Here is a 45,332-nt window from a genome sequence, read left to right on the forward strand (position 1 = left end):
CGGCAATGAGCGCAGGAACACGTCGCAGCCGATCAGCTCGTGGCGCGGATCGATGAACTTGAGCCCGGCGTTGGACAGCGAGCCCTGCACAGCCGAGACGTTCTCGCTCAGCCGGGCGTCGTCGTCCCCGCGTACGATGACCGACAGAAAGCAGGGGAAGAGCTTGTCGCGCTGCGCCATGCGTTCGAGTACGGCCTCGGCCTCGTCATAGGTGTGGCCAGCCTCCGCGGTCTGAGCCCGGCTAGCCATCTGGATGGCGCCGATGCGCGCGCGCATGGTGTCCTGGGGCGTCGCCACGAATGTGGCGCAGAGCATGGCGCCCACCGGCAGCCGGTCGAAGCGCGCCACTTGCTTGTCGGCGATCGCGCGCTCGGCGGTGAAGTGCCCGACCTCGGGGCTCTGCTGCATGTGCTGCAGCGCCATGGCGCGAAACGCGCGCTTGCCGAAGCGCCAGATGCCTTCATCTGGATCGGACTCGGGCCAGTCGGTGAAGATCGCCTCGCCCAGGTCAAACTGAGGCACCACGTTGCCGTCGGCCGGCAACGCGAAGGCATCGAGCATCTCGCGCACCGACCCGAGGTAGTCCGGCACGGGGTTGATGTAGGGCAGCATCCACGCCCAGTAGTCGAGCCGGTCCATACGCCGGGTAGTGATGCCGGTCTCGCGCAAGGAGGCGATAAGCGCATCGGCCGCCAACTTGAGCTGATCGAGCGGTTGTTCGCGCTCGCGTGCAATGTCGTAGCCGGGCGGATAGCGGCGGTAGATCGCGCAGCGCACCCGGCGGATTTGCCCGCGCCACACCTCGCCGGAGACCAGATCGTCGACGAACAGCCCTTCGTCGCGGCTGACCTGTTCGAAGTGCTCGGCCAACTGCTCGAGCACGGTGCGCGTCAGATCGGACTCGGCGATCCGGCTGGCGCGATCCGAGGCGGGGCCGCCGTTGACCTCGATTACGTAGGCGCGCACCTGGTCCACGAAGGCGGACAGCTCGGTGTCGTCGTTGCAGTAGAACTGCACCACCCAGGGCGCGGTGTCATGCTCGGGCAGACTGGAGATCGCGTTTTGGATCTCGCGACAGCGAGCGAGCAGATAGTCTTCGCTGCGCGTCGAAGTCGGGATTGGCGTCAGTTCGAACATCATCGCGCGGCTGAGGCCGTCCTCGAAAATGAAAGTGCCGCTGCCGGGCAGGCAATCGACCACTGGCATGTGGTCGGTGAAGGAGGGTGGGCGCATCGCCTGGCGGCGGCGCTCGCGCACCGTCAGCCCCTTGCGGTGGACGCGCCCGGGCCTGGCTTCTTCTGCCGCGGGGGCAGCGTTGGGGCGCTCGACGCGCTTGATGAATCCGAACATGGCAAGCTCCTCAGCGCTCGGTGGTCTGGGGCATGGGCGCGCCGCCGCGCCAGGCGGCCGCCTCGCCGGGCAGCAGGTATTCGACGCGCTCGTACATCGGGAACACGGTGAAATAGCCCGGCACCGGGTAGCGCCCGCCGGACAGGTGAGGGAAGACGTACATCACCAGGTCCGGGTTCGGCGCGCGCGCGAAGCGCTGCTCGATGCCATCGATGACCAGGGCGCTCGACGCATCCGGCCCGCCTGCGTCGCGTGCCGCGCGCAACGGAAGACCCGCGCGCGCCTCGATCGCACCGCGCGCACGCGAGCTGCGCGGGGCGTCGTAGATCGCCTTCATGTCCGGCCCCTCGGCGGGCAGGGGCGACTTGCGCGGCCCAGCCACCGAGCAGGCGGACAGCAGCGCGGCGCAGGCGAGGGCCGCGAGCAGGCGGCCGGGAGGGGTCAAAACGTCAGTGCAGGCCATGGTATGAGTCTCCACGCGAGGTGTTGGCGGCCAGATCCGCGCGGCCGTAGTCGAGCCGGCGCGCATCGCCCTTCTTGTCGATCGGGATCTGCTTTTCGATATGCACCACGATTTGTGCGCCGGCGCCGGTGACCACCGCATCGAAGGAGTTGTCCATGCGCCTCAGGATCCATTGGGTCACCTCGTCGGTACCGCCGGAGATCGCGCGGCCCAGGACGTAGCGGCCGGTGTCACCGGTGACCGCGGTGCTCGAGCTGCCGGTCAGTGCGCTGGTGGTGGTCGTGGTCTGCGCCGCAGCGGCCGCCTCGGCGGCCAGCGAGAGCGTCTTGAGACCAACGATGTCGGTGAGATAGGCCGGCGCGTTGGTGACGAAGCGGCCGGCCACGCAGGGGTTGCCGTAGGCGTCGGAGATGTAGCCGAGGCGGTTGCTCGTACCGGCGCTACCCATCTCGACCGGTCCGCCGCCGCCCTTGCGCTCGCTTACGGTCTGGATCGAGCCATCGGCGAAAACGAAGGTCATCGACTGAATGAAGCCCTCGGAGCACGAGAGCGTCATGTCGCCCACCGCGATGCCCGAGACCACGATGCCGGCCAGGTTGGACGGCAGGTAGTGGCCGTTGGCGGCCAGGTTGTCCGGGCCGAGCAACACCTTGAACTGCATCGGGTCGGTGACCTTGCCATCGACCGGCACGCGGCCGACCACCGCGGTCATCGCCGTGGCGCCGGTGAGCGTGGCGTTCTCCGGGATGGTGAAATAGGGCACATCGGGCGGTGCCTCGGGCTTGCCCGCTTTGGGCGGCGCCACGGCCGGCGCCGCGGTACGGACCACGCCCTGCTGGCCGTCGGCACCCGCGGCCAGGTGGTAGCCCGGCGGTAGGACGAGACGCGGCTTGGGTGCATTGGCGGCACCAGTATCGGCCAGGCCCGGTCGCCGAGCGCCGTCGGTAGCGGTCTCGGGGACGGAGGCAGCATCGGCGTCAAGGGCGGCCTGCACCTGTGCCTGTGCCCTCTCCTGGCGCAGGCGCGCCTCACTGCGCTGTACATTGCGTTCGAGGTCGGCGCGCAGGCGCGCCTCCATGTCATCGGCACGGCGGTTCTGCTCGCGCAGCCGTTCGTTCTCGTCGCGAAGGCCGGCCAGCTCCTTTTCCATGCGCCGAAAGCCGCCCACCACCGTATTGAGCGTCTCCTGCGGTGTGTCGGCGTCAGCGCCCGGCTCGGTGGGCGGCAGCGGCACCTCGTTCATCGGTGCGCCGGCTGGTACTGCCTCGTCGTCGCCGCCGAGCATCGTCAGCGCACCGGCCACGACTAGCAGTGCGACGACGATCAGCGGCAGCAGCTTGTTATGTGCGATCTGCATGGGGGCTCCTCAGCGGGCGTCCGCAAAGCGGCCGTCGGAGACCAGGTACGCGGCCGTGGTGTCGGCCGCGTTGCCCGCGCCATGCAGGCGCCAGTGCTGCGCGGTCAATGCCACCCAGCGCCCGCGGAACATCGCCGGATCGAGCTGTAGCGGCACACTGCCGCGGTTGCTCAGGCGCACCGCGGTCACACACAGCTTGCCGGCGCACCAGGAGGCCAGTACGTTCGCCTCCACGGCACCACCGCGCACCAGGTCCTTCGCCAGTTCTGGCGCCACCTGCTCGCGGCGGACGCGTGTCGAGACCGGGATCAGCCGTGGCGGCGCGTACAGCGACTGCGCCGCGAAGCGGGTCAGCTCGGCCATGTCGGGGTCGGCTGCGGCCGGCGGCACCAAACTGACGTCGGCCTCCGCGCCGGGCCGCGTGCCGGGCAGGTGAATCACCAGGTCGGGCAGACGCTCGGGAGTGCCCGGGCCGGCGTGCGCACTCACATCGAGCGGCAACACCACGCTGCCATCGACTGCCTGCACCAGCAGCCGGACACGGGCGAAGGGCTCGCGGGCGGTCAGGTACAACACGTTCTCGATCGGCTGGACCAGCAGTCGCCCCTCAAGGGCGGGCGGCAGCTGGATCATTGGCACGAAGGGCAGGTCGATCACGCGCTCAGCCTCGATGCCCAACACCACCGGCAGCGGCCGGTTCTCGTAGAGCACATGCGTACCCCCGCGTCGGGCGCGATCGATGTCGGCAGCGGCAACGCCCGGCACGGCGGCAATGGGCGTCGCCGCGGCGTCGGCGCCGGCGGGGCTGCGGCGGCGCGGGCCGGTGGTCGGGGTGCCTTGCGCGGCGTCCTTCTCGCCACGTGGCAGGAAACCCAGGTCAGGAAAGGCCGACGTGTCCGCCTGCATCAGGGTGTCGAGCGGCGTTGCCGGCGTAGCCGTGGCGGTGGCGGGGTTTTGTGCCTGCGCGAGTAGAGGCAGCAGGGCCAGCAGAAGGGTAGGCAGGGTTCGCATTGCGCTTCACTCCGAAGTGATGGCGGGCGGCATGGCGCCGCGCGGCGCGGCGGTGGTGCCGGGGGCAGGGGTTGCGAGCGCGGCCGGTGCCAGGCGCTCGGGTTCGCGACCGCCGTAGCAGTTGAGCGCCAGCTGCCAGGGATTCAGCTCACGATCAACGTCATAACGCACCACATGCAGCGGGTAGCGGATGAAGGTGTCCTTGACCGGCACGCCGTTGGTGGTCTCGGTCAGCTGGGCGTCGATCAGCACCGTCCATCCGCCCCCATGGTCGAGTACGCGGTTGGCCGCGTAGCCGTAGCCCGGGATCTCCTGCAGGGCGCGGGTACGCCGCGACAGTTCGGAGCGGCGCGCCTTGGCGTCCAGATCGTCGCGCAGGCGCGCACGGCAGGCCGGCGTGAGGTAGTTCTGCAGCGCATGGATGCGCGCCCCGTAGTCCTTTGCGCCATCCTCGGGCCAGCGGTTGAGTTGCTGGAGCACGTGGAAGCCGAACAGATAGACGTTTGCCGGCTGCACCTCGGGCACCGTCCCCAGCCGGACGGAGGCGCCCGAACTCAGGTCGGGCGGGATATGGGCCACAAACTCGGTCTGCTGGCTGCGCCAGGCAAGCACGGTGATCAGCAGCGCCGCGAGGAGCGCTGCGGAGAACCAGCGATGGAAGACGACCGCGCGGTGCGCTTCGGCCAGGGCGTTGGTGAATGCCATGGGGACTTATCCTTGCTTTGGGCGGGGACGGCGGGGGCTTGGCGCCGGATGCAGGGAGCGGCCCAGATCCCACAGGCTGCTCAGGTCGATAAACCGGTCGGGCAGCGCGAAGTGACGCGCTGCCATGCGTTTGGCGAGCAACACGTGATAGCCCTGCGGCCGGTCGCGCTTGAGGCGTTGAAACCAGCCGGCAAGCAGGTACACCGTGACAATCGGCATGGCGCCGCAGACGAGCACCGCAACTACAGGATGGAGCTTGTGACCGATCAGGATGCCCGGGGGCAGCCAGGCGACGAAGGCCAGCCCGGCCGCCCAGAACATCTCGCTGGAGGTCAGGCCCCGCAGGATTGGCGGTGCACCATTGGTACGGTCGACCAGGGGGGCGTGTGTGCCGGGCTGGTTGTCGCTCATGATCAGAAGATCGCGTTGGCTTCGGTCAGGAAGTAGATGCCGATGGCGATCGAGAACAAGGCGATGGCGCCGAATGTCAAGATGCTGCCGACGGTTCCCCGACCGTTGTTGTAGGCGAGCAGTTGGGACACCAGGCCGCCTGCGCCCATCAGGAGCAGCGCAGCGCCGATCAGCAGCGCGCCGTAGTCCACGGTCTGGTCGGTGAAGTCGCGGGCATAGCCGAGCACATCGCCCTGGGCGAGAGAGGTGCTGTTGGTCGGCGCGACGGTGGGCAGGGCCGCGTGGGCGGGGCCGCAAAACAGCCCCAGGGGTAACACGGCGGTCAGCAGGGCACTGAGGCGGCGCAGGACACCACCGCCGGCACCGAGTGCGCGTTGGAGAAGGGATTTGAACAAGTGCATGGTCGAACTCCTGTTTGTCATGACGAGGTGCCGCGAATCGAAGGTTTCATCCGTGTGCGTGCGGCGCGCACGCGAATTCATGGGTCACACCACCAGCCACACCAGCATGATCAGCACGAATATGGCGCGCCCGAGGTACAGCACGAAGCGCAGCCACCCCTCGCCCAGCGGGCTGCTGGCCAACTCGAAGCCGAGTTTTTTGACGATGTAGCCGGCCCACAGGAAGGCGAGGATCACGACCACCGAGGCGATGAACACCTTGAGGTCGGATGGCCCCGCACCATTCCAACCGGCAGCGGCCTTCCAGGCGGCAACCTGTCCGGAGCTCATGCCCATCGGTACGCCTCGCTGAGGGGGTGTTGATGGCGCATTGGCGACTCATTGACGGTAATCGCCACGCAGCGGCGCGACCGCGCGTGGCTGGCGCGGCGCATCAAGGTGCTCGTCGATTGCCGCGGCCATCAGGTCCAGGTCGCGCGTGAGCCAGTCGTATCGAAATCGCACGCGCCCCGTGGTGTCGGCGGCACCCGCGGCATCGCGCACCTGGGCCTGAATCAGCCTCAGCTCGTGCTGGATGCGTGCGAGGTTCTCGCGTTCGAGACTCTCGTCGGCGAGCGCCGGACCGCTGGCCAGCGCGGCGAGCAGGGCGGGGAGCATCAGTCGTTTCATGGTTGATTCCTCACAGGTACTTCTTGAAGCTGGAGACGGTGGTGCTCAGGCTCATCGCCGCCGCAGCGGCGAAGAGCAGCACCAGGTAGGCCGGGTTGAGTCCGCCGAAGGGCCAGGCCAGGTAGGCGGCGAAGCCCACGGCGAGGAACCAGCCGGTGAAGCGCTTGGCGTGGTGGTACACAAAGCTCGACTCGCGCCCGCCGGACCACTTGCGCAGGTCGCGGCGCACCAGCCCATCGACCAGGCCGATGCAGATCGCCATCGCGAAGGCCGGCAGACCGTAGAAGGCGATGGCCAGGCGCACGGCGGTGTCCTGTGCCGTGTAGTAGGACGCCTCGAGCCAGTCGGCCGCCTCGGTGAGCACGCGCTGGCGAATCGCCTGGCCGCGCGACGCGCCGGCGGAGGTCTGCGCAGAGGTACGCATGCGCGCCAGCTGGTCGGCGAGGCGCGCCTTGGAGAAGGGCCAGGCGGCCCAACCCGCCATGTCGCGCGCGAAGGCCTGCGTGTCGCGCACCAGCAGCGAGCGCGGGAAGGTCCGCACGTAGCCGTAGTCCTCGATCAGACCGGCGCGCGCATGCTGGGCGCGCTGCTCGGGCCACAGCGTGTACATGCCGCCGATCTCGATCAGCGTGGCGCCGATCCAAGAGCCGATGGTCGTGAGGATCAGGCCGAGCGCCAGCGCCAGCAACCAGCCGATCGGGCCGCGCGCGCGCTCCTGCTGCGAGCGCTGTTCAGACGGCCGGCGGTTTTGTTCTGCGCTCACGCCACGGCTCCAGCTAGCCCGATCGGATGCGCGCTGAGCCAGTCGGTCTCGTCCGCCCAGCGCTCCGAGGTGCGGTACTTGGCACGCATGCGCTCGCCGACCTCGCGCAGCGATGGCGGCACAAAGGCATCTCCCGCCGTGTCGGGCAGCGGCATGCGCAGCTTGAACAGGCGATTGCCCTCGAGCAGCGCGAAGGCCTGCCCCTGGGGCAGTGCCATCACGTCGGAGGCCGATATCATCGGCACGCGCTGGGTCGAGGTGCGATCCTCGTTGCGCGACAGGAAGTCCGTGCCGGTCGAGCCGTCGGTGTCCGTTACCCCGGAGATCACGGTCAGGAGCGACACATCGACTTCGGGCAGCTGGTCGGCGAAGAACTTCGCCGTGGTGTCGTTCTTGACCCGCAGCATCACCACATGGTTGAAGTTGCCGAGGATCTGCTGCGCCTTCGCGGCATCGCCGACGCGCGCCTCGATGTCGGGGATGGTCTGGGTGTAGGCGTGGATCATGAAACCCGCGCCGCCCAGCTTGTTGACCATGGGCACGAACTCGGGGCCGACGATCTCGTTGACCTCGTCGAAGTGGCAGGCCACCTCGGGCAGCACGATCGCTCCCTCCGGGTGGTGCGGATCGATGCCGCTCTTGTAGAGCTTGCCGCCGACCGACACCAGGTCGGCCAACATCGCGTTGCCCACGGCGCTGGCCACCACGCTGTCGGAGAGCGCGTCGAGGCCCACATAGACGATGCCGCCCTGGCGGATCACCTGCTGCCAGTCGAAGATGGGGCGTTCATCTTCTGCGTCGAAGTAGTCTGGCGAGATCAGCTTTCCGGTCTCGCCGGTTGTCAGCTTCTCCAGGAAGGGGCCGAGCGAGGCGACGATTTTTTCGAAGAAGCTGCGCTCGTAGCGCACCGCGGTGGCCAACCCGAGCAGCACCGCGTCGTCGACCTGCGCCTCCTTCAGGTAGTCGACCAGCGCGATCATGCGCGCCGAGCGGTCCTGCAACGCGCGCGACACCGGGTACTTCTTCTGCTCGATGCGCGCGACGATCGCATCGACGCGCATGGCCCAGTCTTCCGGCCCGCGTGCCGCGAGCACATGTTCGGCATAGCGCAGGAACAGCGGCTCGATGTCGGTGATGTCGCGCAGCAGGGCCTCGTAGGTGGGCACCTGGCCGAGCGCCACCTGTGCCTGGGCCACGATGTTGGTAAAGCGCCAGGCGAACTCCTTGAAGGCCGCCGAGTTGCCGGTGGAGGGCAGGGCGTTGGTGGCCCGGTTGGCCACCTCGGTGACCCGCCCGAAATTTCCGATGCCGTTGTAGCGCGCCGAGATCTCCGGATAGCCCAGGTGAAACAGGTAAAGCTGGTCGAGCCGCCCGGCGCGCGCCGCCTCGGCGTACACGCGCTGCATCAGGTCCGCATCGCCCTTCGGGTCGATGACGATCACCACCTTGCCGTCGCGGATGTCCTGCGTCACCAGCAATTCGAGCAGGCGCGTCTTGCCCACTCGCGTGGTGCCCAGCACCAGCAGATGGCCGTTGCGGTTGCGCTGCGCCAGCCCCACCGGCACTTCCTTGGGCTCGACCCCATGCAACACCGGTGTGCCGCCCAGGTCGGGCTGCTCGCCGAGCGGGTTCCACCAGTAGCGCGAGGACAGGAAGAAGGCCGCCACGAACGCCAGCGGCGTGCCGCGCAGCGTGCGCAACAAGGCCGTCGCGGCCCGCACCGCCGGGGAGGGCGTCACGTAGGGTTGAGCCTCGGGACGAGTGGCGTCGATGCGCCGCTGGGTGTGCTGCTGGGTCCACGCGAAGCCATGGCCAAGATAGATCCGGTCGCGCAGGCGCGGCAGGCGATGCGGGGCCACGCGGGTGAGCTTGTAGCGGGTCAGGCCCAGCTGGTAGCGCATCACATACCAGGCGTCCGCAGCGCGCCACAGCGAAAAGCCGAGCGCTGCGAGGCCGGCCATCAGGCCCAGCGCAGCCGGCATCATGAACACCCATGGCGATACGAACAGGACCGCCGCGGCAAGCAGCGCAGTGGTCGCGCTGTAAAGCTCGATAGGCGGGCGCAGTAGCGCCTCGATCACGCCGCGCTGCCTCATGACATGCCTCCCCAAAAAAGAAGGCAGGCGGCACGTGCGATCGACCAGCGGGAGGAGGGGGAGTGTACGAGTCGCCGCCGGGCCGCGCCAACGCGACTCGCCGCCCCCTCGGGAGGCAGGGAGCGCGAAGCGCGACCGTGGGGACCGTACCGATGCACGTGCCGCCGGCCGAACGCCGTTGCGGCGCAGGCGGGGCGGTTGCCCCGGAGGGAGGAGACAAAGAACTTAGACATGGCGGATCCTCGCCAGGCGCGCGAACACACGGCGCGCGTAGCGCTCGGCCCGTTCGGGATTCGATGGCGCGTGGTAGCGCCCCGCAGCGACGAACCAGTCGGGCGTCTCGTCATGGCGCTCGCGCAGCACCGCCGCGCCGACATCGATGTTCCGCCACGGGTTGAGCGCCAGCACTGGCGTGCCCAGCTTGCCGGCGTGGTACTTCCAGCACACCTGCAGGGCGCCGCAGTCGACACGCCGCACGCTGCGATCGAGCAATGCCGAGAGGCGCTCGACTGCAGCGCCGTAAGTCGGATGGCGCTCGGCGCGCCCCTCGACGTTGAGCGTCCACGGATAGGGTAGACGCTGGCCGCGCAGCTGCAACACACTCTCTTGCAGCGCGACGGCGTAGAGCAGGGCGGCGGGCACGCCGTGCCGACGCGCCGCGTTGCGGTAGGCCGGCGGCACCGGCGGATAGATGCTCGCCGCGCCGACGGCTGGCACCCCGAGCATGTGGGTCAGCGTCATGGCAGCCCCCGTCTTCAGGAAGGCTCGGCGGCCCGTCATCGCGGCACCCCGATGAAGCCGCGCGGCAGTTCGCGTCCGTTCAGCTCGATCGCGCGCAAGTCCGGATACAGGCGGCGCATCGCCGCGTCGTAGGCGGCCTGGAAAGCGAGTACCCGTTCGACGTCTTCATGCGTCAAGCGCGCGAACAACTCGGCGTAGCGATCGCGCTCGGCCGGGGTGCGTGCATGAATGCCCAGCGCCTCGACCGGACTGATGTTTGGCACCGAGAACGCTCCGCGCGGCCCAGCCAGCAACTGGCGGGCGCGGCGCAGCTCGGTCAGATCCAATCCCCACATGCGCGCTTCGATCAGTTCGCGCCGCTGCTGCGCCAGCGCCGCGCCATCGGTGGTTTCGGTCGCACCGGCCTTGGCGCTGGTGTGGGCGACGCCCAGCGGCGCTGTATCGACAGCCGACGCCGCAACCGGGCACATCAGCAACACCAGAACGAGAAGGGGCGTGCGCATCAGCGAGCCACCCGCAAGGTCGAATTCTTGCCGTCGGCCAGGCGCAGCGTCACCGCCCGGGCCGCGGTGTCGATGGCTACCACCCGAGCCTTGCCAATCACGTCACCTGCACGCACGAAGCGGATCGAGCCGTCCGAGTTGCGCACCGTGGCGTTGGCTGCGCTGCCCCACTGGTCGACGGCTACCACCGTCGGCAACATCGCTACGGTCGGCGCGCTCTTGGGCGCCGCGCGCCGACGCAGCACCTTCCGTGGTGCCGGCTTGTGCTCAGGGATGCGCTCGAGCAGCGTGGCAACGCTGCCGGTCATGCTGCCGACCGCGTCTGCGAGTTTGTCGATCGAACGCTGGATCTCGGCCAGGCGTGGATCGAGGGTGCCGATACGTTGCTGCAGGATGTCGATCCGGTCGCTCATCTGCGCCAGGTCGGCGCTTGTCAGCGCCGGCTCGGCCATGGGAGCCGCCGCACTCGTGGCGGCAGGCTGCGCCAAACATGCTTTCATCGACGCGGCCGCCTTGCCGATGTCACCGCGCAGCCACAGCGCGATGCCGGCCACCAAAAGCAGGGCGACCAGGCCGAGACCGGCCGCAACGACGGCGCGGCCGCGCCTGGGGGCGAGCGAAGCGCGCGTATCACTCATCATCATCCTCCCCGCCCTCGGGCGTAGCCGAATCGACAACATCCGGCCCCTCGGTCATAGCCACGGGGAGCGCCTGCGCCGTCGCCCCTGCAGCCAGGTCGGCCGGCGTCTCGTCGGGCACCGCCCAGGCGCGAGAGAGGCGGATCGCGATGCTGCGCCCGACAGGATCGTCCTCCACCATGAAGGCTTCCCCGACCAACACGGCGAGCAGCTCGCGAACCGGCGCCGGTCCCAACTCGCGGTGGTTCTGTGGCAGCGGCAAGCCGAGCAGTTTGGCCGCCGCCTCATCCCGCTCACCCAGCGAGTAGCCGGTACGCAACAACACGTAGCGCACGGCGGTGCCGACTTCGCCCACCTCGGCGGGAATGGACAGACGCACGATCGTCTCCAACGGCGCCAGGCGCGCCGGATCGGCGCCGGTCGCCATCGTCGTGTAGCGCGCCAGGCGAACGGTGTCCGGTGCGATATCGAGCGCAGAAACGGAATCGCTGTACTGCGGCTCTGGCATCGGATCGCCCGGCGCGCCGGCATGTACCTGGGGGACGCCCAGGGCGATCATCAGGGCGGCTGGGACAAGCTGTCGCATCGAATGCTCCTGTGTAGGGGGGTGCGCCGCCCGGAGGCGGCGCGGGACGGCACACCAGGCGCCGGCCAGTCACAGGACAAAGCGTGACGATGTCATTCGCGATTGAGAAGAGGATCTCGTCGATGCACCTTCATCGACGAACTTCTATTGACATGCCGGACAAAACGTGGGTTATGCAAATGGCGTCAAAATGGGGCGCGCCGTGGGCGGCACGCCGCAATACCGGCTACAGGCCCCACCCGAAAGGGCGCAAGCCACTAAAAAACAGTGGCATGCGAAGGATTTACCGGAACGGGAAAGGATGCTGTAAGGGCAAACTGGCAAGGATTGGCGCAGGGCGCTAGCAAAGGAGTTGCGCGCCGTCAATAGAAGTTGGTCGATGAAGGTGCATCGACCAACTTCTATTTCGTCATGAAAATCGGTGTGGTAAGGTGTTCGGCTTTGTGACGGCGCGTGCGCACTAGAACGAACGGCCAGTGCAGAAATATGACATTGGCGATAATGGCACATCTGACAGTGCGATTGCGGCACGAGCCGTTTGCTAAGGTAATACGCATGCGCCATTCGCGCACCCGGAAAATCAGCGAGGTGCGCTGCGCCACGGCCGCGACGCAAAGCCGCCAGTGACTACCCGAGAGGGGCAAAAAATGTCTTTGGCATCGATTCGCGAAGTGTGCGACCCGTTTTATGCTGTAGGGGTTGCCAGGAATGCCGTTTGGTGCGGTTTGCGCGGCGTGTTCGCGATTTCGGGCATGCGACCGGCTGTCCCCGAATAGGAAAAAGTGTTAAATCACGAAAATAGTTCGCACTGCCGCAAGCGCCTTGCCGTCGGATCCAGGCCACCGCATGCCCTTGCTATTGGCGCCGACCGGCAAGACTTGAGGCTCTGTATGCGGCCAGTACAATGGCGCACCACCCTCGCTGTGAGCCAAGCTTCGTGACCGACGACGCCAATTACATCCCCCGCCCGCCGCCATATACCGCCACCCATTGGGGCATGCGCGTCGCCTTCCAGAACATCGTCCCCAAGACGTTCGCGGCCATGGGCGCGCCCGAGTGGGCGCCGGTACTCGAGGCGTGGTGGGATCGCTACGACGGGCTCGAGGTGTACCTGGGATCGCTTGGCGACCACCGTGTGATGGGCTCGCAGCGGCTGCGCGAGCTGGCCGAAGAGGGCCCTGTCACCGCCGAGCGGCTCGCCGAGGCGCTCGTCGATCTGCGCCACACGCACTACACCGCGCGCCGCTACGAGGACGCCGATTACACCTGGAATCCGCTCAACTGCTGTTTCGCCGACTTCGCCCAGGGCGTGCGCGAGCAGGGCAAGCTCAGCCTCACTGGCGCACACCTGGTGTATGTGAGGGAGCTCGATCGGCCACACCCGTCGCGCGACATTCTCGAATCCTGGCTGATGGCGCGCCTTGTGCGCGCGCAGCTGGATGCGCGCGGTGAGGAAGGGGAGGGGTAGGGACGGTGGCGCCCGGCGTCATGACACGGTAATGTCGACGGAGATGTTCGCCTCACTTCGAGGCTGAATGATGCCGGTCAGCTCCTGCAACCGGCACGGCCCTAGGGCCCGGAGTCTGCTTCATCAACCCACCCACGCGGGGATCGTCCCCGCCTGGGGCCGCTCTCCGTCTCGATCGACGAGGAGTCTTATGAATGCAACTGTTTCAACAAATCAATGACAAACAGCGTGAGGGAGTTGCGAAAGTCTGCGACAACTTCGCCACTATCTGCGGCGCCACTCTCGTAGCTGGAGGGTTCGTCGACCATAAGCTTGCTGTCTGGCAAGCGTTGGCTCTAGTATTGAGTCTGATCGTCTTCTTGGCTGCGGCGTTGCAGCTGCGGAAAGACGAAGGAGGTACTGATGACTAACGCCGTGATTGCTCTAGCTATTCTTGCCGTTCTCGCATACGGTTTCGCATGGTACGTCAGCAACCACCGGGACGACCACCACACGCCGAAGGGCAAAAAGTAAGCCCTGCGGCACTGTTCGATACAGGCCCCCCGATGCGCAAGCTCGGGGGGTTTGCTTTTTGGCGGTGTCGCACTGCGCGGTTGCGCAAGCCCGGTGGCGCTCATAGACTAGACTTACTGAACCCATATTTGGGGGCGCGCATGCACACGTACAACATCCACGACGCCAAGACCCATCTATCGCGCCTGGTGGAGCAGGCCGCGAAAGGTGAGCCCTTCGTCATTGCCAAGGCCGGCAAGCCGATGGTCAAGGTGATCGCCATCGATGCGCCCGAACCCGCACAGATGCGACGCATCGGTTTCATGGCGGGCCAGATCGAGGTGCCGGACGATTTCGACCGCATGAGTGAGGAGCCGATCCGGCAGCAGTTCGAGGGCGAAGCGTGAAGCTGCTGCTGCACACTCACGTGCTGCTGTGGGCTGCCGGCGGCAGTGATCGTCTGCCGACGGCGGCCCGCCTGCTGATCGCTGAGCCGCAGAACGTCTTGCTGTTCAGTGCTGCCAGCCTGTGGGAGGTGGCAATCAAGAGCGCGCTGGGCCGGGCTGATTTCCGTGTCGATGCGCGGCAGCTGCGTCGTGGTCTGCTCGACAACGGCTATCTTGAGCTGCCGGTGCTCAGCGAGCACGCGTTGGCGATCGACGCCTTGCCGCCGATCCACAAGGATCCCTTCGACCGCTTGCTGCTCGCCCAGGCGAGCGTCGCCGGGGTGGCACTGCTGACCAGCGATACGACCGTGGCGCAGTACGGCGGTCCGGCGCGGCTGGTTCAGTAGGCGATCGTCGTGTCAGCGTGGATCGCCTGGATCTGCTTCGCCACGGCCGGCGCGATCCTGACGCGCATCGGATGGAAGCACGTGCATGATCACGCCGGCCGCGCGGGGCGGGCACCGGTCGGTCCGCTCACAGCGGCCGTGCCGATCCGCCAGCGCCTGGGCGAGCTCGGCGGCGGCTGGTTGCGCGTGGCTTCGGCCCACGAGCTGGTCGAGGCCTGCGCGTTGGGGGCGGCGCTGCGACAGCTGCGCCGGGAGAGCAAGCTGTCGGGTGCAGTCTACGAGCGCGACATCGCCCCGGCGATCGATGCCTACCTCGAGCTGGTGCAGCTGCTGCCGGCCAGCGAAGCGCACCACCACGCCCACGCCGGCGGCCTTGCCGCTCACACCATCGAGACCGTGCTGGGCGCGCTGCGCGCGCGCAACGGCCATCTGTTGCCGCCCGGCGGCAGCGCCGAGCAGATCGACCTGGCGCGCGACCACTGGACCTATGGGGTGCTGTTTGGCGCCCTGCTGCATGACATGGGCAAGATCGTCACCGACCTGCGCGTCGACATGATCGAGCGTCCCGGTGCCGAGCCACGGCGCTGGCTGCCGCTGTCCGGCACGCTCGCAGCGGCCGGGGCGGTGGCCTATCGGGTGGGGTTTGCGCCAAAGTCCGAACGCGACTATGGGGCGCACCGCAAGTTGCCCCTGGCCTTGCTCCAGCGCATCGTGCCGGCGACCGCGCTGGCCTTCCTCGGCCGGCAGCCGGAGGTGCTGCAGGCGCTTACCTCCTACCTGGGCGGCGAGGAGGGTGCCGACTCGGTGATTGCACGGATCGTGCGCCATGCCGACCAGGTCTCCGCAGCGAAGAACCTGCAGGACGGCTCACGGGTGCGTTTCCCGAGTGCGAGCGCGGTGCCGCTCATCGAGCGCATGGACGCGGCGCTGCGCGCACTGCTCGCGGACGGCGAGCTGCCCCTCAATCGAGACGGCGCGGCCGGCTGGGTGGCGGGTGACGAGGCGATCTACTTCGTCGCCAAGCGCCTGGCCGACGCGGTGCGCGAGCGCATCACGCAGGCGCAGACTGACGATGGCGACGGCGTGCCGACGCGCAACGACCGTCTGTTCGACAGCTGGCAGGACTACCGGGCGATCGAGCCGAACCCCGACACCGGGCAGGCGATCTGGCACATGGTGGTGATCGGGCAGGACTACCGCCACGAGTTGGCGATGCTCAAGTTTCCGCTGCGCTCGCTGTTCAACGATCCGACGCGCTATCCCGCGCCCTTCGACGGTACGCTCGAGCGGCGCCCAGGACGCGCGGGCGATGCGCCAGCAGCGGCCGAGGCGGCAGGGCCGGCGGCCGACGCCGGCAGCGCGGCGAAATCTGAAGCCGACGCACGCACGAGGGCGCACCCTGATCGCAAGACCGTGCCCGAGCCGAAGCCACGTGACACGGCGCGCAAGGCCGCGCCACCGCGCGACCGGAAAACCGATGCCGCCGCGCCACGGAGCGGCCAGGCGCCCGATGCTGTGCTGGCCATGATCACGGCCGATGCGTCAGCGATCGCCCCCGAGTGCGAGGCCAATGTTGCAGGAGAAGACTTCCTCGACGACGAGGACAGCGCCATGCGCACCGCCGAGTCCGATGCGCGCGTCGAAGGCCGGCGGCCGGTAGTGCCTCATGTGCCGGTGCTCGAGGACGCGAACGGGGAGCCGCATCCGCTCGCCGTGCGGTTTATGGAATGGCTGCAAGGGGGGCTGGCCAGCGGCGTGATGCACTTCAACGAACCGGGGGCAATGGTGCATTTCGTCGAGCAGGGCATGGCCTTGGTGTCACCGCGGATTTTTCGGGCATTCGCTGAAGAAGTCGGCGAGCCGGACGAGGCGCGTGGCGGACGCCGCACGGCGCCCGGTACGGTGGTACAGCGGCATGTGATTCGGGCTGGATGGCACCTTGTCACCGCCGGGAGCAACAACATCCAGCATTACGCCGTGATCAAGCGCGGCGGTGGCATTGCAGGCAAGCTGGCCGCTGTGGTAATGCTGTATCCGCAGCGCTGGGTCAATCCCGTACCGCCGCCCAACCCCAATCTCAAGCCCTTTGAGTTGGTGGAACACGAAAGGTCGGAACCATGAAGTGCAAGAGTCACTTTACGCGACAGATAATGACGATAGCATTGGCGATCATCTCCACAGATCGTCCTTCCTGTTGGCCATGCATGGTCGCGGGGAGGGTTTCGCCCGATGCATCGACCGGCTACTTGGGAACAAATCGAAGCGGCACTGCCGCCGGACGTCACACGTGCCGAGGTCGAGGCGTGGCTTGTGTTGGTGCCACGCATGGATCCGACAGAACCACGCGCGCCTTGGTACGTGCGTGCGTGGAGCGTACCCGGCAAAATCCAGGCGGCACGTTCTGGAGGATGGCTGCCGGCGGGCTTCGCCGAGGAGGTTGCTCGACGAACCTGGATGCACCGACGTCCGCCGCCAGCGTTGACAATCCTGTTTGAATGACGTATCAATGCAGCACGAGCAGGATCGGAACTGTAAGGGCGGGAGACAGACCGCTTTTTTTGGGATTCGGAAACCGCGATAATTTGTATTATGTCAACCAATACATCCACGGTTGCCGATTGCGCGGCACATCTGCATTATGGGAGCTGTCTCTTGTCCGTCTGCGGTGTTCTTGCACCGCCTGCACTGCCATGCCACTTCAGTCACCTCCTCTTGGAAGTCGGCGCCAGTCGGCATTCCTGAAAGGTCGTCAGCCGACGCCTTCCGCGATGGCTTCCGTACGGTCGATCCTCGGCCTGGAGACTTTCCAACGAGCGCATCTGCTTGAGTATCTTCATCGCCTCCAGGACGCGACCGGCGGTCTGGTTGCGGACGACTTGGTCGCGCTTGCGGCATTGATGGGCATCGCGCCTGTCGAGGTGGCGGAGGTTGCGAGTTTCTACCACCACTTCGACTGCGTCGAATCTCCCGACGACTTGCCGCCGGCGGTGACGGTTCGGGTGTGTGATTCGCTCGCTTGTGCGATGGCGGGCAGCGAGGCGCTGGCGACGGCACTGGATGCATTGGACTTGCCGAACGTTCGCATCCAACGTGTCTCGTGTATCGGCCAATGCGACGCAGCCCCGGCGGTGACCGTGGGGCAGCATGTCGTACAGCGCGCATCGTTGGAGAATGTCCAGACGGCGATCGGGGCTGGAGCCCTGAGCGCCACCGCGGCGACGGGCATCGACTACGCGGCCTATCGGGCCGATGGCGGCTATGAGTTGCTCAAGGCCTGCCATGACGACGACGCTACCGCGACACATGTGCTGACCCAGCTCGACGCCTCGGGCTTGCGTGGCTTGGGCGGAGCCGGTTTCCCGGCCGCGCGCAAGTGGCGCATCGTGGCCGGCGAACCGGCGCCCCGCTATCTCGTGGTCAATCTCGATGAAGGAGAGCCGGGCACATTCAAGGATCGCGAGGTGCTCGAACGGGATCCGCACCGGATGCTTGAAGGCGCATTGATCGCCGCGCAGTTGTGCGGTTGTGAGGCGATCTATATTTACCTGCGCGACGAGTACGCAGCCATCCGCCGGCAGATGCAGACGGCCATCGACGCCCTCCTCGCCGATCCCCCGGTGCCCGTGCCTCTCATCGAGCTGCGACGCGGTGCCGGCGCCTATGTTTGTGGCGAGGAGTCAGCGTTGATCGAGTCGCTCGAAGGCAAACGCGGCATGCCTCGTCTGCGCCCCCCGTATGTGGCCGAACGCGGTCTGTTTGGGCGTCCGACGCTGGAGCACAATGGCGAGACGCTGTTCTGGGTGCGCGAAATCGCCGAGCGTGGCGGCGCCTGGTTTGCGGACGAGGGGCGTCACGGGCGTAGCGGCCTGCGTCGCTATTCGGTGAGCGGACGGGTGGCAAAACCGGGTGTGTATCTCGCGCCGGCGGGTATTACGGTACGCGAGTTGATCGATGAGTACGCCGGCGGAATGGCCGAGGGGCACACCTTGTACGGCTATTTTCCCGGCGGCGCGTCGGGCGGCATGCTGCCGGCGCGTCTGGCCGATGTTCCGCTTGATTTCGACACGTTGCAGCCACATGGCTGCTTCATCGGCTCGGCAGCGGTGATCGTGTTTTCCACCGCGGATCGCGCCCGCGATCTGGCGCTCAACACCATGCGTTTTTTTGCGCACGAGTCCTGTGGGCGTTGCACGCCCTGCCGCGTCGGTACCGACAAGGCGGCTGGGCTGATGGCCAAGCCCGTTTGGGATGCCGAACTGCTCGAGGCGCTCGGCGAAGTCATGCGCGATGCGTCCATCTGCGGTCTTGGCCAAGCGGCGCCCAACGCAATGGCGTGCGCAATGCGCTATTTTCCCGAGGAGTTTGCCGATGGCTGACACTGCCCCGTCAACTCAAATCCGCTTTTCGATTGATGGCCGCGAGCTGGACGCCGCGCCAGGGCAAAGCATCCTGGAAGCCGCGCAGGCGATCGGGATCGAGATTCCGCATCTGTGCCACCAGCCAGGCCTGCGGCCGGACGGCAACTGTCGTGCCTGTGTGGTCGAAATCGAGGGCGAGCGGACGCTCGCACCCTCCTGTTGCCGGGCACCGGCACCCGGCATGGTGGTGCGCAGCACCAGCGAGCGCGCTCAGCGGGCTCAGAAGATGGTCCTCGAGTTGCTGAGCGCCGATTTGCCGGCACAGGCGCAAACCGCCGACAGCGAGTTCGCCCGCTGGCGCCGGCAGTTGGGCGTCGATGCTTCCCGTTTCGACGCACGGCCGCCCTGCCCTGACGACACCTCCCATCCGGCGATCACGGTTTCGCTGGACGCGTGCATCCAGTGCACCCGCTGTGTCCGCGCCTGCCGTGAAATCCAGGTGAACGACGTGATCGGCTACGCGCAGCGCGGCGCCGCCGCACACATCATTTTCGACCTCGGCGACCCGCTCGGCCGCAGCAGCTGTGTGGGCTGTGGCGAGTGTGTTCAGGCCTGTCCGACCGATGCGCTGCGTGTGGCCGCCGAGCCGGCGACGAGCGCGCCGACGACGCAGGTCGATTCGCTGTGCCCCTATTGCGGCGTGGGCTGCCAGCTGACCTACCATGTCCAGGGCGAGAAGATCGTGCGGGTCGAGGGGCGCGACGGGCCGGCCAATCACGCGCGTCTGTGCGTCAAGGGGCGCTTCGGCTTCGACTACATCCACCATCCCGAGCGCCTGACCCGCCCGCTGATCCGGCGCGAAGGCAAGCCGAAGTCGCTGGACGGCTTCGATCCCTCCCGGCCCCTCGATGTCTTCCGTGAAGCGAGCTGGGACGAAGCGCTGGCCCTGGCGGCCGATGGCTTGCGCCAAATCCGCGAAGCTCACGGCGGCCGCAGTCTGGCCGGCTTCGGCTCGGCCAAGGGCAGCAACGAGGAAGCATACGTGTTCCAGAAGCTGGTGCGCACCGGTTTCGGCAGCAACAATGTCGATCACTGCACGCGCCTGTGCCATGCCTCGTCGGTAGCGGCGCTGCTGGAAGGGGTAGGCTCGGGCGCAGTGTCGAATCCGGTGGCCGACGTGGCCGACGCCGATGTGATCCTGATCATCGGCGCCAATCCGTCGGCCAACCATCCAGTGGCCGCCAGCTTCATCAAGAACGCGGTCAAGGCGGGCAAGACGCTGATCATGATGGATCCCCGGCGCACCGACCTAGCCCGCCACGCCCGTTATTTTCTTCAGTTCCGCCCCGATTCCGACGTTGCCCTGCTCAACTGCCTGATCCACGTCATCATCGACGAGGGCCTGGTTGACCAGCATTTCGTCGAGCAGCGGACCGAAGATTTCGCCGCCCTGCGCGAGCAGGTGGCCGATTTTTCACCCGAGCGCATGGCGCCGGTGTGCGGCATCGACGCGGACACGCTGCGCACGGTGGCGCGGTGCTACGCCCGGGCGAATGCCGCAATGATCTTCTGGGGCATGGGCGTGTCGCAGCATGTGCATGGCACCGACAACGTCCGCTGTCTGATCGCGCTGGCGCTGATCACCGGGCAGATCGGTCGACCCGGCACCGGGCTGCACCCGCTGCGAGGCCAGAACAACGTCCAGGGCGCCTCCGACGCCGGGCTGATCCCGATGGTGCTGCCGGACTACCAGCGCGTGGACGATCCGGCGATACGTGCCCGTTTCGAAGCGGCCTGGGGCTGCGCGCTCGATCCGGTGCCGGGGCTGACCGTGGTCGAGATCATGGATGCGGCCTTGGCCGGGCAGATTCGCGGCATGCTCATCATGGGCGAAAACCCGGCCATGTCCGACCCCGACTTGAATCATGCACGCCAGGCGCTGGCGTCGCTGGAGCACTTGGTGGTGCAGGACATCTTCCTGACCGAAACGGCGGCGTTTGCCGACGTGGTGCTGCCCGCGTCGGCATTCCCCGAAAAGGACGGCAGCTTCACCAACACCGACCGTCGGGTGCAACTCGGCCGCGCGGCGTTGAAACCCCCGGGCGATGCGCGCCAGGATCTGTGGATCCTGCAACAGCTTGCCATGCGTATGGGTTGTCAATGGCCGTTCCAGGATACCGCCGGCGTGTTCGACGAGATGCGCCGCCTGATGCCTTCGATTGCCGGCATCGACTGGCAGCGGCTGCTGCGCGAGGAGTCGATCACCTACCCGTGCCACAGCGCCGACGACCCCGGCCAGCCGATCCTGTTTTCCGACGACTTTCCCACGTCCAACGGGCGGGCCCGGATCGTCCCGGCAGGCCTGGTGCCCGCGGCCGAACGGCCCGACACCGAGTACCCCCTGGTGCTGATCACCGGGCGCCTGCTCGAACATTGGCACACCGGCGCCATGACCCGCCGGGCAACGGTGCTCGATGCGCTCGAACCCGATCCGGTGGTGATGATGGCGCCGTCCGTGATGGCGGGTCTCGGTGTCGGACCCGGCGACATGGTCAGGCTGTACTCGCGGCGCGGCCAAGTCGAGGCGCAGGTGCGGGTCGACGCCGGAATGCGGGAGGGAGAGGTGTTCCTGCCCTTCTGCTATCGGGAAGCCGCTGCCAACCTGCTCACGCACGACGCGCTCGATCCGTGGGGCAAGATCCCCGAGTTCAAATATTGTGCGGTTCAGCTCGAAGCGCTGGCATCGTGTGCAGCCACAGAAGCCGCCGACCACGTGCGCTGAAGCGAGGCCCGGCGCATGGAAAAACAGGATCTATCCGTTTGGCAGGGAGACATCACCCGCTTGTCGGTGGATGTGATTGTCAATGCCGCCAACGAGAGTCTGCTCGGTGGCGGCGGTGTCGACGGCGCCATCCATCGGGCCGCAGGCCCCGAGTTGCTCACGCATTGCCGCCGCCTGGGCGGCTGCCCCACGGGTGAAGCCCGGCTCACTCCGGGCTTTCGCCTGCCCGCACGCTGGATCGTGCATACGGTCGGGCCGGTGTGGCGCGGTGGTGGTCACCAGGAGGCCGACTTGCTGGCCGCGTGCTACCGGAACAGTCTCGTCCTGGCCGATCAACAGGCGGCGAGCAGCATCGCCTTCCCGGCGATCAGTTGCGGCGTGTATGGTTTCCCGGCCGAGGCCGCGGCGCAGATCGCCGTTGCCGAATGCCGGCGTGCGCTCGAATCCCCCCTCAGCATCGAGCGGATCGTGCTGGTGGCGTTCGACGTAAAAATGGCGGCTGTTCTCACAGCCGCCATGCAGGCAACACCCCGCAACCCCTGAACCCTCAGGAGTCAAGCCGGTATTGTTCGGCGCAGTGCATCCGGCAGGCCTCAAGGCCCTTTTGTGGCCGGAACGAGACGCACTGGGTTTTCAGCGGAAAACTGGCGGAGATTTCGGCAGGATCCCCGTCTTCGTAGTGATCGATGTGTGCCAACTCAAGAAAATGCTCGGCCGACTGGCGGCTGTGGAAAATGGTCAGGCTGCCGTCGCTGGAGCACACCCAGCGGCCGTTGAGCGAAATGGCGTGGCAGGTGCAGTGATGCATGCATATCGGATGAATCCGGATGGTTGCTACCGCGGCTGACCACAGCGGCGCTGCTGCAACATCCAGCCACCCGGCCATGCGTTCGGCTGACGCAATCATGTTTTCTCCTCCGTCAATATGTTTTTCGTCCGACAGTTGGAGCAACCACCCGTTGGGCATCTGCCGGAATTGCGATTTTTGAACACCGCTTGAACTTCTTTTCTAGTCGTGATTTTTCGCACGGTCAAGGGCAAATCGACCAACTGCACCGGCCGCCGCCCGGACCGGGTGGCGCTTGGTATACTCCGCTCCTTTGACCGACAAGCAGAGGGGCGCATCGATGAAACTCGAGACACTGGCCGTCCACGGCGGCTATTCACCCGATCCGACGACCAACGCGGTGGCCGTCCCCATTTACCAGACCACCTCGTATGCCTTCAACGATACGCAGCATGGTGCCGACCTGTTTGACCTCAAGGTCGAAGGCAACATCTATACCCGCATCATGAACCCGACCCAGGCGGTGCTCGAAGCCCGGGTTGCCGCGATGGAAGGCGGCATTGCCGGTCTGGCGCTGGCCTCGGGCATGGCCGCCATCACCTACGCCATCCAGACCATTGCCGAGGCCGGTGACAACATCGTCTCCGCCTCGACGCTGTATGGCGGCACCTACAACCTGTTTGCCCACACCCTGCCGCAGATGGGCATCACGGTCCGCTTTGCCGACTACCGCACGCCGGAGCAGTTCGAGAGCCTGATCGACGAGCGCACCAAAGCGATCTTCTGCGAGTCGGTGGGCAACCCGCTGGGAAACATTACCGACTTCGAGCGATTGGTCGAGATCGCCCATCGCAAGGGCATTCCGGTCATCGTCGACAACACGGTGCCGACCCCCTATCTGTGCCGGCCGATCGAGCACGGCGCCGACATCGTGGTGCATTCGCTGACCAAGTACCTGGGCGGGCATGGCAATTCGATCGGCGGCATGATCGTCGATTCGGGCAAGTTCCCGTGGGCCGAGCACAAGGCGCGCTTCCGCCGCCTCAACGAACCCGATCCGTCCTATCACGGCGTGGTGTATACCGAGGCCCTCGGTGCCGCGGCCTTCATCGCCCGTGCCCGCGTCGTCCCCCTGCGCAACATGGGTGCGGCGATCAGCCCGTTCAACGCCTTCCTGATCCTGCAGGGTATCGAAACCGTGGCCCTGCGCATGGACCGCATCTGCGAGAACGCAGTGCGCGTCGCCGAGTTTCTGCAAGGCCATGACAAGGTCGAGTGGGTGAACTACGCGGGTCTGCGCAATCACAAGGATTTTGGTCTGGTCGAGAAATACATGGGCGGGCGTGCCTCGGGCATTCTGTCTTTCGGCGTCAAGGGCGGGCTGGCCGCCGGCGGTCGCTTCCAGGACGCGCTCAAGCTGGTGACGCGCCTGGTCAACATCGGCGATGCCAAGTCGCTGGCCTGCCATCCGGCCAGTACCACGCATCGCCAGTTGTCGCTGGCTGAACTGGAAAAGGCCGGCGTGTCGGAAGACATGGTGCGCCTGTCGATCGGCATCGAGCATATCGACGACATCCTCGCCGATCTCACCCAGGCGCTGGAGGCCGTTTAAGCGCCCTGCCCGGCACGCCACAGAAAAACCGGCCGAAGTGCCGGTTTTTTCTTTCTAGGCCTCGACGCCTTCCTGCAGGCTCCTGGCCAGCTCGGCGTCGAGATGTGCAATCGCATCCTTGGGCTGGCAGTTGGCGGCGGCCGCGATATTGCGCTCGATCGCAGCGTTGCGCCGGCTGCGCCGGTTCAATGCCAGGGCATTGGCGTAGGCGATGCGGATGCTGGGCGATTCGGGGTCGAGCACGATGGCCCGCTCGAAATGCCGCAACCCCAGCGTCCGGCTCGCCCCGTGGGTCAGTCGGCCAACGACGCTGCCGACCTTGTCCACCACTTCGATATGGTAGGCACCGAGTGCCGCATGCGCGGCCGCATGCTCGGGTTCGAGTGCCACAGCGATCATCAGGCTCTGGCGCACCTTGCCGCCGAGCCCTCGGCCGAGCGCCTTGACCACGGAAATCTGGTGGCTGTAGCGGGCCAGCGCCAGGGCATGGGTGTACCAGACGTTGGCCCAGCCCGGTTCGATCTGGCTGAGCTGCTCGCAGGCGGTCGCCGCTTCGCACAACAGCGTCAGCACGCGCTCCGGATCGCTTTCCAGATGCATGGCATAGGCAATGGCTGCACGGCCGGCAACCACCGCGCCAATCGGGCCGATCGCACGGCCGGTGGTCATGGCGGCACAGAAATCGCCGGCATGGTAGTCGCGCCAGGCGGACTGGAGGAGCTCTGCCAGGGAATTGGGATCGGCGTCATGCGACAAGGCAGGGCCGCAGCGCTCGAGCTGGTCCGCCACGCGCCGGGCGTCTGGAAAGACCTCGCGATCACTGCCATGCAGCACCGGCCAGTGCGTTTCGAGCGCCGAACCGGTGTAGCGATACACGCGGTCCCCGTAAGGAAACGCGCGCCATTCGATCTGCTTCATCTGTTCTCCCTGACGGCCGCTCCTGTCGGTCTTTTTATGGTCGGAGCCCAGCTGTGGTGGTGCCGTCTGCGCCCGTCAGCTTACCACCGCAAGAACAGTCGATCATGGCGCAGCGCATCATGCGCCAAGTTCGTTGATGAAGCGTGCCAGCACCATGTCCTTCTCGGACAGGCCGCCGACATCATGCGTGCTCAGGGTGATGTCGACGCGGTTGTAGACGTTCGACCACTCGGGATGATGATCGAGCCGCTCGGCCATCAGCGCGATCCGGCTCATGAAGCCGAAAGCGGCGTTGAAATCGCGAAACCGGAAGCTGCGGGAAATAGCGGTGCTGTCATCGTTCAGCTGCCAGCCATCGAGCCCGGCCAGATTCTGTGCCAATACGTTGTCCGTCAAGCGCTTGCTATTCATAGGGCCTCCTCATTGCACCGACCGTCCGGCCGGATGGGATGATGGCGGCGCCGCGCAGATGCCGCCACCGATGCTGCTATTAAGGCATGGGCATCGATGCGGGACAAGGCGCTTGCCGCCGAAGGCTTGCCGACGGGAGCACCGCATTGCGTCCGGCCCGCCGCATCGTTAAGCTTCGCCGCTTCGCATTCGACAAGGTGGCCCGGCGGTGAAGCGTAGCTACGACGCGATAGTCATCGGTGCCGGTGCCGCCGGCATGTTGTGCGCTGCCCGGGCGGCGGCGCGCGGGCGGCGGGTGCTGCTCGTCGACCATGCGACATCGCTGGCCGAGAAAATCCGCATCTCCGGCGGCGGCCGCTGCAACTTCACCAACCGCGTGGTTGCCGCGGGCAACTTCCTCTCGCAAAACCCGCATTTTTGCCGTTCGGCCCTGGCACGCTACCGCCCTCAGGATTTCATCGCCCTCGTCGAACGGCATGGCATCCGCTATCACGAGAAAACCTTGGGCCAGCTGTTCTGCGACGACAGCAGCCAGCAGATCATCGACATGCTGGTGCATGAATGCGATGACGGTCAGGTGGACTGGGCCGCCCCGGTGACGATCGAATCGGTCGAGCAGACACCGGCGGCGCGCTTCGTGGTGCACACCGATCACGGGAATTTCGACGCCGCCGCATTGGTGGTTGCCACCGGCGGCCTGTCGATTCCAAAGATCGGCGCCACGGATCTGGGCTACCGGATCGCTCGGCAGTTCGATCTACCGGTCGTGCCGCCCCGCCCTGCCCTGGTCCCCTTGACGCTCGACGCCGAAACGCTCGCCGCGCTGGCGCCGCTGGCCGGTGCGGCCTTCGACGTGGTCGCACGGTGCGCCGACGGCGAGTTCCGCGAACGCGCCCTGATCACCCATCGCGGCCTGTCCGGCCCGGCCATTTTGCAGATCTCCAGCTATTGGCAGCAGGCCTGTGCGGCCGGGCATCCCGAGCCGGTGCGCCTGGATCTGCTGCCCGACCACAACGCCCTGGACTGGCTCGCCGAGCATGCCGACAGCCAGGCCTTGCTCGGCAACCAACTCGGCGAGCTGCTGCCCAAGCGCTTTGCCAAAGCCTGGGCGGACTTGCACGGCTGGCAGACGCCGATGCGCCAGATCGGCAACAAGTTGCGCCAGCAGATCGCCGCGCAGCTGGCCGACTGGTCGCTGGCGCCATCCGGCACCCAGGGCTTTGCCAAGGCGGAGGTCACGCTCGGCGGTGTCGACACCCGCGCGCTTTCCTCCAAGACCATGGCGGCACTCAAGGTGCCCGGTCTGTACTTCATCGGCGAAGTGGTCGATGTGACCGGCCATCTGGGCGGCTACAACTTCCAGTGGGCCTGGTCGTCGGCGGTGGCGGCTGGCGACGCCTTGTAATTTCAGCTACTTCACCGCTTCGAGCACCCCGGCCAACTGGACCAACTCGACTTCGCGCCCGAGCATCACGACCGAGCCCGGGCGGCGGTTGTCGCCGGTATCCGAGAACTCGAAACGATAGACCCGCCGCAGTACCACTTGCCCGTTGGCGTTGCGCGCCAGGCGGGTGCGCTCGGTGGACACCGTCTCGTCGAGGAGCTGGAAGTGCCGCAAGGCGCAGGCCGACCGGGCCGACAGCAGCGCCGCCTCCCGTGCCTTGAGCGAATCCATCCAGTACCAGGCCAGCGCGGCGAGCAGCCCGATCGGCAAGAGGTCCCAGACGGTGATCATGGCCGCCCTCCCGAACACCTAGGCCGGCTTTCGCCTACAATCGAAACATCATGTCGACGGGAGTGTTGCCCCATGCGTAGCCTTGTTCTGACGGCCATTGGCGATGATCGCCCCGGCCTGGTTGAAGCGCTGGCCACCACCATCAGCAATGCTGGCGGCAACTGGCTGGAATCGTCGATGGCGCAGCTGGCCGGCAAGTTTGCCGGCATCCTGCGTGTTGCGGTCGCGGACGACGCTGCCGACGGCCTGATCGCGGCGCTCGAGTCCATGGATGCGCTCAAGGTCACGGTCACCCGTGCCAGCGAGGTGGCCGCACCGGAAACGCTCCGGCGCCTGCATCTGACACTCGTCGGCCAGGACCGTGTGGGCATTGTGCGTGAAGTGTCGCAGGTGCTCGCCCGCCATGCGGTGAATGTCGAAGAACTCAACACGCTCATTTCCAGCGCGCCGATGTCGGGCGAGACGCTCTTCCATGCCCGGGCCAGCCTGCAAGGCGGCCACGACCTGGATGCGGCGGCGCTCAAGGCGGCGCTCGAGGCCTTGTCCAACGATCTGATCGTCGACATCACGCTCGACGAAGTGGTGGAGATCTGACGGCCTGGCCGGGCATGGGGGCACTCACAGCCGCGTGTATTTGTCGGCCCGGCCATGCGCTTTCTCGGCCGGGTAGCGGGCTTCGTTGATCGCCAGCTTGCGCCGTGCCGCATCGGCCAGGTCGATATCCAGCACATCGGCCAGGCGCACCAGGTAGAGCAGTACGTCGGCCAGCTCGAGCGCGACCTCGGCGCAATCGGGATCGGGCAACCGGGCCGATTCTTCAGCGGTACGCCACTGGAAGTGCTCCACCACTTCGGCCGCTTCGCCGATCAGCGCCATGGCCAGGTTCTTCGGGGTATGGAACTGCCCCCAGTCTCGGGCCTCGGCGAAGTCGCGCAGCGCATCGCGCAAGGCGAGCAGTTCAGTGTGGTCGGCCGCTGGTGTCATGCCCTGCCCCTCAAACGCTATGGCTGTCGAGATGGTAGTCCGCCGGGCCATCGCCGGCCAATTGCTGGCACAGCCAGGGCAGCGCTTCGGCAAGCTGTTCGGCGAGCAGCCAGGGCGGGTTGAGGACGAACATGCCGCTGCCGGTCATGCCCAGGCCGTCCTCGGCGGGCAGGCTCACTGACAGCGTGGCATGCAGCCAGCCGCGGGCCGCCTCACCCAACTTGAGCAGGCGCTTGGGCAAGCGACGCGATTCCGGCCGGGCGAGGATCGGATACCACACCAGATAGCACCCGGTGGGAAAACGCTTGAGCGCGTCTTCGAGCGTGGCGATCAGGGTATCGTAGTCCTGCTTCACCTCGTAGGGCGGGTCGATCAATACCACGGCGCGCCGCGGCGGGGGCGGCAACAAGGCCTTGAGCGAGGAGAAACCGTCGGCCTTGCTCACCTGTGCGCGACGGCCAGCATGGGCAAAATGCTTGCTGAGGGCGTCGAAATCGGTCGGATGCAGTTCGAACAGGCGCAGGCGATCGTCGTCGCGCAGCAAGCGCTGGGCGATCTCCGGCGACCCCGGATACACCGCCGGTGCCCCGCTCCTGGCGGTGCAGCCCACCGCTTCCAGGTAGCGCTGGATCGACTTCGGCCGCGGCCGGACGCCGGCGATGCGCGCCACACCGGTCTCGAACTCGCGCGTGCGGGCGGCCGGGCCTTGGTCGAGGCGGTAACTGCCCGGACCTGCATGGGTGTCGATGTACCAGTACGGCGCCGGTTTCTGGTTGAAATAATCCAGCGTCAGCGCCAAGGTCAGGTGCTTGAGGACGTCGGCATGATTGCCGGCATGGTAGGCATGGCGGTAACTGAGCATTGGCGCGCGATTCGCTGTTTCGGGTGAGCCGGCATGCTATCACCGCGGCGGGTCCGGCGCCTGGCGCTGCGGGCTAAAAGCCGGGATTTCAACGGATTTTTCGGTTTGCACCGCAACATAGGGTTGATATGATTGCCGTTTTCGCGGCCGCAACACGCTGGCCGACAGGCGCGCAGACGCTCGGGCAGAGAGGACAAGACAATGGCGATTTACGCGCTCGACCAGCGCACCCCGGTCCTGGGGGCAGGCAGCTGGGTCGCTGACAACGCAACGGTGCTGGGGCGGGTGATTCTCGGTCGCAACGTGAGCATCTGGTACAACGCGGTGCTGCGGGGCGACAACGACCCGATCACCATCGGCGACAATTCGAATGTGCAGGACGGCTCCGTGCTGCACACCGACGACGGTGTTCCGCTGACCATCGGCGCCAATGTCACCATCGGCCACATGGTGATGCTCCATGGCTGCGAGATCGGCGACGGTTCGCTGATCGGCATCAACGCCGTCGTGCTCAACGGCGCGAAAATCGGCCGCGGCTGTTTGATCGGCGCCAATGCGCTGATCCCCGAGGGGCGCGAAATTCCGGACCACTCGCTGGTCGTCGGCTCGCCGGGGCGGATCATCCGCACCCTCACCGATGAAGAAGTCGCCGGCCTCATCGACAGCGCCGAAAACTATGTGCGCCACCTCTCCGAGCACGCCGAAGGCCTGCGTCGCATCGATACGCCGTCCGATACCGGCTATGTCGCCAAGGGTTAACTTAGGTCAAACCGTCGGGATGCGATCCCGCCTAGAGTGCAGGTGTTGGATGTTCCAGTGGCATCCACACCTCCTCCAGGAAATGTCTCTTTAACGCGCAGCGAGTCTGCGCGTTTTTTTATGTGGCAGGGCGTACGGCGGACGATTGGCCGTAGCGGGCCAGCACGATGACCGCAAGCAGGATGAGCGTGCCGCCGGCAGCCTGCACGGTGGTGATGTGCTCGCCCAGCACGATTGCGGCGAGGATCGTCGTCACCACCGGCTCCAGCGTCGACAGCGTCGCCGCATCCGCTGCGCCAAGGCGCTGAATGCCGATGAACAGGCACACCATGGCAATGACGGTCGAGACGCCGGCAATGGCCAGCACCGCGCTCCAGCCGGCTAGGCTGTGCGGCAAAGCCGGCCCCTCGACCGCCGCCACCATGCCGAGGACCACCGCCGCGGCCGCCATCACCACCGTGCTGGCTGCAACCGGGTCCTCCTGGCGCATGACCCGGTTGGCGGTCAGCAGGTAGGCCGAATAGATCGCGGCGGCCGCCAAGCCGAGCGCGATACCCGTCGGCTGGCCCGACACATCCGCGCCGATCACCAACGCGCTGCCGAGCAAGGCCACCAGTACCGTGATGATGCGGATGCGCGTCAATGCCTGACCGAACAGCACCGCGCTCAGCAAGGTGACGATGAACGGATGCAGGTAGAGCAACAGCGCCACCAGCGCCGCCGACGCGAATTCGAGCGCCGAAAAGAAGCAGAACGACTGGCTCACATAGCCGATGCCGCCCATCGCCGCGAGCAGCCAGAAGTTGAGCCCACGCGGCCAGGCCCGGCGTTGCAGCGTGACGATGCCGATCATCGCTGCGGCGGCAATCGAAAAGCGCAGCAGCAGCAAGGTGGTGACATCGACGCCGTCCTGATAGGCGTACTTGGCGAGGATCGCCATGGCACCGAAGCAGCTGGCCGACAGGGCGACATACAGCGCTCCGGACTGGTGGGGCGACATGCGGAACTTCCTGAGCGATGACAAGCCGAGCATCATCCCGCGCGGGTGGCAAGCGCGTCAATCGCCTGCCAGCGTCACAATCGATTACACCGCTGCCCTGCCCCTGGCGGCGCGCTTCCGGTATAAGGTGGCATCCCCAACAGACGATGCTGCCCATGTCACGACGCCAAACTTGGATTCGCGCCACGATGGCCTTGCTCGCCATCGTCGCCCTCAACGCGCGGGCTGCCGATGCCCTGCCCACCGTTGACCTGTCCGCCGAAGGATCGGTGACCGCCGCCAACGATCTGGCGCGTGCCGACGCCTACTTCGAAGCCAGCGCCGACGACCCGGCCACGGTCGCCCGCCAGGTGAATCGAGCCATCGCCTCGGCACTGGACGTGGCCAAGCGCGTCGAAGGTGTCTCGGTCAAGACCACCGGCACCTCCACCTGGCCGATCTACGCCAAGGGCAGCCGCACCGTTTCCGGCTGGCGGATGCGTAGCAACCTGCAGCTCGAAAGCACCGATATCGCCGCCCTGTCGCGCTTGATCGCCGAGTTGCAATCGACCTTGGCCATCGGCAACCTGCAGTTGATGCCCGCCGAGCAGACCCTGCGCGCCGCCAACGACGCCGCCATCCGCGAAGCGCTCCAGGCCTTCGAAGCGCGCGCCAAGCTGGTGGCCGACGCATTGGGCCGCGGTCACCGCCTCAAGGCCATGAGCATCAACACCCAGGGCGGGCCGGCGCCCGTCTTCCGCGGGCGGATGATGGCCGAGATGTCGGCCGCAGCTGCGCCCGCCCCCATCGAAGCCGGTGACAGCACGATCGTTGTGCACGTCAACGGCACCATCGAACTGATCGACTGAATCTCTCCTGCCCTCACCCGATGCCACGAATCACGCTTGTTCTTGCCGCCGTCCTGACCCTTGGCTCCACCGCCGCCGGCATCGCCGGCTATGCCGACCTCGCCGATGCCGAGCACCGGGCTCACTATGTGTGCACCGACGGCGAACGCTTCTCGGTGGTCGTCCATGACGACCATGTGCGCCTGCGCTCCGGCGATGGTGTGTTCACCCTGCGCCAGAGTGCCGAGGGGCGCTTCCAGGATCCCGACACCGCCTTGCAGCTCGACCGTGACCATGGCCTCCTGGCCCGGGAGGGCGAATCGCCCAAGACCTGCCGGCGCGCAGGCGAAGCGGTGTGATCGCCCTCATTCAGCGGGTCACGCAGGCCCGGGTGGAGGTGGCCGGTGAATGTGTGGGCCGGATTGATGCCGGCCTCTTGGCGCTGATTGCCGTCGAGCCCGCCGATACGCTACGCAACGCGCAGCGCATGGTCGAGCGGCTGCTCGGCTACCGTGTGTTTCAGGACGCCGACGACCGGATGAACCTGTCGCTGCGCGACGTGGCCGGCGGCCTGTTGCTGGTGCCGCAATTCACCCTCGCCGCCGACACCCGCAAGGGCACCCGGCCGGGCTTCAGCACCGCGGCGCCGCCTGAACAGGCCGAAGCGCTGTTCAACGTGGTACTGGCCGACGCCCGGCGACAGCACGGCGTGGTCGAAAGCGGCCGCTTCGGCGCCGAAATGTATGTCAGCCTGACCAACCACGGACCGGTCACCTTTCGTCTGGACGCTTGAGGCGGCTTGCTCTAAGCTGGTGCCACCCGATTGCCCGGAGATGGCATGAATCGTCCGGTTCTGCTGGCTACCTTCACCCTGACCGCCGTGCTGAGCGCGTGCTCCACCGTCACGGCACCTCCGCCCTCGGCCGGCACATCCACGGCACCACGCTCGACCCCCTTCGTTGAACTGCCCCGCCCTGGCGACGGCGAGCAGATCGTCATGTTCGCCTATGGTTTGCTCGGGACCGGTTATCGCTTCGGTGGTCGCAACCCGGAGGCCGGGCTCGACTGCAGCGGCATGGTCAGCTACGTGGTCGAACAGGTCACCGGCATTCGCCTGCCGCACAATGCAGCTCAGATCGCGCAGCAGACGCGGGCCATCGACAGTGACGCACTCAAGCCCGGCGATCTGGTCTTCTTCAACACCATGAAGCGCCCCTACTCCCACATGGGCATCTACCTGGGCGACGGCAAGTTCATCCATGCCCCGAGTAGCAAGGGCGTGGTTCGTGTCGAGCGCATGGACAACCGCTATTTCGCGCAACGCTTCGATGGTGCGCGCACGCTGCTTTCGGACGGATAACACCACGCAAAAGAGGAGATAGCCATGTCACAACGCTGCATTCGGGACGTCATTGCTGGCGGGCAACTGGTGACCGCATCCAAGGAGACCACGGTCGTCGACGCGGCTCGGGCCATGACCAAGGCGCATGTCGGCGCCATTCTGGTCGTCGAGGGTGGCGCCTTGGCCGGCATCTTCACCGAGCGGGACGCGCTTCAGCGTGTGCTGGCCAAAGGGGTCGATCCGGCGGTCACGCCCTTGTCGCAAGTGATGACGGCCAAACCGGTGACGGTCGGCCCCGACCTGCCGCTGGGTCATGCCCTGCACCTGATGTACGAAGGCGGATTCCGGCATGTGCCGGTGGTCGACCAGGGAAAGCCGGTGGGCATGGTGTCGGCCCGCGACGCGCTGGGCGACGAGCAGAGCAACTTCGAGCGCGAGCTGCTGCTGCGCGAAGACATCAACCAGATTCTTTGAGCCGGGACGGGCTCAGCGCTTCTGCGGGACCTGAACGAAGATCTCGTCCGGTTTGGTCAAGCCGAGCTCGAAGCGTGCCCGCTCCTCGATGGCCTCGGTGCCGGTCTTGAGATCGCGGATTTCCGCATCCAGACCGGCATTGCGCTGTTCGAGCTTGCGATTGAGCGCCTGCTGCTCGACCAGTTGGCGTTCGGCCTCCCAAGCACGAAACCACCCGCCTTTGCCGAACCACAGGGGGTATTGCAGTGCCAACACCAGCAGGAGCAACAACAAGACGGGCCAGCGCATGAGTTGAGTGGGGCCGGTCGCATGACCGGCCCGATCCATCCTGAATTACCGCTGGCGCAGCCAGTGGCGGGATGGCGTCACCGGTTTAGCGGCGGCGCAGATTGTAGAACGCGGACAGGCCCGGATAGCTGGCCGTATCGCCCAGATCCTCTTCGATCCGCAGCAGCTGGTTGTACTTCGAGATACGGTCCGAACGCGACAGCGAACCGGTCTTGATCTGCATGGCGTTGAGGCCCACGGCGATGTCGGCGATGGTGCTGTCTTCGGTCTCGCCCGAACGGTGCGAGATCACCGAGGTGTAGCCGGCGCGCTTGGCCATTTCGACCGCGGCGAAGGTTTCGGACAGCGTGCCGATCTGGTTGATCTTGATGAGGATCGAGTTGCCCACGCCCTCTTCGATACCGCGCGCCAGGATCTTGGTGTTGGTGACGAAGCAATCGTCGCCCACCAGCTGCACTTTCTTGCCCAGGCGCTCGGTCAGAAGTTTCCAGCCGGCCCAGTCGTTCTCGGACATGCCGTCTTCGATCGAGACGATCGGGAAGCGGTCGACCAGCGTTGCCAGGTAATCGGTGAAGCCCTCGGAGGTGAGGGTCAGGCCCTCGCCGGCGAGCACGTACTGGCCGTCCTTGTAGAACTCGCTGGCGGCGCAGTCGAGGGCCAGCAACACATCGGTGCCCGGCTCGTAGCCGGCCGCGGAAATGGCTTCCTGGATCAGGTTCAGCGCGTCTTCGGTGCCCGCCACGTTGGGCGCGAAACCGCCTTCGTCACCGACCGTGGTGGGGTAGCCGCGCTTGTCGGTGATCTTCTTCAGATGATGGAAGATCTCGGCGCCACAGCGCAGCGCTTCGCGGAAACTGCCCATGGACACCGGCATGATCATGCATTCCTGGATGTCCAGCGAGTTGTTGGCATGGGCGCCGCCGTTGATGACGTTCATCATCGGCACCGGCAGCGCCATCGGGCCCGAGCCGCCAAAATAGCGGTACAGCGGCAGACCGGCCTCTTCGGCGGCGGCCTTGGCCACGGCCATCGACACCGCCAGCGTGGCGTTGGCGCCGAGGCGGGATTTGTTTTCGGTACCGTCGAGTTCGATCAGGGTGCGGTCGATGAAGGCCTGCTCTTCGGCGTCGAGGCCGATCAGCGCTTCGGAGATTTCGGTATTGACGTTTTCCACCGCCTGCAGCACGCCCTTGCCGAGGTAGCGGCGAGCGTCGCCGTCACGCAACTCGATGGCTTCGCGCTCGCCGGTCGAGGCGCCCGAGGGCACCGCGGCGCGGCCCATGATGCCCGATTCGAGCAGCACATCGGCTTCGACAGTGGGGTTGCCGCGCGAATCCAGCACCTCGCGGGCGATGATGTCAACAATCGCACTCATAACAGTCCTCTCAAGCTTCGGATTTCTAGGTCAATGGATGTTCTTGGGTCAGGCTTGCTCAAGGAGGCCGGCCTGCTTCACCAGCGCATCGATGTCGCGCAGGGTGGCAAGCAGGGCTTTCATCTTGGGCAGCGGCCAGGCATTCGGGCCGTCTGACATGGCGGTCTCGGGTGTCGGGTGGGTTTCCATGAACAGGCCGGCAATGCCGGTCGCCACCGCCGCGCGTGCCAGCACCGGCACGAACTCGCGCTGACCGCCAGACACGGTACCCTGCCCGCCCGGCAACTGCACCGAGTGGGTCGCGTCATATACCACCGGGCAACCGGTTTCGCGCATGATCGCCAGCGAGCGCATGTCGGACACCAGGTTGTTGTAACCGAACGAGGCGCCGCGCTCGCACACCATGATGGTGTCCGCTCCGCCATTGGCGGCCTTGGCCTTGTCGACGACGTTCTTCATGTCGCCTGGGGCGAGAAACTGACCCTTCTTGATGTTCACCGGCTTGCCGCAGCAGGCCACGGCTTCGATGAAGTCGGTCTGGCGGCACAGGAAGGCCGGCGTCTGCAGCACGTCGACCACCTTGGCCACCTCGGCGATCTCATCGATGGCGTGCACATCGGTCAGCACCGGCACGCCGACTGTCTCGCGCACCTCGGCGAGAATCTCCAGCCCTTTGGCCATGCCGGGGCCACGGAAGGATTTGCCCGAGCTGCGGTTGGCCTTGTCGAAGGACGATTTGTAGATGAACGGGATGCCGAGTTCGCCGCAGATCGCCTTGAGCTCGGTGGCCGTCTCCAGCGCCAGCTCGCGCGACTCGATGACGCAGGGGCCGGCGATGAGGAAGAATGGCCGGTCGATGCCGACATCGAAGTCACACAGCTTCATCGACTTTCTCCTTTTCCTTCAGCCCATTGGCCGTGATCGCCGCTTTGACGAAGGCGGTGAACAGCGGGTGGCCGTGGCGCGGATTGGAGGTGAATTCGGGGTGGAACTGGCAGCCGACGAACCACGGATGGTCCGGCAGCTCGATCATCTCGCACAGGTCGGTGGCGGGCGCACGGCCCGAAACCTTGAGGCCGGCTTTCTCGAGCTTGCTCAGCAGCGTGTTGTTGACCTCGTAGCGATGGCGATGGCGCTCCATCACGTCGGCACGGCCATACACTTCGCGGGCCAGCGTGCCTTCGGCCAGGTGGCAGACCTGACCGCCCAGGCGCATGGTGCCGCCCAGGTCGGAGGCGTTGTCGCGCCGCTCCATCTGGCCGCTGCGGTCGAGCCACTCGGTGATCAGGCCGATCACCGGGTGCTTGGTCTTGTCGTCGAATTCGGTGCTGTGCGCGTCCGCCATGCCTGCGACATGACGGGCATACTCGACCACCGCCAGCTGCATGCCGAGGCAGATGCCCAGGTATGGCACCTTGTTCTCGCGCGCATAGCGGATGGCCATGATCTTGCCCTCGGTGCCGCGCTTGCCGAAACCGCCCGGCACCAGGATGGCATCCATGCGGCTCAGCACGCCGAGGCCCTCGGTCTCGATCACTTCGGAATCAAGATAGTGGATGTTGACCTTGCTGCGGGTGTGCAGGCCGGCGTGGTTGATCGCTTCGATGAGCGATTTGTACGACTCGGTGAGGTCCACATACTTGCCGACGAAGGCGATGTCGACCGTGCGCTCGGGGTTTTCGAGGGCGAAGATCAAGCGCTCCCACACCGACAGATCGGCCGCGCGGGCCAGGATGCCGAGTTTGTGGCAGACGATCTCGTCGAGCATCTGGTCATGCAGCAGGCCGGGGATCTTGTAGATCGAACTGGCGTCGAGCGCCTCGATCACCGCTTCGGGCATGACGTTGCAGAACAGCGCGATCTTGCGGCGCTCGTCGGCCGGGATCGAGCGGTCGGCGCGGCACAGCAGGATGTCGGGCTGGATGCCGATCTCGCGCAGCTCCTTGACGGAGTGCTGGGTCGGCTTGGTTTTCAGCTCGCCGGCGGTCGGGATGTAGGGCAGCAGCGTGAGATGGATGAAGCAGGTGCCGTTCCGGCCCTCTTCGATGCCCATCTGGCGGATCGCCTCGAGGAAGGGCAGCGACTCGATATCGCCCACCGTGCCGCCGACTTCGACGATGGCCACGTCGGCGCCTTCGGCACCGCGTTTGATGAAAGTCTTGATCTCGTCGGTGATGTGCGGAATCACCTGCACCGTCTTGCCCAGGTACTCGCCGCGGCGCTCTTTTTTGAGCACCGACTCGTAGATCTGGCCAGTGGTGAAGTTGTTGCGCTTGGACATCTTGGCGCTGGTGAAGCGCTCGTAGTGGCCAAGATCAAGATCGGTTTCGGCCCCGTCTTCGGTCACGAACACTTCGCCGTGTTGAAACGGACTCATGGTGCCGGGATCGACGTTGATGTAGGGGTCGAGCTTGAGGTGGGTAACCTTGATTGAGCGGGACTCAAGGATGGCGCCCAGCGAGGCGGCTGCGATGCCCTTGCCCAGCGAGGAAACGACACCGCCCGTAACGAAGACGTACTTTGTCATGGAAATAGCGACTGCGGGAAAGCGCAATGATAGCCGAAAAGGCGGCGTGCTCAAACCACACGCTGCGTCCTTTTTTGGCCTTTCCGCCTGCCGCGGGACGGGCCGACGAACCGGTTCCGCTCAGCGGATGAAGTTGCGGCTGATCGTCCGGAAAACGTCGGTACCGGCGCGCTCCAGCCACTCGAAGGCGACCATCTCGCGCGACACGATCTGGATGCCGTGTGCGCGCATGCGGTCGAGTGCCAGCCGCTTGTCGCGCGGCTGACGCGAGCCGACGCCCTCCTCCACCACGAACACCGATTTGCCACTGGCCGCGAGCTCCAGCACCGTCTGCAGCACGCACACATGGGCTTCGCCGCCGCACACTACCACCTGTGGCCGCTCGGTCACGGCGGTGTCGGCCAGGCGCGACTCGGCAAGACTCGAAAAGCAGATCTTCTCCACCCGCTGCGCACCGTCGGCCTCGGCCAGTATCGGCGCGGCGGTCGGGCCGAGGCCGCGCGGATACTGCTCGGTGATGACCGTCGGCACGCCGAGCTGACGCGCGATCCGCATCAGCCAAAGCGTGTGCTCGATGATCGAGGCGCCCTGGTCGACCACCGGCAACAGGCGCTCCTGCAGGTCGATGACCAGCAAGGTCGAGGTGGTGGCGCGAACGCAGGGCGACGGGGTCATTGTTCGAGTTCCTTGCGATTGCGATAGAAGTCCAGGGCATCCGGATTGGCCAGCGCCTCGACATTTTTCACCGGACGTCCATGGACCACGTTGCGCACTGCCAGCTCGACGATCTTGCCGCTGCGCGTGCGCGGGATGTCATCGACCGCCACCACCTTGGCCGGCACATGGCGCGGCGTGGTGTTGGCGCGGATGGTCTGCTTGATCTTCTGGATCAGCGCGTCATCGAGCACCACGCCGTCGCGCAGCTTGACGAAGAGCACCACGCGCACGTCCTTGTCCCAGTCCTGGCCGATCACCAGCGATTCGAGGATCTCGTCGAGTTTTTCGACCTGGCGGTAGATCTCGGCCGTGCCGATGCGCACGCCGCCCGGATTGAGCGTGGCGTCCGAGCGCCCGTGGATGATCAGGCCGCCGTGCTCGGTGATCTCGCAGAAATCGCCATGGCACCAAATGTTGTCGAAGCGCTCGAAATAGGCCGCGTGGTACTTGGCATTGTCCGGGTCGTTCCAGAAGCCGATCGGCATTGCCGGGAAGGGCTTGGTGCATACCAGCTCGCCCTTCTCACCGCGCACGGGCTTGCCGTCGTCGTCGAACACCTCGATGGCCATGCCCAGGCCCTTGCACTGGATCTCGCCGCGCCACACCGGCAGCACCGGGTTGCCCAGCACGAAGCACGAGAGGATGTCGGTGCCGCCGGAAATCGATGACAGGCACACGTCCTTCTTGATCGCTTCGTACACGTAATCGAAGCCTTCGGGTACCAAGGGGCTGCCGGTGGACATGATGGCGCGCACGGTGTCGAGCTTGTGGGTCTGGTTGGGCCGGCGGCCGAGCTTGGCGAGGTGGTCGATGAACTTGGCCGAGGTGCCGAAATGGGTCATGCCCTCGGCGTCGGCGTAGTCGAACAGAATGTCGCCTTCGTCAACGAAAGGCGAGCCGTCGAACAGCAGCAACGTGGCGCCCACCGCCAGGCCGGAGACCAGCCAGTTCCACATCATCCAGCCGCAGGTGGTGAAGTAGAACACCCGATCGCCCGGCTTGACGTCGGTGTGCAGGCGGTGCTCCTTGATGTGCTGCAGCAGCGCGCCGCCGGCGCAATGGACGATGCACTTGGGCACGCCGGTAGTGCCCGACGAATACATGATGTACAGCGGATGATCGAAGGGCAGTTGGGCGAACTCGATCTCGGTAACCTGCTGATGCGGCTTGAGGAACTCGCCCCAGCTGCGCGCATGGGCGATGCCGGTCAGTACCGGCTCGGCCTTGAGGTATGGCACCACCACCACCCGCTTGAGCGACGGCAGCCCCGCCACGACGGCAGCCACCTTGTCATGGCAGTCGACCGCCTTGCCGTTGTAATAGTAGCCATCGACGGTGATCAGCACCTTGGGCTCGGTCTGGCCGAAGCGGTCGAGCACACCCTGCTCGCCGAAATCCGGCGAGGCGGAGGTGAAGATGGCGCCGATGCTCGACGTGGCCAGCATGGCCACGACGGTCTGCGGCATGTTCGGCATATAGGCCGCCACGCGGTCGCCCGGCCCGATACCCATCTCGCGCAGCGCCGCGGCGAAATGCGCCACTTCGCGATACAGCTCGGCCCAGGTCAAGCGCTGCTTGACCTTGTCTTCACCCCAGAATACCAGTGCCTCGTCGCCATCGCGGCGGCGCAGGAGGTTCTGCGCAAAATTGAGCGTCGCTTCGGGGAACCAGCGCGCGCCCGGCATGCGGTCGCCGTGTTCGAGCACCGTTTTGCCCGGATCGCCGACGACTTCTCCGAAGTGCCAGATCGAAGTCCAGAACTGTTCGGGCTGGTCCACCGACCAGGCATGCAGGCTGTCATAGTCGGACAGTGCCAGCCCCCAGCGCGCATTGGCATGCTCTCGGAACGCCGTCATCTGGCTGCCGACGAGCCGCTCGGGACTCGGCGTCCACAAGGGTTGATCAAGATTGCGCGCGTCGCTCATGGCTGTCTCTCCTGTGTTTATATTTAATTTGTTAGATTGTAGTTAATTTTCAACCCGCTTTCGTAGCGCCTCAGGCAAGGGCACCGATTTTCCGCTCGCGTGGTTCATCCACACAACCTTGGCGCTGCCCTCCGCGTAGATCCGGTCATCGCCTTCCACGCCGATCTCATACCAGTTCATCACACTGCTCCGACCCGGCGCGCCCGCGTAAGCCCGAACGATCACGGTGGCCGGATAGGTCACCGGAATCAGGAAGGTGCACGCGGCGTTGATGATGACCGGCCCCTCGTCCTCGTCGATCGACACCATGTAGCCGCCCTGTTCCAGCCATTCCACCCGCGCCTGTTCGCAGTAGCGGAAGTAGATGGTGTTGTTCACATGTGCATAGGCATCCATGTCGCCCCAACGGACGGGGATTCGCGTGGTGTGCAGCAATACGCGTCGTTCTGTCATGAAGCGTCTCCGGAAGGTACTCTTCTCATTTGATCGATGTATGGAGTAACATACGGCAGCGTATGTTTCCTGTACAGGGATTCTGCTGGAAATCCGCGCCGATGCCTACCGCCTCGGCATGAATCACACAATGACGCACCGCATAAGGAGAACGCAATGGAACGTGAATCCATGGAGTTCGACATTCTCGTCGTCGGCGGCGGGCCGGCCGGTTTGTCGGCTGCCATCCGCCTCAAGCAACTGGCCGCCGAGGCGGGAAGAGACGTGTCCGTCTGCCTGATCGAAAAGGCTGCTGAAATCGGTGCCCATATTCTGTCCGGTGCTGTGCTCGATCCCCGGGCCCTGAACGAGCTGCTGCCCGACTGGAAAGCCCAGGGCGCGCCAATCACCACCGAAGTGACCGAAGATCGCTTCATGATGCTCAGCGAGTCGGGCGCCCGCAAGCTGCCCAATGCCTTGCTGCCGGACTGTTTCCTCAACCACGGCAACTACATCGTGCGCCTGGGCAATGTCGTCAAATGGCTCGGCGAGCAGGCCGAGGCGCTTGGCGTCGAGGTGTATCCGGGCTTTGCCGGTGCCGACGTCCTGTATGACGACGATGGTGCGGTCAAAGGCGTGGTGACCGGCGACATGGGCGTGGGCCGCGACGGCGAACCGGGCCCCAACTACCAGCCGGGCATGGAACTGCATGCCAAGTACACCTTCTTCGCCGAGGGCGCACGCGGCCATCTGGGCAAGACGCTTGAAGCGCGCTTCAAGCTGCGCGAGCACAGCGATCCGCAGACCTATGGCATCGGCATCAAGGAGCTGTGGGAGATCGATCCGGCCAAGCACCAGCCGGGACTGGTGGTGCACACCGCCGGCTGGCCGCTGGATTCGGCCACCTATGGTGGCTCGTTCATGTACCACCTGGAAGACAATCTGGTGGCCATCGGCTTTGTCGTCGGCCTGAACTACAGCAACCCCTACCTCTCTCCCTACGAGGAGTTCCAGCGCTACAAGCTGCATCCGAACGTGCGCGGCTTCCTCGAGGGCGGCAAGCGCCTCTCCTACGGCGCCCGGGCGATCGCGGCCGGCGGCCTGCAGTCGCTGCCCGAGCTGGTGTTCCCCGGCGGCGCCCTGATCGGTTGCGACGCCGGCTTCCTCAATGCGGCACGCATCAAGGGCACGCACAGCGCGATCAAGTCCGGCATGCTGGCCGCCGAGGCGGCTTTCGAGGCGCTCTCCAACGAGCGCCAGCGCGACGTCCTGAGCGCTTACCCCGATGCCTTCCGCGACAGCTGGTTGCATCAGGAATTGCGCAAGACACGCAACTTCAAGGCCTACATGAGCAAGGGACTGTGGATGGGCTCCTTGCTGTTCGGCATCGACCAACGCCTGTTTGGCGGCAAGACGCCGTGGACGCTGCACAACACGGCCGACCACGGCAAGCTCAAGCCCGCCGCCGAGTGCACGCCCATCGAGTATCCGAAGCCCGATGGCGTACTGACCTTCGATCGCCTGTCCTCGGTGTTCCTATCGAACACCAACCACGAGGAAGAACAGCCCTGCCACCTGCAGCTGAAGAATCCGGCGGTGGCGATCGAGACCAACCTGGCGATCTACGACGCGCCCGAGCAGCGCTACTGTCCGGCCGGGGTGTATGAGATCGTCCGCGAGGGCGATACGCCCCGTCTGCAGATCAACGCGCAGAACTGCGTGCACTGCAAGACCTGCGACATCAAGGACCCGACCCAGAACATCAACTGGGTGACGCCGCAAGGTGGCGAAGGGCCGATCTATCAGGGCATGTAAGAAGCCAGGCATGGCAGTAAAAAAGGGCGCCCCAGTGGGCGCCCTTTTTACATCGCGACAGCCCGACGTCAGGCTGGCGCCACACCGGTATGCGGGTCGACGAGCTTCGCACGACGGCGCTGGATCAAGATGATCAGGCCAAGCACGATGAACGCCGGCAGGAAGATCCATTCCTTGGCGGGACGTTCGTTCGGGATTTCGACGGACGTGATATTGAACCCCTGCTCGATTCCCAGCCGCTCGGCCTGAGAGCCGAAATCGACGCCGATCACCTGGATGTTCTCGCCCAGGGCCATCACTTTCACCCCGGCCGCCGCCAGCCGTGCCTTGGCGTCTTCCGCCTTCGGCCCGAGCGGCAGCAAGACCCCTTTCTTGACCTCGTTGCCATCGATGTTCAGCCCTTCGATGAAGATCCGCAGCCGATCGTTGTCCGGCACGTTGTTCACCGCCTCGATGGCCTCGTTGCCGTGCAGGGCCTGGTACGGCGGGAACATCTCGTCCATGAAGAAGCCCGGACGGAACAGGATGAAGGTCAGCACCATCAACACCGCCGACTCCCAGTACTTGCAGCGGGTCATGAACCAGCCTTGGGTGGCTGCGGCAAAGATCAGGCTGGCCACCGTGGCGCTGAACAGCGTCAGGACAAGATGGAGCGGCCCCTCGATGTCGATCAGCAGCAACTGGGTGTTGAAGATGAACATGAAGGGCAGCACAGCGGTGCGGATCGAGTAAGTGAAGGCGGTGATACCGGTCCGGATCGGATCGGTCAGCGCGATACCCGCCGCCGCATAGGAGGCCAGGCCGACCGGAGGGGTGACGTCGGCCATCAGGCCGAAATAGAACACGAACAGATGCACCGCGATGAGTGGCACCAGCAGGCCGTTCTGGGCGCCCACCTCGACGATCACCGGCGCCATCAAGGTGGACACGATGATGTAGTTCGCCGTGGTTGGCAGGCCCATGCCGAGAATCAGGCAGATGAAGGCCACCAGGAACAACATGATCACGATATTGCCGCCCGACAGCGTCTCGACCAGTTCGGTCATTACCAGGCCGACGCCGGTCAGCGTCACGGTGCCGACGATGATGCCGGCCGCCGCGGTGGCGATGCCGATGCCGATCATGTTGCGTGCGCCGGTCACCAGGCCGTCGAGCAGATCCTGCATGCCGCGACGGAATTCCACGCCCGGACTGCTCTGCTGCCGGAAGTAGGCCGTGATCGGCCGCTGCGTGACCAGGATGAAGCACAGGAACACCGTCGCCCAGAAGGCCGACAAGGCCGGCGAGAGTTGCTCGACCATCAGGTTCCAGATCAGCGCGACCACCGGCAGCAGATAGTGCAAGCCGGACTTCAGCGTCGGCCCCACATCCGGCAGGCTCTCGATCGGGTCGTTCGGATCGTCCATGTGCAGCTCGGGATAGTGCGCGGCCAGTTTGAGCAGCGCGATATACGCGATGGCCATCAGGATCGAGATGATGACGATCGATCCGCCCGGGGCAACCGCCTTGATCCACCCAAGGCCCCAATAGACGATCCCCGCCAGAATGATCAGTCCCGAAACGGTCATGACGAAATTGGTCAGACTTTGCTGCCAGGGCTTGGGATTCTCGCGCGGAATCCCTTGCAGGTTCGCCTTCATCGCCTCGAGGTGCACGATGTAGAACAGCGCGATGTATGAAATCAGCGCCGGCACGATGGCGTGCTTGAGCACCTGCACATAGGGGATGCCGACATACTCGACCATCAGGAAGGCCGCCGCGCCCATCACCGGCGGCATGATCTGGCCATTGACCGACCCCGCTACCTCGACCGCAGCAGCCTTGTCGGCCCGGTAACCGATGCGCTTCATCAGCGGGATGGTGAAGGTGCCGGTCGTCACCACGTTGGCGATCGACGAGCCGGAGATGACCCCGGTCGCCGCCGAGGCCACCACCGCGGCCTTGGCCGGTCCGCCGCGCAGATGGCCGAGCAGGCCGACCGCGCTCTTGATGAAGTAGTTGCCCGCCCCTGCCGTCTCCAGCAAGGCGCCGAACAGCACGAACAAGAAGATGAAGCCCGACGACACGCCGAGCGCCACGCCGAACACGCCCTCGGTGGTCAGCCACAGGTGGCTCATGCCCTTGGCCAGCGATGCCCCCTTGTGGGCGATCATGTCTGGCATGTGGGGGCCGGCGAAAATATAGGTGATGAAGACGATGGCCAGAATCACCATCGGCAGGCCCAGTGCCCGCCGGGCCGCTTCGAGCAGCAGCACCATGCCGGCGACCGCGACGATCAGATCGACGTCGGTCGGGCTGCCCGGCCGCTCGGCCAGCTGCGCGTAGAAGAGGAACAGATAGGCAGCGCAGAAGGCGCCGACGCCCGCCAGCACCCAATCCACGGCGGGTATGTATTCGCGCGGCGAGCGCTTGAAGGCCGGATAGGCCATGAAGGCCAGGAACACCGAGAAGGCCAAGTGGATCGCCCGGGATTCGGTGTCGTTGAACACGAAGATGCCGAAGGTGAAGGGCAGCGGCGAAGCAATCCAAATCTGGAACAGCGACCACGCCAGCGCGATCAACATCATGGCCTTGGCGACCATGCCGACGGGCTTGCGGCCGCCGGTATCGGCTTCGGCAACGATCTGCTTGAGTTCTTCTTCGCTAAGCTGATGATGCTCTTTCGATTTTTTGACGCCAGCCATGAGCTTTTCTCCGTATGTTTTTTTGCGGTTGATCGGCTAAGCGCGAGCCCTTGTCGCACAAACGTTCGACTGAGTATACCGGCAGCTTGGGCCCGCTGCGGCGTCAATCATGCAGGCCGGCCTTGCACCGGCCTGCATCGGGATTGCTTACATCCAGCCCTTTTCCTTGTAGTACTTCACCGCGCCCTCATGCAGCGGGGCCGACAGACCGTTCTTGATCATGTCTTCCTGCTTGAGGTTGGCGAAGGCCGGGTGCAGCTTCTTGAAGTCG

49 protein-coding genes (1 of these 49 cut by a window edge) are annotated in these 45,332 nt (G+C 65.8%); 18 read left to right on the forward strand and 31 right to left on the reverse strand.

Going from position 1 to position 45,332, the window contains the following annotated elements; genetic code table 11:
* The 15 genes from I8J34_RS04025 to pilL2 all read right to left on the reverse strand — a co-directional run.
* Positions 1-1,350 carry the beginning of a conjugative transfer ATPase gene (locus tag I8J34_RS04025; protein ID WP_214360084.1) on the reverse strand. The gene continues 1,452 nt to the left of window position 1, outside the view, so 1,350 of the gene's 2,802 nt are visible here — the first part of the coding sequence; its start codon is at positions 1,348-1,350; its stop codon lies beyond the left edge, outside the window.
* Between the two features lie 10 nt (positions 1,351-1,360).
* On the reverse strand, positions 1,361-1,813 hold the full coding sequence (locus I8J34_RS04030; protein ID WP_214360085.1) for a TIGR03751 family conjugal transfer lipoprotein: 453 nt from the start codon (positions 1,811-1,813) through the stop codon (positions 1,361-1,363).
* Positions 1,800-3,170 (reverse strand): TIGR03752 family integrating conjugative element protein, encoded by a 1,371-nt coding sequence (locus I8J34_RS04035; RefSeq protein WP_214360086.1) that lies wholly within the window; start codon positions 3,168-3,170, stop codon positions 1,800-1,802. Before I8J34_RS04035 ends, I8J34_RS04030 begins: the two co-directional genes overlap by 14 nt.
* Before the next feature lie 9 nt (positions 3,171-3,179).
* A complete protein-coding gene (locus I8J34_RS04040) occupies positions 3,180-4,181 on the reverse strand; it encodes a TIGR03749 family integrating conjugative element protein (RefSeq protein ID WP_214360087.1) in 1,002 nt (333 codons plus the stop codon).
* A gap of 6 nt (positions 4,182-4,187) precedes the next feature.
* Complete coding sequence (locus I8J34_RS04045; RefSeq protein ID WP_214360088.1) at positions 4,188-4,886, reverse strand: PFL_4703 family integrating conjugative element protein; 699 nt, start codon at positions 4,884-4,886, stop codon at positions 4,188-4,190.
* A 6-nt stretch (positions 4,887-4,892) separates the two neighbouring features.
* Complete coding sequence (locus tag I8J34_RS04050; RefSeq protein ID WP_214360089.1) at positions 4,893-5,297, reverse strand: TIGR03750 family conjugal transfer protein; 405 nt, start codon at positions 5,295-5,297, stop codon at positions 4,893-4,895.
* A gap of 2 nt (positions 5,298-5,299) precedes the next feature.
* On the reverse strand, positions 5,300-5,698 hold the full coding sequence (locus I8J34_RS04055; protein WP_214360090.1) for a DUF2976 domain-containing protein: 399 nt from the start codon (positions 5,696-5,698) through the stop codon (positions 5,300-5,302).
* A gap of 84 nt (positions 5,699-5,782) precedes the next feature.
* A complete protein-coding gene (locus I8J34_RS04060) occupies positions 5,783-6,028 on the reverse strand; it encodes a TIGR03758 family integrating conjugative element protein (protein WP_214360091.1) in 246 nt (81 codons plus the stop codon).
* Between the two features lie 48 nt (positions 6,029-6,076).
* The gene (locus I8J34_RS04065; RefSeq protein WP_214360092.1) at positions 6,077-6,367 is read right to left on the reverse strand and encodes an integrative conjugative element protein, RAQPRD family; all 291 of its coding nucleotides are present in this window, start codon (positions 6,365-6,367) and stop codon (positions 6,077-6,079) included.
* A gap of 10 nt (positions 6,368-6,377) precedes the next feature.
* Positions 6,378-7,130: a TIGR03747 family integrating conjugative element membrane protein gene (locus tag I8J34_RS04070; protein ID WP_214360093.1), complete on the reverse strand. Its 753-nt coding sequence runs from the start codon at positions 7,128-7,130 to the stop codon at positions 6,378-6,380.
* The gene (gene traD, locus I8J34_RS04075) at positions 7,127-9,226 is read right to left on the reverse strand and encodes a type IV conjugative transfer system coupling protein TraD (protein WP_214360094.1); all 2,100 of its coding nucleotides are present in this window, start codon (positions 9,224-9,226) and stop codon (positions 7,127-7,129) included. Before traD ends, I8J34_RS04070 begins: the two co-directional genes overlap by 4 nt.
* A gap of 225 nt (positions 9,227-9,451) precedes the next feature.
* Positions 9,452-9,967, reverse strand: a complete 516-nt coding sequence (locus tag I8J34_RS04080) for a lysozyme family protein (RefSeq protein WP_214360095.1) — start codon at positions 9,965-9,967, stop codon at positions 9,452-9,454.
* 35 nt (positions 9,968-10,002) lie between these two features.
* Positions 10,003-10,470 carry a hypothetical protein gene (locus I8J34_RS04085; RefSeq protein ID WP_214360096.1) on the reverse strand — a complete coding sequence of 156 codons (468 nt, stop codon included), beginning with the start codon at positions 10,468-10,470 and terminating at the stop codon, positions 10,003-10,005.
* Positions 10,470-11,108 carry a hypothetical protein gene (locus I8J34_RS04090; protein WP_214360097.1) on the reverse strand — a complete coding sequence of 213 codons (639 nt, stop codon included), beginning with the start codon at positions 11,106-11,108 and terminating at the stop codon, positions 10,470-10,472. The genes I8J34_RS04085 and I8J34_RS04090 overlap by 1 nt, the downstream gene beginning before the upstream one ends.
* The gene (gene pilL2 / locus I8J34_RS04095) at positions 11,101-11,694 is read right to left on the reverse strand and encodes a PFGI-1 class ICE element type IV pilus protein PilL2 (protein WP_214360098.1); all 594 of its coding nucleotides are present in this window, start codon (positions 11,692-11,694) and stop codon (positions 11,101-11,103) included. The genes I8J34_RS04090 and pilL2 overlap by 8 nt, the downstream gene beginning before the upstream one ends.
* Before the next feature lie 904 nt (positions 11,695-12,598).
* On the opposite strand from pilL2, the gene I8J34_RS04100 reads away from it, so the two are divergent.
* The 8 genes from I8J34_RS04100 to I8J34_RS04135 all read left to right on the forward strand — a co-directional run bounded on the left by I8J34_RS04100 (position 12,599) and on the right by I8J34_RS04135 (position 22,130).
* Positions 12,599-13,162 (forward strand): hypothetical protein, encoded by a 564-nt coding sequence (locus tag I8J34_RS04100; RefSeq protein WP_214360099.1) that lies wholly within the window; start codon positions 12,599-12,601, stop codon positions 13,160-13,162.
* 194 nt (positions 13,163-13,356) lie between these two features.
* Entirely contained in the window at positions 13,357-13,572 is a 216-nt protein-coding gene (locus I8J34_RS04105; RefSeq protein WP_214360100.1) for a hypothetical protein, read from the forward strand.
* A gap of 243 nt (positions 13,573-13,815) precedes the next feature.
* On the forward strand, positions 13,816-14,061 hold the full coding sequence (locus I8J34_RS04110; RefSeq protein WP_214360101.1) for a type II toxin-antitoxin system Phd/YefM family antitoxin: 246 nt from the start codon (positions 13,816-13,818) through the stop codon (positions 14,059-14,061).
* Positions 14,058-14,447 carry a type II toxin-antitoxin system VapC family toxin gene (locus tag I8J34_RS04115; protein WP_230411698.1) on the forward strand — a complete coding sequence of 130 codons (390 nt, stop codon included), beginning with the start codon at positions 14,058-14,060 and terminating at the stop codon, positions 14,445-14,447. Before I8J34_RS04110 ends, I8J34_RS04115 begins: the two co-directional genes overlap by 4 nt.
* A 9-nt stretch (positions 14,448-14,456) precedes the next feature.
* Positions 14,457-16,568, forward strand: a complete 2,112-nt coding sequence (mobH, locus tag I8J34_RS04120; RefSeq protein ID WP_214360102.1) for a MobH family relaxase — start codon at positions 14,457-14,459, stop codon at positions 16,566-16,568.
* 647 nt (positions 16,569-17,215) lie between these two features.
* A complete protein-coding gene (locus I8J34_RS04125; protein WP_230411699.1) occupies positions 17,216-18,823 on the forward strand; it encodes an NADH-ubiquinone oxidoreductase-F iron-sulfur binding region domain-containing protein in 1,608 nt (535 codons plus the stop codon).
* Positions 18,816-21,587, forward strand: coding sequence for a formate dehydrogenase subunit alpha (gene fdhF / locus I8J34_RS04130; RefSeq protein ID WP_214360103.1), 2,772 nt, complete (start codon positions 18,816-18,818; stop codon positions 21,585-21,587). Before I8J34_RS04125 ends, fdhF begins: the two co-directional genes overlap by 8 nt.
* A 15-nt stretch (positions 21,588-21,602) precedes the next feature.
* Entirely contained in the window at positions 21,603-22,130 is a 528-nt protein-coding gene (locus tag I8J34_RS04135) for an O-acetyl-ADP-ribose deacetylase (protein WP_214360104.1), read from the forward strand.
* Between the two features lie 4 nt (positions 22,131-22,134).
* Here I8J34_RS04135 and I8J34_RS04140 read toward each other — a convergent pair whose 3' ends face one another.
* Positions 22,135-22,494 carry a hypothetical protein gene (locus I8J34_RS04140; protein ID WP_214360105.1) on the reverse strand — a complete coding sequence of 120 codons (360 nt, stop codon included), beginning with the start codon at positions 22,492-22,494 and terminating at the stop codon, positions 22,135-22,137.
* A gap of 220 nt (positions 22,495-22,714) precedes the next feature.
* Between I8J34_RS04140 and I8J34_RS04145 the strand changes: the two genes are divergently transcribed.
* On the forward strand, positions 22,715-23,986 hold the full coding sequence (locus I8J34_RS04145; protein WP_214360106.1) for an O-acetylhomoserine aminocarboxypropyltransferase/cysteine synthase family protein: 1,272 nt from the start codon (positions 22,715-22,717) through the stop codon (positions 23,984-23,986).
* A 54-nt stretch (positions 23,987-24,040) separates the two neighbouring features.
* Here the strand turns inward: I8J34_RS04145 and I8J34_RS04150 are convergent, their stop codons facing one another.
* Both I8J34_RS04150 and I8J34_RS04155 read right to left on the reverse strand, forming a co-directional pair.
* Positions 24,041-24,904 (reverse strand): hypothetical protein, encoded by an 864-nt coding sequence (locus I8J34_RS04150; RefSeq protein WP_214360107.1) that lies wholly within the window; start codon positions 24,902-24,904, stop codon positions 24,041-24,043.
* Positions 24,905-25,021: 117 nt separating this feature from the next.
* Complete coding sequence (locus I8J34_RS04155) at positions 25,022-25,315, reverse strand: 4a-hydroxytetrahydrobiopterin dehydratase (RefSeq protein ID WP_214360108.1); 294 nt, start codon at positions 25,313-25,315, stop codon at positions 25,022-25,024.
* A gap of 208 nt (positions 25,316-25,523) precedes the next feature.
* Between I8J34_RS04155 and I8J34_RS04160 the strand changes: the two genes are divergently transcribed.
* A complete protein-coding gene (locus I8J34_RS04160; RefSeq protein WP_255553110.1) occupies positions 25,524-26,720 on the forward strand; it encodes a BaiN/RdsA family NAD(P)/FAD-dependent oxidoreductase in 1,197 nt (398 codons plus the stop codon).
* Positions 26,721-26,726: 6 nt separating this feature from the next.
* On the opposite strand, the gene I8J34_RS04165 is transcribed toward I8J34_RS04160, so the two are convergent.
* The gene (locus I8J34_RS04165; RefSeq protein WP_313798322.1) at positions 26,727-27,050 is read right to left on the reverse strand and encodes a DUF3301 domain-containing protein; all 324 of its coding nucleotides are present in this window, start codon (positions 27,048-27,050) and stop codon (positions 26,727-26,729) included.
* A 72-nt stretch (positions 27,051-27,122) separates the two neighbouring features.
* Between I8J34_RS04165 and I8J34_RS04170 the strand changes: the two genes are divergently transcribed.
* Positions 27,123-27,644, forward strand: coding sequence for a glycine cleavage system transcriptional repressor (locus I8J34_RS04170; RefSeq protein ID WP_214360109.1), 522 nt, complete (start codon positions 27,123-27,125; stop codon positions 27,642-27,644).
* Positions 27,645-27,668: 24 nt separating this feature from the next.
* On the opposite strand, the gene I8J34_RS04175 is transcribed toward I8J34_RS04170, so the two are convergent.
* Together I8J34_RS04175 and I8J34_RS04180 are read right to left on the reverse strand one after the other, a co-directional pair.
* Positions 27,669-28,034, reverse strand: a complete 366-nt coding sequence (locus I8J34_RS04175) for a nucleotide pyrophosphohydrolase (protein WP_214360110.1) — start codon at positions 28,032-28,034, stop codon at positions 27,669-27,671.
* A 10-nt stretch (positions 28,035-28,044) separates the two neighbouring features.
* On the reverse strand, positions 28,045-28,896 hold the full coding sequence (locus I8J34_RS04180; protein ID WP_214360111.1) for a 23S rRNA (adenine(2030)-N(6))-methyltransferase RlmJ: 852 nt from the start codon (positions 28,894-28,896) through the stop codon (positions 28,045-28,047).
* A 201-nt stretch (positions 28,897-29,097) separates the two neighbouring features.
* On the opposite strand from I8J34_RS04180, the gene I8J34_RS04185 reads away from it, so the two are divergent.
* The gene (locus I8J34_RS04185) at positions 29,098-29,655 is read left to right on the forward strand and encodes a gamma carbonic anhydrase family protein (RefSeq protein WP_214360112.1); all 558 of its coding nucleotides are present in this window, start codon (positions 29,098-29,100) and stop codon (positions 29,653-29,655) included.
* Positions 29,656-29,773: 118 nt separating this feature from the next.
* Here the strand turns inward: I8J34_RS04185 and I8J34_RS04190 are convergent, their stop codons facing one another.
* The gene (locus I8J34_RS04190) at positions 29,774-30,655 is read right to left on the reverse strand and encodes a DMT family transporter (protein ID WP_214360113.1); all 882 of its coding nucleotides are present in this window, start codon (positions 30,653-30,655) and stop codon (positions 29,774-29,776) included.
* Between the two features lie 155 nt (positions 30,656-30,810).
* Here I8J34_RS04190 and I8J34_RS04195 point away from each other — a divergent pair, with 155 nt between their 5' ends.
* Genes I8J34_RS04195 through I8J34_RS04215 form a run of 5 tightly spaced genes read left to right on the forward strand, consistent with a single transcriptional unit; the run spans position 30,811 to position 33,298 of the window.
* Positions 30,811-31,503, forward strand: a complete 693-nt coding sequence (locus I8J34_RS04195) for an SIMPL domain-containing protein (protein ID WP_214360114.1) — start codon at positions 30,811-30,813, stop codon at positions 31,501-31,503.
* A gap of 20 nt (positions 31,504-31,523) precedes the next feature.
* The gene (locus I8J34_RS04200) at positions 31,524-31,841 is read left to right on the forward strand and encodes a hypothetical protein (protein ID WP_214360115.1); all 318 of its coding nucleotides are present in this window, start codon (positions 31,524-31,526) and stop codon (positions 31,839-31,841) included.
* A complete protein-coding gene (gene dtd, locus I8J34_RS04205) occupies positions 31,838-32,275 on the forward strand; it encodes a D-aminoacyl-tRNA deacylase (RefSeq protein ID WP_214360116.1) in 438 nt (145 codons plus the stop codon). Before I8J34_RS04200 ends, dtd begins: the two co-directional genes overlap by 4 nt.
* A 45-nt stretch (positions 32,276-32,320) precedes the next feature.
* Positions 32,321-32,842, forward strand: a complete 522-nt coding sequence (locus I8J34_RS04210; protein ID WP_214360117.1) for a C40 family peptidase — start codon at positions 32,321-32,323, stop codon at positions 32,840-32,842.
* A 24-nt stretch (positions 32,843-32,866) separates the two neighbouring features.
* Positions 32,867-33,298, forward strand: a complete 432-nt coding sequence (locus I8J34_RS04215; RefSeq protein WP_214360118.1) for a CBS domain-containing protein — start codon at positions 32,867-32,869, stop codon at positions 33,296-33,298.
* Between the two features lie 12 nt (positions 33,299-33,310).
* Here the strand turns inward: I8J34_RS04215 and ftsB are convergent, their stop codons facing one another.
* The 7 genes from ftsB to I8J34_RS04250 all read right to left on the reverse strand — a co-directional run bounded on the left by ftsB (position 33,311) and on the right by I8J34_RS04250 (position 40,583).
* Entirely contained in the window at positions 33,311-33,586 is a 276-nt protein-coding gene (ftsB, locus tag I8J34_RS04220) for a cell division protein FtsB (protein WP_214360119.1), read from the reverse strand.
* A gap of 85 nt (positions 33,587-33,671) precedes the next feature.
* Entirely contained in the window at positions 33,672-34,961 is a 1,290-nt protein-coding gene (gene eno, locus I8J34_RS04225; RefSeq protein ID WP_214360120.1) for a phosphopyruvate hydratase, read from the reverse strand.
* A gap of 48 nt (positions 34,962-35,009) precedes the next feature.
* Positions 35,010-35,846: a 3-deoxy-8-phosphooctulonate synthase gene (gene kdsA / locus I8J34_RS04230; RefSeq protein ID WP_214360121.1), complete on the reverse strand. Its 837-nt coding sequence runs from the start codon at positions 35,844-35,846 to the stop codon at positions 35,010-35,012.
* Positions 35,833-37,488, reverse strand: coding sequence for a CTP synthase (gene pyrG, locus I8J34_RS04235; RefSeq protein ID WP_214360122.1), 1,656 nt, complete (start codon positions 37,486-37,488; stop codon positions 35,833-35,835). The genes kdsA and pyrG overlap by 14 nt, the downstream gene beginning before the upstream one ends.
* 120 nt (positions 37,489-37,608) lie before the next feature.
* Positions 37,609-38,163 (reverse strand): isochorismatase family protein, encoded by a 555-nt coding sequence (locus I8J34_RS04240; protein WP_214360123.1) that lies wholly within the window; start codon positions 38,161-38,163, stop codon positions 37,609-37,611.
* The gene (locus I8J34_RS04245) at positions 38,160-40,130 is read right to left on the reverse strand and encodes an acetoacetate--CoA ligase (RefSeq protein ID WP_214360124.1); all 1,971 of its coding nucleotides are present in this window, start codon (positions 40,128-40,130) and stop codon (positions 38,160-38,162) included. Before I8J34_RS04245 ends, I8J34_RS04240 begins: the two co-directional genes overlap by 4 nt.
* A gap of 42 nt (positions 40,131-40,172) precedes the next feature.
* On the reverse strand, positions 40,173-40,583 hold the full coding sequence (locus I8J34_RS04250; RefSeq protein ID WP_214360125.1) for an acyl-CoA thioesterase: 411 nt from the start codon (positions 40,581-40,583) through the stop codon (positions 40,173-40,175).
* Between the two features lie 156 nt (positions 40,584-40,739).
* On the opposite strand from I8J34_RS04250, the gene I8J34_RS04255 reads away from it, so the two are divergent.
* Entirely contained in the window at positions 40,740-42,377 is a 1,638-nt protein-coding gene (locus I8J34_RS04255) for an electron transfer flavoprotein-ubiquinone oxidoreductase (RefSeq protein ID WP_214360126.1), read from the forward strand.
* 68 nt (positions 42,378-42,445) lie between these two features.
* Here the strand turns inward: I8J34_RS04255 and I8J34_RS04260 are convergent, their stop codons facing one another.
* Together I8J34_RS04260 and I8J34_RS24600 are read right to left on the reverse strand one after the other, a co-directional pair.
* Entirely contained in the window at positions 42,446-45,061 is a 2,616-nt protein-coding gene (locus tag I8J34_RS04260) for a TRAP transporter permease (RefSeq protein ID WP_214360127.1), read from the reverse strand.
* A gap of 147 nt (positions 45,062-45,208) precedes the next feature.
* Positions 45,209-45,332 (reverse strand): TAXI family TRAP transporter solute-binding subunit (locus I8J34_RS24600; RefSeq protein WP_313798337.1); only part of this gene is annotated, 124 nt, incomplete at its 5' end.

The sequence above is a fragment of the Denitromonas iodatirespirans genome, from assembly GCF_018524365.1.
Classification (GTDB): Bacteria; Pseudomonadota; Gammaproteobacteria; order Burkholderiales; family Rhodocyclaceae; genus Nitrogeniibacter; species Nitrogeniibacter iodatirespirans.

Coding starts and splice junctions, on each gene's coding strand:
- I8J34_RS04030 (WP_214360085.1), bottom strand. CDS start 1,813: ATGGCCTGCACTGACGTTTTGACCCCTCCCGGCCGCCTGCTCGCGGCC.
- I8J34_RS04035 (WP_214360086.1), bottom strand. CDS start 3,170: ATGCAGATCGCACATAACAAGCTGCTGCCGCTGATCGTCGTCGCACTG.
- I8J34_RS04040 (WP_214360087.1), bottom strand. CDS start 4,181: ATGCGAACCCTGCCTACCCTTCTGCTGGCCCTGCTGCCTCTACTCGCG.
- I8J34_RS04045 (WP_214360088.1), bottom strand. CDS start 4,886: ATGGCATTCACCAACGCCCTGGCCGAAGCGCACCGCGCGGTCGTCTTC.
- I8J34_RS04050 (WP_214360089.1), bottom strand. CDS start 5,297: ATGAGCGACAACCAGCCCGGCACACACGCCCCCCTGGTCGACCGTACC.
- I8J34_RS04055 (WP_214360090.1), bottom strand. CDS start 5,698: ATGCACTTGTTCAAATCCCTTCTCCAACGCGCACTCGGTGCCGGCGGT.
- I8J34_RS04060 (WP_214360091.1), bottom strand. CDS start 6,028: ATGAGCTCCGGACAGGTTGCCGCCTGGAAGGCCGCTGCCGGTTGGAAT.
- I8J34_RS04065 (WP_214360092.1), bottom strand. CDS start 6,367: ATGAAACGACTGATGCTCCCCGCCCTGCTCGCCGCGCTGGCCAGCGGT.
- traD (WP_214360094.1), bottom strand. CDS start 9,226: ATGAGGCAGCGCGGCGTGATCGAGGCGCTACTGCGCCCGCCTATCGAG.
- I8J34_RS04080 (WP_214360095.1), bottom strand. CDS start 9,967: ATGACGCTGACCCACATGCTCGGGGTGCCAGCCGTCGGCGCGGCGAGC.
- I8J34_RS04085 (WP_214360096.1), bottom strand. CDS start 10,470: ATGCGCACGCCCCTTCTCGTTCTGGTGTTGCTGATGTGCCCGGTTGCG.
- I8J34_RS04090 (WP_214360097.1), bottom strand. CDS start 11,108: ATGAGTGATACGCGCGCTTCGCTCGCCCCCAGGCGCGGCCGCGCCGTC.
- pilL2 (WP_214360098.1), bottom strand. CDS start 11,694: ATGCGACAGCTTGTCCCAGCCGCCCTGATGATCGCCCTGGGCGTCCCC.
- I8J34_RS04100 (WP_214360099.1), top strand. CDS start 12,599: ATGGCGCACCACCCTCGCTGTGAGCCAAGCTTCGTGACCGACGACGCC.
- I8J34_RS04105 (WP_214360100.1), top strand. CDS start 13,357: ATGCAACTGTTTCAACAAATCAATGACAAACAGCGTGAGGGAGTTGCG.
- I8J34_RS04110 (WP_214360101.1), top strand. CDS start 13,816: ATGCACACGTACAACATCCACGACGCCAAGACCCATCTATCGCGCCTG.
- I8J34_RS04125 (WP_230411699.1), top strand. CDS start 17,216: ATGGCTTCCGTACGGTCGATCCTCGGCCTGGAGACTTTCCAACGAGCG.
- fdhF (WP_214360103.1), top strand. CDS start 18,816: ATGGCTGACACTGCCCCGTCAACTCAAATCCGCTTTTCGATTGATGGC.
- I8J34_RS04135 (WP_214360104.1), top strand. CDS start 21,603: ATGGAAAAACAGGATCTATCCGTTTGGCAGGGAGACATCACCCGCTTG.
- I8J34_RS04140 (WP_214360105.1), bottom strand. CDS start 22,494: ATGATTGCGTCAGCCGAACGCATGGCCGGGTGGCTGGATGTTGCAGCA.
- I8J34_RS04145 (WP_214360106.1), top strand. CDS start 22,715: ATGAAACTCGAGACACTGGCCGTCCACGGCGGCTATTCACCCGATCCG.
- I8J34_RS04150 (WP_214360107.1), bottom strand. CDS start 24,904: ATGAAGCAGATCGAATGGCGCGCGTTTCCTTACGGGGACCGCGTGTAT.
- I8J34_RS04155 (WP_214360108.1), bottom strand. CDS start 25,315: ATGAATAGCAAGCGCTTGACGGACAACGTATTGGCACAGAATCTGGCC.
- I8J34_RS04165 (WP_313798322.1), bottom strand. CDS start 27,050: ATGATCACCGTCTGGGACCTCTTGCCGATCGGGCTGCTCGCCGCGCTG.
- I8J34_RS04170 (WP_214360109.1), top strand. CDS start 27,123: ATGCGTAGCCTTGTTCTGACGGCCATTGGCGATGATCGCCCCGGCCTG.
- I8J34_RS04175 (WP_214360110.1), bottom strand. CDS start 28,034: ATGACACCAGCGGCCGACCACACTGAACTGCTCGCCTTGCGCGATGCG.
- I8J34_RS04180 (WP_214360111.1), bottom strand. CDS start 28,896: ATGCTCAGTTACCGCCATGCCTACCATGCCGGCAATCATGCCGACGTC.
- I8J34_RS04185 (WP_214360112.1), top strand. CDS start 29,098: ATGGCGATTTACGCGCTCGACCAGCGCACCCCGGTCCTGGGGGCAGGC.
- I8J34_RS04190 (WP_214360113.1), bottom strand. CDS start 30,655: ATGTCGCCCCACCAGTCCGGAGCGCTGTATGTCGCCCTGTCGGCCAGC.
- I8J34_RS04195 (WP_214360114.1), top strand. CDS start 30,811: ATGTCACGACGCCAAACTTGGATTCGCGCCACGATGGCCTTGCTCGCC.
- I8J34_RS04200 (WP_214360115.1), top strand. CDS start 31,524: ATGCCACGAATCACGCTTGTTCTTGCCGCCGTCCTGACCCTTGGCTCC.
- I8J34_RS04210 (WP_214360117.1), top strand. CDS start 32,321: ATGAATCGTCCGGTTCTGCTGGCTACCTTCACCCTGACCGCCGTGCTG.
- I8J34_RS04215 (WP_214360118.1), top strand. CDS start 32,867: ATGTCACAACGCTGCATTCGGGACGTCATTGCTGGCGGGCAACTGGTG.
- ftsB (WP_214360119.1), bottom strand. CDS start 33,586: ATGCGCTGGCCCGTCTTGTTGTTGCTCCTGCTGGTGTTGGCACTGCAA.
- eno (WP_214360120.1), bottom strand. CDS start 34,961: ATGAGTGCGATTGTTGACATCATCGCCCGCGAGGTGCTGGATTCGCGC.
- kdsA (WP_214360121.1), bottom strand. CDS start 35,846: ATGAAGCTGTGTGACTTCGATGTCGGCATCGACCGGCCATTCTTCCTC.
- pyrG (WP_214360122.1), bottom strand. CDS start 37,488: ATGACAAAGTACGTCTTCGTTACGGGCGGTGTCGTTTCCTCGCTGGGC.
- I8J34_RS04240 (WP_214360123.1), bottom strand. CDS start 38,163: ATGACCCCGTCGCCCTGCGTTCGCGCCACCACCTCGACCTTGCTGGTC.
- I8J34_RS04245 (WP_214360124.1), bottom strand. CDS start 40,130: ATGAGCGACGCGCGCAATCTTGATCAACCCTTGTGGACGCCGAGTCCC.
- I8J34_RS04250 (WP_214360125.1), bottom strand. CDS start 40,583: ATGACAGAACGACGCGTATTGCTGCACACCACGCGAATCCCCGTCCGT.
- I8J34_RS04255 (WP_214360126.1), top strand. CDS start 40,740: ATGGAACGTGAATCCATGGAGTTCGACATTCTCGTCGTCGGCGGCGGG.
- I8J34_RS04260 (WP_214360127.1), bottom strand. CDS start 45,061: ATGGCTGGCGTCAAAAAATCGAAAGAGCATCATCAGCTTAGCGAAGAA.